This is a genomic window from Nitrosospira sp. Nl5 (genome assembly GCF_900102495.1).
In the GTDB taxonomy this organism is placed as follows: Bacteria; Pseudomonadota; Gammaproteobacteria; order Burkholderiales; family Nitrosomonadaceae; genus Nitrosospira.
This window is the reverse complement of record NZ_FMVQ01000009.1, coordinates 57672-114598: the sequence shown is the minus strand read 5'-3', so window position 1 is coordinate 114598 and position 56927 is coordinate 57672. Positions and strand designations below refer to the sequence as shown.

59 protein-coding genes and 2 tRNA genes (2 of these 61 cut by a window edge) are annotated in these 56927 nt (G+C 54.3%); 40 read left to right on the top strand and 21 right to left on the bottom strand.

Features of this window, described 5'->3' with window-relative positions:
• The 13 genes from ribBA to BLP45_RS10070 form a co-directional block, all read left to right on the top strand.
• Positions 1-896: the 3' portion of a bifunctional 3,4-dihydroxy-2-butanone-4-phosphate synthase/GTP cyclohydrolase II gene (gene ribBA, locus BLP45_RS10130; RefSeq protein ID WP_090372238.1), read on the top strand. It extends 223 nt beyond the left edge of the window; the window shows 896 of its 1119 coding nt (coding positions 224-1119); its start codon lies beyond the left edge, outside the window; its stop codon occupies positions 894-896.
• Positions 897-935: 39 nt separating this feature from the next.
• Complete coding sequence (ribH, locus tag BLP45_RS10125) at positions 936-1418, top strand: 6,7-dimethyl-8-ribityllumazine synthase (RefSeq protein ID WP_090372237.1); 483 nt, start codon at positions 936-938, stop codon at positions 1416-1418.
• A complete protein-coding gene (gene nusB / locus BLP45_RS10120) occupies positions 1415-1930 on the top strand; it encodes a transcription antitermination factor NusB (protein ID WP_090372235.1) in 516 nt (171 codons plus the stop codon). The genes ribH and nusB overlap by 4 nt, the downstream gene beginning before the upstream one ends.
• A gap of 117 nt (positions 1931-2047) precedes the next feature.
• Positions 2048-3019: a thiamine-phosphate kinase gene (gene thiL, locus BLP45_RS10115; protein WP_090372233.1), complete on the top strand. Its 972-nt coding sequence runs from the start codon at positions 2048-2050 to the stop codon at positions 3017-3019.
• Positions 3000-3515, top strand: a complete 516-nt coding sequence (locus BLP45_RS10110; RefSeq protein ID WP_090372232.1) for a phosphatidylglycerophosphatase A family protein — start codon at positions 3000-3002, stop codon at positions 3513-3515. Before thiL ends, BLP45_RS10110 begins: the two co-directional genes overlap by 20 nt.
• A gap of 31 nt (positions 3516-3546) precedes the next feature.
• Positions 3547-4056 carry a CinA family protein gene (locus tag BLP45_RS10105; RefSeq protein WP_090372230.1) on the top strand — a complete coding sequence of 170 codons (510 nt, stop codon included), beginning with the start codon at positions 3547-3549 and terminating at the stop codon, positions 4054-4056.
• A gap of 250 nt (positions 4057-4306) precedes the next feature.
• Entirely contained in the window at positions 4307-5509 is a 1203-nt protein-coding gene (locus BLP45_RS10100) for a tetratricopeptide repeat-containing S1 family peptidase (protein ID WP_143002432.1), read from the top strand.
• A gap of 196 nt (positions 5510-5705) precedes the next feature.
• Positions 5706-6725: a recombinase RecA gene (gene recA / locus BLP45_RS10095; protein WP_090372226.1), complete on the top strand. Its 1020-nt coding sequence runs from the start codon at positions 5706-5708 to the stop codon at positions 6723-6725.
• A gap of 32 nt (positions 6726-6757) precedes the next feature.
• Positions 6758-7210, top strand: coding sequence for a recombination regulator RecX (recX, locus tag BLP45_RS10090; protein ID WP_090372224.1), 453 nt, complete (start codon positions 6758-6760; stop codon positions 7208-7210).
• Positions 7207-7554: a hypothetical protein gene (locus BLP45_RS10085; RefSeq protein WP_090372222.1), complete on the top strand. Its 348-nt coding sequence runs from the start codon at positions 7207-7209 to the stop codon at positions 7552-7554. The genes recX and BLP45_RS10085 overlap by 4 nt, the downstream gene beginning before the upstream one ends.
• Positions 7555-7579: 25 nt before the next feature.
• Positions 7580-10174: an alanine--tRNA ligase gene (gene alaS / locus BLP45_RS10080; protein ID WP_090372220.1), complete on the top strand. Its 2595-nt coding sequence runs from the start codon at positions 7580-7582 to the stop codon at positions 10172-10174.
• A 141-nt stretch (positions 10175-10315) separates the two neighbouring features.
• Positions 10316-11266, top strand: a complete 951-nt coding sequence (gene trxB / locus BLP45_RS10075; RefSeq protein ID WP_090372219.1) for a thioredoxin-disulfide reductase — start codon at positions 10316-10318, stop codon at positions 11264-11266.
• Positions 11267-11301: 35 nt separating this feature from the next.
• Positions 11302-11907, top strand: a complete 606-nt coding sequence (locus BLP45_RS10070; protein WP_090372217.1) for a Smr/MutS family protein — start codon at positions 11302-11304, stop codon at positions 11905-11907.
• 4 nt (positions 11908-11911) lie between these two features.
• Here BLP45_RS10070 and BLP45_RS10065 read toward each other — a convergent pair whose 3' ends face one another.
• The 3 genes from BLP45_RS10065 to BLP45_RS10055 all read right to left on the bottom strand — a co-directional run bounded on the left by BLP45_RS10065 (position 11912) and on the right by BLP45_RS10055 (position 14468).
• A complete protein-coding gene (locus BLP45_RS10065; protein WP_090372216.1) occupies positions 11912-12307 on the bottom strand; it encodes a TraR/DksA family transcriptional regulator in 396 nt (131 codons plus the stop codon).
• A 110-nt stretch (positions 12308-12417) separates the two neighbouring features.
• Positions 12418-12945 (bottom strand): peroxiredoxin, encoded by a 528-nt coding sequence (locus BLP45_RS10060; RefSeq protein ID WP_176754721.1) that lies wholly within the window; start codon positions 12943-12945, stop codon positions 12418-12420.
• A gap of 284 nt (positions 12946-13229) precedes the next feature.
• On the bottom strand, positions 13230-14468 hold the full coding sequence (locus tag BLP45_RS10055) for an MFS transporter (RefSeq protein WP_090372214.1): 1239 nt from the start codon (positions 14466-14468) through the stop codon (positions 13230-13232).
• Positions 14469-14498: 30 nt separating this feature from the next.
• Here BLP45_RS10055 and BLP45_RS10050 point away from each other — a divergent pair.
• Positions 14499-14574, top strand: a tRNA-Arg gene (locus BLP45_RS10050).
• Positions 14575-15408: 834 nt separating this feature from the next.
• On the opposite strand, the gene BLP45_RS10045 is transcribed toward BLP45_RS10050, so the two are convergent.
• On the bottom strand, positions 15409-15690 hold the full coding sequence (locus BLP45_RS10045) for a DUF768 domain-containing protein (RefSeq protein ID WP_090372212.1): 282 nt from the start codon (positions 15688-15690) through the stop codon (positions 15409-15411).
• 321 nt (positions 15691-16011) lie between these two features.
• Between BLP45_RS10045 and BLP45_RS14415 the strand changes: the two genes are divergently transcribed.
• The 3 genes from BLP45_RS14415 (at position 16012) to BLP45_RS10035 (ending at position 18382) form a co-directional block, all read left to right on the top strand.
• Positions 16012-16164 carry a transposase gene (locus tag BLP45_RS14415; protein WP_143002431.1) on the top strand — a complete coding sequence of 51 codons (153 nt, stop codon included), beginning with the start codon at positions 16012-16014 and terminating at the stop codon, positions 16162-16164.
• A 512-nt stretch (positions 16165-16676) separates the two neighbouring features.
• Positions 16677-17393, top strand: coding sequence for a class I SAM-dependent methyltransferase (locus BLP45_RS10040; protein WP_090372211.1), 717 nt, complete (start codon positions 16677-16679; stop codon positions 17391-17393).
• Between the two features lie 17 nt (positions 17394-17410).
• Positions 17411-18382: a bile acid:sodium symporter family protein gene (locus BLP45_RS10035; protein WP_090372209.1), complete on the top strand. Its 972-nt coding sequence runs from the start codon at positions 17411-17413 to the stop codon at positions 18380-18382.
• 113 nt (positions 18383-18495) lie between these two features.
• Here BLP45_RS10035 and BLP45_RS10030 read toward each other — a convergent pair whose 3' ends face one another.
• The 3 genes from BLP45_RS10030 to BLP45_RS10015 all read right to left on the bottom strand — a co-directional run bounded on the left by BLP45_RS10030 (position 18496) and on the right by BLP45_RS10015 (position 21712).
• Complete coding sequence (locus BLP45_RS10030; protein ID WP_090372207.1) at positions 18496-18975, bottom strand: glycine zipper 2TM domain-containing protein; 480 nt, start codon at positions 18973-18975, stop codon at positions 18496-18498.
• Positions 18976-19411: 436 nt separating this feature from the next.
• On the bottom strand, positions 19412-20872 hold the full coding sequence (locus BLP45_RS10020) for an SEL1-like repeat protein (protein ID WP_090372203.1): 1461 nt from the start codon (positions 20870-20872) through the stop codon (positions 19412-19414).
• A 360-nt stretch (positions 20873-21232) separates the two neighbouring features.
• Positions 21233-21712: a hypothetical protein gene (locus tag BLP45_RS10015; protein ID WP_090372201.1), complete on the bottom strand. Its 480-nt coding sequence runs from the start codon at positions 21710-21712 to the stop codon at positions 21233-21235.
• A gap of 170 nt (positions 21713-21882) precedes the next feature.
• On the opposite strand from BLP45_RS10015, the gene BLP45_RS10010 reads away from it, so the two are divergent.
• On the top strand, positions 21883-22644 hold the full coding sequence (locus BLP45_RS10010) for a polyamine aminopropyltransferase (protein ID WP_090372295.1): 762 nt from the start codon (positions 21883-21885) through the stop codon (positions 22642-22644).
• Positions 22645-23033: 389 nt separating this feature from the next.
• Positions 23034-23261, top strand: a complete 228-nt coding sequence (locus tag BLP45_RS10000; protein WP_090372197.1) for a DUF3460 family protein — start codon at positions 23034-23036, stop codon at positions 23259-23261.
• A gap of 297 nt (positions 23262-23558) precedes the next feature.
• On the opposite strand, the gene BLP45_RS09995 is transcribed toward BLP45_RS10000, so the two are convergent.
• From BLP45_RS09995 to BLP45_RS09960, 8 genes are all read right to left on the bottom strand, one after another.
• Positions 23559-24758 carry an acetyl-CoA C-acyltransferase gene (locus BLP45_RS09995; RefSeq protein WP_090372195.1) on the bottom strand — a complete coding sequence of 400 codons (1200 nt, stop codon included), beginning with the start codon at positions 24756-24758 and terminating at the stop codon, positions 23559-23561.
• Positions 24759-24774: 16 nt separating this feature from the next.
• Entirely contained in the window at positions 24775-27321 is a 2547-nt protein-coding gene (locus BLP45_RS09990) for a 3-hydroxyacyl-CoA dehydrogenase/enoyl-CoA hydratase family protein (RefSeq protein ID WP_090372194.1), read from the bottom strand.
• 32 nt (positions 27322-27353) lie between these two features.
• Positions 27354-27770, bottom strand: a complete 417-nt coding sequence (locus BLP45_RS09985; RefSeq protein ID WP_090372293.1) for an acyl-CoA thioesterase — start codon at positions 27768-27770, stop codon at positions 27354-27356.
• Between the two features lie 135 nt (positions 27771-27905).
• Positions 27906-29723 carry an AMP-dependent synthetase/ligase gene (locus tag BLP45_RS09980; protein WP_090372192.1) on the bottom strand — a complete coding sequence of 606 codons (1818 nt, stop codon included), beginning with the start codon at positions 29721-29723 and terminating at the stop codon, positions 27906-27908.
• Between the two features lie 90 nt (positions 29724-29813).
• A complete protein-coding gene (locus BLP45_RS09975) occupies positions 29814-32213 on the bottom strand; it encodes an acyl-CoA dehydrogenase (RefSeq protein ID WP_090372191.1) in 2400 nt (799 codons plus the stop codon).
• 64 nt (positions 32214-32277) lie between these two features.
• Entirely contained in the window at positions 32278-32637 is a 360-nt protein-coding gene (locus BLP45_RS09970; RefSeq protein ID WP_090372189.1) for a BON domain-containing protein, read from the bottom strand.
• A gap of 88 nt (positions 32638-32725) precedes the next feature.
• A complete protein-coding gene (miaA, locus tag BLP45_RS09965; protein WP_256327774.1) occupies positions 32726-33640 on the bottom strand; it encodes a tRNA (adenosine(37)-N6)-dimethylallyltransferase MiaA in 915 nt (304 codons plus the stop codon).
• A gap of 112 nt (positions 33641-33752) precedes the next feature.
• Positions 33753-34127, bottom strand: coding sequence for a YajD family HNH nuclease (locus BLP45_RS09960; protein ID WP_090372291.1), 375 nt, complete (start codon positions 34125-34127; stop codon positions 33753-33755).
• Positions 34128-34289: 162 nt separating this feature from the next.
• Between BLP45_RS09960 and BLP45_RS09955 the strand changes: the two genes are divergently transcribed.
• From BLP45_RS09955 to BLP45_RS09895, 13 genes are all read left to right on the top strand, one after another.
• On the top strand, positions 34290-35408 hold the full coding sequence (locus tag BLP45_RS09955) for a 3-deoxy-7-phosphoheptulonate synthase (RefSeq protein ID WP_090372185.1): 1119 nt from the start codon (positions 34290-34292) through the stop codon (positions 35406-35408).
• Between the two features lie 206 nt (positions 35409-35614).
• Positions 35615-36529 (top strand): cobalamin-binding protein, encoded by a 915-nt coding sequence (locus BLP45_RS09950; RefSeq protein ID WP_090372183.1) that lies wholly within the window; start codon positions 35615-35617, stop codon positions 36527-36529.
• 239 nt (positions 36530-36768) lie between these two features.
• A complete protein-coding gene (gene ispH, locus BLP45_RS09945; RefSeq protein WP_090372289.1) occupies positions 36769-37722 on the top strand; it encodes a 4-hydroxy-3-methylbut-2-enyl diphosphate reductase in 954 nt (317 codons plus the stop codon).
• 192 nt (positions 37723-37914) lie between these two features.
• Positions 37915-38439 carry a 3-deoxy-manno-octulosonate-8-phosphatase KdsC gene (gene kdsC / locus BLP45_RS09940; protein ID WP_090372181.1) on the top strand — a complete coding sequence of 175 codons (525 nt, stop codon included), beginning with the start codon at positions 37915-37917 and terminating at the stop codon, positions 38437-38439.
• A 213-nt stretch (positions 38440-38652) separates the two neighbouring features.
• Complete coding sequence (gene lptC, locus BLP45_RS09935) at positions 38653-39225, top strand: LPS export ABC transporter periplasmic protein LptC (RefSeq protein WP_090372179.1); 573 nt, start codon at positions 38653-38655, stop codon at positions 39223-39225.
• A gap of 265 nt (positions 39226-39490) precedes the next feature.
• Complete coding sequence (lptA, locus tag BLP45_RS09930; RefSeq protein WP_090372178.1) at positions 39491-40030, top strand: lipopolysaccharide transport periplasmic protein LptA; 540 nt, start codon at positions 39491-39493, stop codon at positions 40028-40030.
• A gap of 41 nt (positions 40031-40071) precedes the next feature.
• A complete protein-coding gene (gene lptB, locus BLP45_RS09925) occupies positions 40072-40794 on the top strand; it encodes an LPS export ABC transporter ATP-binding protein (RefSeq protein WP_090372176.1) in 723 nt (240 codons plus the stop codon).
• Between the two features lie 49 nt (positions 40795-40843).
• Positions 40844-42316, top strand: a complete 1473-nt coding sequence (locus tag BLP45_RS09920; protein ID WP_090372287.1) for an RNA polymerase factor sigma-54 — start codon at positions 40844-40846, stop codon at positions 42314-42316.
• Positions 42317-42334: 18 nt separating this feature from the next.
• Positions 42335-42667 carry a ribosome hibernation-promoting factor, HPF/YfiA family gene (gene hpf / locus BLP45_RS09915; RefSeq protein WP_090372174.1) on the top strand — a complete coding sequence of 111 codons (333 nt, stop codon included), beginning with the start codon at positions 42335-42337 and terminating at the stop codon, positions 42665-42667.
• A 136-nt stretch (positions 42668-42803) separates the two neighbouring features.
• On the top strand, positions 42804-43271 hold the full coding sequence (locus BLP45_RS09910; RefSeq protein WP_090372285.1) for a PTS sugar transporter subunit IIA: 468 nt from the start codon (positions 42804-42806) through the stop codon (positions 43269-43271).
• Positions 43258-44205: an HPr(Ser) kinase/phosphatase gene (hprK, locus tag BLP45_RS09905; protein WP_090372172.1), complete on the top strand. Its 948-nt coding sequence runs from the start codon at positions 43258-43260 to the stop codon at positions 44203-44205. Before BLP45_RS09910 ends, hprK begins: the two co-directional genes overlap by 14 nt.
• 79 nt (positions 44206-44284) lie before the next feature.
• Positions 44285-45121: an RNase adapter RapZ gene (rapZ, locus tag BLP45_RS09900; protein WP_090372171.1), complete on the top strand. Its 837-nt coding sequence runs from the start codon at positions 44285-44287 to the stop codon at positions 45119-45121.
• Positions 45122-45301: 180 nt separating this feature from the next.
• The gene (locus BLP45_RS09895; RefSeq protein WP_305367075.1) at positions 45302-45934 is read left to right on the top strand and encodes a flavin prenyltransferase UbiX; all 633 of its coding nucleotides are present in this window, start codon (positions 45302-45304) and stop codon (positions 45932-45934) included.
• Positions 45935-45965: 31 nt separating this feature from the next.
• Here the strand turns inward: BLP45_RS09895 and BLP45_RS09890 are convergent, their stop codons facing one another.
• From BLP45_RS09890 to BLP45_RS09880, 3 genes are all read right to left on the bottom strand, one after another.
• Positions 45966-46592 (bottom strand): 5-formyltetrahydrofolate cyclo-ligase, encoded by a 627-nt coding sequence (locus BLP45_RS09890; protein WP_090372169.1) that lies wholly within the window; start codon positions 46590-46592, stop codon positions 45966-45968.
• Positions 46593-46630: 38 nt separating this feature from the next.
• Entirely contained in the window at positions 46631-47722 is a 1092-nt protein-coding gene (gene mutY / locus BLP45_RS09885) for an A/G-specific adenine glycosylase (RefSeq protein WP_090372167.1), read from the bottom strand.
• A gap of 272 nt (positions 47723-47994) precedes the next feature.
• A tRNA-Gly gene (locus BLP45_RS09880) sits at positions 47995-48068 on the bottom strand.
• A 192-nt stretch (positions 48069-48260) separates the two neighbouring features.
• Between BLP45_RS09880 and thiS the strand changes: the two genes are divergently transcribed.
• From thiS to trmB, 3 genes are read left to right on the top strand one after another with little or no spacing between them, the layout of a single operon-like run.
• Entirely contained in the window at positions 48261-48506 is a 246-nt protein-coding gene (gene thiS / locus BLP45_RS09875) for a sulfur carrier protein ThiS (RefSeq protein WP_090372165.1), read from the top strand.
• A gap of 58 nt (positions 48507-48564) precedes the next feature.
• Positions 48565-49362 (top strand): thiazole synthase, encoded by a 798-nt coding sequence (locus tag BLP45_RS09870; RefSeq protein ID WP_090372282.1) that lies wholly within the window; start codon positions 48565-48567, stop codon positions 49360-49362.
• Between the two features lie 42 nt (positions 49363-49404).
• Positions 49405-50076, top strand: a complete 672-nt coding sequence (gene trmB / locus BLP45_RS09865; RefSeq protein ID WP_090372163.1) for a tRNA (guanosine(46)-N7)-methyltransferase TrmB — start codon at positions 49405-49407, stop codon at positions 50074-50076.
• A 28-nt stretch (positions 50077-50104) separates the two neighbouring features.
• Here the strand turns inward: trmB and hemW are convergent, their stop codons facing one another.
• The 3 genes from hemW to rph all read right to left on the bottom strand — a co-directional run bounded on the left by hemW (position 50105) and on the right by rph (position 52745).
• Positions 50105-51334, bottom strand: coding sequence for a radical SAM family heme chaperone HemW (gene hemW / locus BLP45_RS09860; RefSeq protein ID WP_090372280.1), 1230 nt, complete (start codon positions 51332-51334; stop codon positions 50105-50107).
• 86 nt (positions 51335-51420) lie between these two features.
• A complete protein-coding gene (gene rdgB / locus BLP45_RS09855) occupies positions 51421-52014 on the bottom strand; it encodes an RdgB/HAM1 family non-canonical purine NTP pyrophosphatase (protein ID WP_090372278.1) in 594 nt (197 codons plus the stop codon).
• Positions 52015-52025: 11 nt separating this feature from the next.
• The gene (gene rph / locus BLP45_RS09850) at positions 52026-52745 is read right to left on the bottom strand and encodes a ribonuclease PH (protein WP_090372161.1); all 720 of its coding nucleotides are present in this window, start codon (positions 52743-52745) and stop codon (positions 52026-52028) included.
• 180 nt (positions 52746-52925) lie between these two features.
• On the opposite strand from rph, the gene BLP45_RS09845 reads away from it, so the two are divergent.
• The 5 genes from BLP45_RS09845 to BLP45_RS09825 form a co-directional block, all read left to right on the top strand.
• Entirely contained in the window at positions 52926-53792 is an 867-nt protein-coding gene (locus BLP45_RS09845; RefSeq protein ID WP_090372159.1) for a YicC/YloC family endoribonuclease, read from the top strand.
• A gap of 276 nt (positions 53793-54068) precedes the next feature.
• Positions 54069-54500 carry a thioredoxin TrxC gene (gene trxC / locus BLP45_RS09840; protein ID WP_090372157.1) on the top strand — a complete coding sequence of 144 codons (432 nt, stop codon included), beginning with the start codon at positions 54069-54071 and terminating at the stop codon, positions 54498-54500.
• Between the two features lie 46 nt (positions 54501-54546).
• A complete protein-coding gene (gene gmk, locus BLP45_RS09835; RefSeq protein ID WP_090372156.1) occupies positions 54547-55173 on the top strand; it encodes a guanylate kinase in 627 nt (208 codons plus the stop codon).
• Positions 55174-55300: 127 nt separating this feature from the next.
• Positions 55301-55507: a DNA-directed RNA polymerase subunit omega gene (gene rpoZ / locus BLP45_RS09830; protein WP_090372154.1), complete on the top strand. Its 207-nt coding sequence runs from the start codon at positions 55301-55303 to the stop codon at positions 55505-55507.
• A gap of 142 nt (positions 55508-55649) precedes the next feature.
• Positions 55650-56927, top strand: partial view of a RelA/SpoT family protein gene (locus BLP45_RS09825; RefSeq protein WP_090372152.1) — the 5' portion only. The gene runs 867 nt beyond the window's last position; 1278 of the gene's 2145 nt are visible here — the first part of the coding sequence; the start codon lies at positions 55650-55652; the stop codon falls past the right edge of the window.

Here is a 56927-nt window from a genome sequence, read left to right as displayed (position 1 = left end):
CCGTGAACCGTTCGCCGCTAGGCACCAATTTTACGCTTTCCATTGAGGCTGCAAGCGGAGTCACGACCGGTATTTCCGCCGCGGACCGCGCCCGCACCATCCAGGCGGCCGCAAGCCCGGACGCCAAGCCGGCAGATATCGTCCAGCCTGGACACATTTTTCCGCTGATGGCACAAAACGGCGGTGTGCTCGTGCGAGCGGGCCATACCGAGGCTGGCTGCGATTTGGCAAACCTGGCGGGCCTTACGCCCGCATCCGTGATTTGCGAAATTCTGACGGAAGACGGCAGCATGGCTCGTCTCCCCGATTTGATAGAGTTCGCCGAACGGCATCAACTCAAGATCGGCGCCATAGCCGATTTGATTCATTACCGCAGCCGCACGGAAAGCCTGGTCAGCCGCATGGCCGAACGCTCCATCCAGACCGCACATGGCCAGTTCCAGCTCGTCGCCTATCTCGACAAGACGATTAACGCGACGCACCTGGCGCTGGTGAAGGGCAGCATCGATCCTGATACTGAAACTCTGGTGCGGGTGCACGAGCCGCTTTCGGTAATCGACCTGCTTGATATCAGTGACGAAACTCATTCCTGGAACGTGAATGATACGCTTCGGGTCATCGCCGGCGCACCATGCGGAGTGATCGTGTTGCTCCACCTCAGGGAGAGCTCCACGGGGTTAATGGAGCGTGTTGCGTCGGCGAAATCCGGCCCGCACATTGCCAGCGCGGATCTGCGGGATTATGGTATCGGCGCGCAGATACTGAGAGATCTCAATGTGGGCAAGATGCGGTTGCTGGCTATCCCGCGTAAAATGCCCAGCATGGCGGGTTTCGGCCTGGAAGTGACGGGATATCTGGAGCCGGAAGATAGAAGCCGGAAGCAGCGGCTCTCCTGAAACTTTCTGTTACGGTTAAATTTTGTTACAGGAGCATACATGGCACGCTACGACAACATTCTTGAATTGGAACCCGATCTCAATGGCGGAGATTTGCGTATTGGCATTGTTATGAGCCGCTTTAACCCGAATGTGAGCGAGGGATTGCTTGGCGCCTGCACTGCGGAACTGCTGAAACGGGGCGTGCAGGAGTCGGGCATGTTGCTGGTGACTGTGCCGGGTGCCTTGGAAATCCCCCTGGCGCTGCAAAAAATGGCTTTAACCGACCAGTTCGATGCTCTGGTGGCATTAGGTGCGGTGATACGGGGGGATACCTATCATTTTGAAGTGGTATCCAACCAATCGACCAGCGGTGTGGCTGCCGTACAGCTCGATACCGGCATCCCCGTTGCCAACGGCATACTTACCACCGATACCGATGATCAGGCGCTGGCGCGCATGAGCCGGAAAGGTACCGAAGCCGCCCAAGTCGCGCTGGAGATGGCCAATTTGCTGAGAGAGCTCGACGACGTGACGCAATGACACAGGCTAAACCGGAAATCAAATCATCCACCGCTCCCCTGAAGCAATCCGCAGCCGGTCCGGCAAACATATCCGGCCGAAAAACTCGCCGCCGCCGATCACGCGAGCTAGCTTTGCAAGGACTTTACCAATGGCGTGTGGCGGGTGGAACCCCAGAGGCCATCGAAGCACAGTTGCACGAAACCAGGGAATTCTCCAAGACCGACGAAGACTATCTATCAGGTCTCCTGAGAGGTGTCGTGGCGAATTTTTCGGAATTGGAGAAGCAAATCCAGCCTTATCTCGACCGGCCCTTCAAGGAGCTCAGTCCAGTTGAGGTCGTCATTCTGCTGCTGGGTACCCACGAGCTTGTCAGCCACCCGGAAATACCTTATCGAGCAGTGATCAACGAGGCGGTGGAACTCGCCAAGACATACGGGGGCACCGATGGACATAAATACGTGAATGGAGTGCTGGATAAGTTGGCCGCAAAACTGCGAACGGCTGAGATCGATGCAAAAGCACGATCCTAAATCTTGCGGCTGACCGTTGATTTTTGGTTCAGCATTATGATTCACGCAAGCTTTTTACATCACCCGACTTTCACCTTCCCGTCCAACGGGATTTAGGCTGATTGCCCCAGCGCTAAAGTGATTTCCGAATTCGACATTATCCACCGGTATTTTTCCCGTCCGGCTCCGGGCGCGGTACTGGGCGTAGGGGATGACGCCGCACTGATCAAGCCGGCGGCGGGAGTGGAGCTGGCGATTTCCACCGATATGCTGGTATCGGGGCAGCATTTTCTTGCCGATGTTGATCCACACAAACTCGGCCACAAATCCCTCGCAGTGAATCTTTCCGACATGGCGGCCATGGGCGCCAAGCCGCGGTGGGCCACACTTTCGCTGGCACTGCCGGAATCAATGGTGCACACCGGCGACAAATGGCTGAAAGCATTCGCGGATGGCTTTTTCGAACTTGCCCACGCTCACAGCGTGGAGCTTATTGGTGGAGATACGACGCGCGGCCCGCTCAATATCTGCGTGACAATTATTGGCGAAGTGGCGAAAGGAAAAGCTTTGCGCCGTGATGGCGCCCGGCCGGGCGATGATATCTGGATATCCGGGCATCTGGGCGATGCCGCCCTGGCGCTTGCTCATGTGCAGCGACGCATCACGCTGGAGCCAGGCGAAATCGCGGCGTGCCTGCCCGTGCTGCTTACCCCGGCGGCACGGGTCGAACTGGGGCAACGATTAATCGGTCTTGCCGATAGCGCTATTGATATTTCCGATGGGCTGCTGGCTGATCTGGGACATATCCTGAAAAGTTCAAAAGTTGCCGGTGTCATCAGAATGAATGAAATAGCCTGCTCGGCTTCAATGAAAAAATATCTTCCCCAAACGCTGGCGATTGAATGCCTGCTGGCCGGTGGAGACGATTATGAGCTTTGTTTTACCGCACCCAGGGAAACGCGTGGCGGAATCGAAATACTCGCCCGCGAACAGCTCGTTCCACTGAGCCGCATCGGCAGGATTGGCGAGGGAGAAGGCCTGGTCGTGCTGGACGCCGCAGGCAAGACAGTAACCTTGGAAACAAAGGGATATGACCACTTTCGCACCTGAGCGCGCATCTCCCCATGTGCATCCCGACAGCGCGTTCATACGGCGTCACCCCGCCTATTTCATTGCATTCGGCGGCGGCGCAGGCTTGAGTCCGGTTGCACCCGGAACAGCAGGAACACTTGCCGCATTTCCATTATTCTGGTTGTTCAACTACTTCCTCGATTTTGTCGAGTTTCTGCTGCTGATTGACGTGCTGTTCATCGTCGGTATTTGGGCCTGCGGGGTCACCGGCAAGGCGCTAACCGATCATGATCATGGAGGCATGGTTTGGGATGAGATTACTGCTTTCCTGCTGGTCCTGCTGTTTACGCCCGATACCTTGGTGTGGCAGGCATTTGCATTTCTCCTGTTTCGCCTGTTCGATATCGTCAAGCCTCCGCCTATCCGCTATTACGAGAGCAAGTGGCATGGTGGCTTCGGCGTAATGCTGGATGACCTGCTGGCTGCGTTCTTCACGCTATTGTGTCTGGCGTTATGGAAAGCATTTGTAATATAGTGAGAGCATAAATTTCAAGGTGGATTAAATTATGGATGATCTGACACTAGAGGATCTTGCCAGGGAAGTTGGGTCGACGCTCGCTCAGCAGGGATTAATGCTTGTCAGTGCCGAATCTTGCACTGGCGGCTGGCTGGGGCAGGCCATTACCTCGACAGCCGGAAGCTCCGCCTGGTACGAACGCGGCTTTATCACCTACGCGGATATCTCAAAGCGCGAAATGCTGGGCGTGAGCAGCACAACGCTCGAACAATATGGGGCGGTGTCCGAGGAGGCAGCGTACGAAATGGCCGAAGGCGCCATTGCACGAAGCCACGCGCAAGTCGCGGTTGCCGTTACCGGTATTGCCGGGCCGGACGGCGGGACAGCGGACAAACCCGTAGGGATGGTATGTTTCGCCTGGATAATAAAGGAGGGTCTTGCGCGCGCCGAAACTCACTATCTTAGCGGCAACCGGGAGGCGATAAGACGGCAGTCGGTTGCGAAAGCGCTGCAAGGCGTCATAGACCTGTTACAAGGTATTCCGCCCATGGTTGCTTGAGGACATTGCGCGGTGGAAATCCCCGGACTTTTTATTGCGCTGGATCGTTAACATTCAACCGCCTTACCTACGTTCCGCCAATGCGCTACGATACGTTTCCCAATTAACGAATAATACGGTCGTGAGTCCGAATCCCCAAACCAGGAGTCATGGTATTTCACGATCTTGCCCCAGGATAATTGGGGGTCTGTTATTTGCCTTGCTTTCATCCTTTGTCGCCGCCAAAACCCCTGAGCAGATTTTGGCACAGGTGTCGGCTCCCATTGTAGAGGTGGAAATGGTCGACGCCAACGGCAAATCCATTGGTCAAGGCAGCGGGGTGGTGATTGGCGAGGGTCAGGTGATTACCTCCTGCCATGTAATCAACGAAGGGAAAAATGGACAAGTGCGTCAATTGGGCAGAACTTTCAAAGCCACGCTGGGGTACGCCGCACCGGACCGCGACCTTTGCCAATTGAATGTACCGCAGCTGTCGGCTCCGCCCGTGACCTTGGGCACAGCCAAAAACCTCATGCCCGGGCAGCGCGTCTATGCAATTGGCGTGCCAGGAGGGCAGGAGCCGGCCCTGACCGAAGGTGTAGTCTCCAGGCTGCGGCCGCACGAGGGTTCGCAATACATCCATATCTCCACCGCTATTTCTCCAGATGCCAACGGCGGTGGACTGTTCAATGATCAGGGGGAACTGATTGGCATCCTCGCCCGGCAGCGTGTCGAAGGCCGGGATCTCACCTTCGCGTTGCCGGTGGATTGGATAGGCGAGCTCACAAAACTGCCGCGGCCGGCCCCGATGGCAAGGGAAAAAGATGCGTTGAACTGGCTGAACCGCGCCTTGGCATTGGAGGAGAAAGCGGACTGGCCGAGGCTGTTGAAGCTCGCCCAGCAGGAAGTCAAGCGAGACCCTGATGACGCGGTTGCGTGGTTTAGCATAGGCATTGCTTCCACCCGCCTCAAACAATACAAGCAGGCGGTTCATGCCTTTCGGGAAGCAATACGCAATCAGGCTGAATATAGCGAAGCCTGGCATGAACTCGGCGTTGCTTACGCTAATCTCGAAGAATACGAGAATGCAATCCAGGCATATGGGGATACGCTGCGCTTACAGCCGGAGAATGCGGAAGCCTGGTATGGCCTAGGCAATGCCCACCATGAACTTAGACAACACGCCCACGCCATTCATGCATATCGGCAGGCGCTACGCATCCATCCGGGGAATGCGGAAGCCTGGTATCGCTTGGGCATTACTTACGAAGATCTGGATCTATACGGCGAGGCGGTTGAGGCCTATCTGGAAACGGTACGCATACAGCCGGAGAATGCCGACGCCTGGTATCACCTTGGGGTCGGCTATGCGATCCTGGGCGAACGCGACAAGATCAGGGGCGTTTATAAAACCTTGCGCAAGCTGAATCCAACGAAAGCGGAGCAGTATTTCAACACGTATATTTTGCCTTAGCTGTGCCAGGAATAATGGGATCTCGATTGTCTTCCCGGGATTGCTCATGTTCCTTGCCTTCCGAAAGCCACGCCGTAGGCGGAATGGAAAATCCGCTCTGGTGAAAACCATTGCGAGCACGTTGTCATTCTTCCTTCGCCTTCCCGCGCCGCATCACAATATGCGATAATCGGCCCCATTCTTAAAAGGAAATCCCATGGACGAAAACAGAAGCAAGGCGCTGGCGGCGGCTCTCTCCCAGATCGAGAAACAGTTCGGCAAGGGCTCGATCATGCGTTTGGGCGCCAGCGATGTTGCCAAAGACATCCAGGTGATTTCCACCGGCTCGCTGGGGCTCGATATTGCCTTGGGGGTGGGGGGGTTGCCCCGTGGACGGGTAGTGGAAATCTATGGGCCGGAGTCCTCCGGCAAGACAACCCTGACTCTGCAAGTCATTGCGGAAATGCAGAGGATGGGCGGTACTGCGGCATTCATCGACGCGGAACACGCCCTGGACCCGCAATACGCGCAAAAGATCGGCGTCAATGTGCAGGAGTTATTGATTTCTCAACCGGACAACGGCGAGCAGGCCCTGGAGATCGCCGATATGCTGGTACGCTCCGGTTCGATCGATGTGGTGGTTGTTGACTCAGTCGCGGCCTTGACGCCCCGGGCGGAGATCGAGGGCGAAATGGGCGAGCCCCAAATGGGTCTGCAAGCGAGACTGATGTCGCAGGCGTTGCGCAAGCTTACCGCCAACATCAAGCGCAGCAATACCATGGTGATTTTCATCAACCAGATACGCATGAAAATCGGCGTCATGTTCGGCAGCCCCGAAACCACCACCGGCGGCAACGCGCTGAAATTCTATGCTTCGGTGCGCCTAGACATCCGCCGGACCGGCTCGATCAAGAAGGGCGATGAGGTCATCGGCAGCGAAACGCGTGTCAAGGTGGTCAAGAACAAGGTTGCACCCCCATTCAAGCAGGCCGAATTCGATATTCTCTACGGCGAGGGGATTTCACGCGAAGGTGAAATCGTCGAGTTGGGCGTGCAACACAAGCTGATTGAAAAATCCGGCGCCTGGTACGCGTACAAGGGGGACAAAATCGGCCAGGGCAAGGACAATGCCCGAGAATATCTGAAAGAGCATCGCGATGTCGCGATGGAAATAGAGTCGAAGATCCGTGCGGCGGTGGGCGTCTCCAATCAGGTTGAAGCCGTAAACGTCGAATAATCACGGAGCATTGCCGTGGCATCGTCGCTGCAATGACATCCGGGCCGAGCCTGAAAACCCGCGCCTTGGGCTACCTCGGGCGGCGGGAACACTCCCGTCTGGAGCTGGAAAGAAAGCTCGCGCCTCATGCCGAAACGTCCGAAGATCTCTCTTCAGTGCTGGATATGCTGGAACAACGCGGTTTTCTGTCGGCCACGCGCATGGTCGAGCAGGTCATACACATGCGTAAAAACAGGTTCGGCAGTCAACGCATTGTGCATGAGTTGCGTGAAAAGGGCATCGCCGAGAATTTAATCATCGCCGCGTTGCCCAATATCAAGGAAACCGAGCAGGATGGCGCCCGCGAAGTATGGCGCAAAAAATTCGGTGCGGCACCCGCGGATGCGAAAGAGTTTGCCAGGCAAATGCGTTTCCTGCTGGGACGGGGATTTACGGCGGAAGTGATACGTCACGTGTTGCGCCGGCCTGATAAGGATGAAGCGTGAGGAATTTTTTTGCCCGGATTGTGGCGGCGGCAGTGATAGGGATCACGTTCAGTGGTTGCGGTTCCATCAACGCAACGCCTATCAGCGAGATCAACGCGTCCCCCGCAAACTTTGATGGCAAGGAGGTCTTGCTACATGGTATCGCGAAAGACCCGACGCGAATTCCGTTGTTCAGCATGAAGACCTATGTATTGAAAGACGACAGCGGGGAGATCACCATCCTGACTGAGGGCGATCTGCCCAAGGTGAATGAAGAAATGAGCGTCAGGGTAAAGGTGGCGAATATCGCGATTATCAATGGCGAATCGCTGGGAATGACGGTAACGGAAGTAGCGCGGCGTTAGCCGCCGTCCTGTAGAAGAAGCCGGTATGAAAAGCAGCGAAATAAGACAAAAATTTCTTGAATTCTTTGAGTCGCATGGCCATGTGGTCGTGGCGTCCAGTTCCCTCGTTCCCGCCGGCGATCCCACGCTGTTGTTCACCAATGCGGGCATGGTGCAGTTCAAAGACGTGTTTCTCGGCCAGGAAAAGCGGCCGTATACGCGCGCGGCAAGTTCCCAGCGCTGCGTGCGCGCGGGCGGCAAGCACAACGATCTGGAGAATGTGGGCTACACCGCGCGGCATCATACGTTCTTCGAGATGCTGGGTAATTTCAGCTTCGGCGATTACTTCAAGCGCAACGCCATCCATTTCGCATGGGAATTCCTCACGGTCATGCTGAAGATTCCGGCAGAGAAATTATGGGTAACGGTGTATGCCGAGGATGACGAAGCCGCCGACATCTGGCTGAACGAGGTAGGCATCGCCTCGTCGCGCTTCACGCGCATCGCCACAACGGACAACTTCTGGCAGATGGGCGATACCGGTCCCTGCGGCCCCTGTTCCGAAATTTTTTATGACCACGGTCCGGAGATTCCGGGCGGCCCGCCGGGGACGCCGGAAGCGGATGGCGACCGCTATGTCGAAATCTGGAACCTGGTGTTCATGCAATACAACCGCGATAGCGCCGGCACACTGCATCCATTGCCCAAGCCATCGGTGGATACGGGAATGGGGCTGGAGCGTATTTCCGCTGTCATGCAGCAGGTTCACAGCAATTACGAAATCGATCTGTTCCGGGAATTGATCAGGGCGGCGGCGCAAGCCACGAACACCGCTGACTTGTCCAGCAATTCGCTCAAGGTAATCGCTGATCACATCCGCGCCTGTTCCTTTCTCATCGTCGACGGCGTGATTCCCGGCAACGAGGGGCGGGGCTACGTCCTGCGGCGCATTATCCGCCGTGCCATTCGTCATGGCTATAAGCTGGGGCAGGACCGACCGTTCTTTTATTTGCTGGTGGATGCATTGGCGAAAGCGATGGGGCAAGCCTATCCGGAGCTGATCGAAGCCCAGGCTCGCGTCGCGGCGGTACTGAAGCAGGAGGAAGAGCGTTTTGCGGAGACGCTGGAAAATGGCATGCAGGTACTGGACGCGGCGCTGCAGCAAGGGAATGAAGACCGCATACTGGACGGCGAAACATTATTCCGCCTCTATGACACGTTCGGTTTTCCATTGGACCTTACCGCCGATATTGCGCGTGAACGCGGCATCGACATCGACAAGGCCGGTTTCGAGCATGCCATGGAGCGCCAGCGCGAGCGGGCCCGGGCCACGAGCAAGTTCACCATGCAGGACGGAATAACCTACAGCGGCCCCTCGACGGCGTTTCACGGCTACGAGAACTTGCAGTTTGAGGGTCAGGTTCTTGCGATCTACCGGCAAGGCAGCCGCGTGGATTTTATCGAGGCGGGCGACGAAGCGGTAGTCGTGCTCGATCAAACGCCGTTTTACGCGGAATCCGGCGGGCAGGTGGGCGATTGCGGCGAGCTGCTTGCCGGCAACGGTACCTTCGCCGTATCGGATACGCAAAAAATCCAGTCGGATGTGTTCGGCCACAAGGGCCTGCTGCGAAGCGGCCGACTGGTTACCGGCGACAAGGTGCTGGCGAAGGTCAACCCGGTCGCGCGTGCGCGCACCGAGCGAAACCATTCCGTCACTCACCTGATGCACAAGGCGTTGCGCGAGGTATTGGGTCCCCATGTACAGCAAAAGGGCTCGCTGGTCGATGCGGACAAGACGCGCTTTGACTTTGCGCATAACCAGCCAATGACCGACGCCGAGATTCGCAAGGTGGAGGTTTTGGTGAATGCCGAAATTCTGACCAACGCGGCGACGGGGGCGCGCATGATGTCGATAGAGAACGCAAAAAAAACCGGGGCGATGATGTTGTTCGGCGAGAAATATGGCGATGAAGTGCGTGTGCTGGACATCGGTTCCTCGCGTGAGCTATGCGGTGGCACACACGTCAAGCGTACCGGCGATATCGGGTTATTCAAGATTGTCGCCGAGAGCGGGGTGGCCGCAGGGGTGCGGCGCATCGAAGCAGTGACAGGCGAGCGTGCATTGGCTTACATCCAGCAGCAGGAATCGCAGTTGCAGCAAGTGGCGAGCGCGGTCAAGGCGCAGCCGCAGGAAGCCGCCACCCGTATTGCGCAAATTCTCGATAACGTGAAGCACTTGGAAAGAGAGCTTGCACGCATGAAGTCAAAACTTGCCGGTTCGCAAGGCGATGATCTCGCCGCGCAAGTAAAGCAGATAAAAGGCGCAAAAGTTCTCGCGGTTTGCCTTGACGACGCGGATTCCAGAATCCTGCGTGAAACGCTGGATAAGCTCAAGGACAAATTGAAATCCTGCGTGGTCGTGCTGGGTGCGATAGAAGCTGGAAGGGTCAAGCTGATCGCGGGAGTGAGCGCGGACCTGGCCACGAAAGTGAAGGCGGGCGAACTGGTTAATTTTGTTGCCTTGCAGGTCGGGGGCAAGGGCGGCGGGCGCCCCGACATGGCCCAGGCAGGCGGAACCCAGCCCGATAATCTGCCGATGGCGCTGGAGAGCGTGGCTGGCTGGGTAGAACAGCGCCTATAAGAAGTCTCCGAAAACTTCATTGCTATATTTTTTGCTCCCCGGCTGCTCGCTGCGATGAGTTGCGTGAACTTGGGCCTGGAATTTTAGAGGTACGTTGTAATGAACCTGTTTTTTTGAATAATAAACCCCATATATTAAATCATGACAAGCAAGCACTCCCGCCTTCTCATCCTCGGTTCCGGTCCTGCCGGTTATAGCGCCGCGGTTTATGCTGCCCGCGCCAATCTCAAGCCTGTGCTTGTTACAGGCATGGCGCAGGGTGGCCAGCTCATGACCACCACCGATGTCGATAATTGGCCGGCCGATGCAATGGGCGTGCAAGGTCCGGAATTGATGGAACGCTTTCAGAAACATGCGGAACGCTTTAACACCGAAATCATTTTCGATCATATTCACACCGCCAAGCTCAGGGATAAACCGATCACGCTGATCGGCGATCAAGGCACGTACACCTGCGATGCCCTGATTATCGCCACCGGCGCCTCCGCGCAATACCTGGGGCTTCCTTCCGAGGAGGCGTTCATGGGCAGGGGCGTATCCGGCTGCGCCACTTGCGACGGTTTTTTCTACAAGGGGCAGGATGTGGCAGTGGTGGGGGGCGGCAACACGGCGGTGGAAGAGGCGCTTTATCTTTCCAATATCGCACGGAATGTGACCGTTGTGCACCGCCGCGACAAATTCCGTTCGGAAAAAATCCTGATCGATAAATTGATGGACAAGGTGAAAACCGGTAATGTCAAACTGGAACTCAACCATGTGCTGGATGAAGTGCTGGGAGATAATTCCGGCGTCACCGGGATGCGCATCAAAAATGCCGAGGACAGTTCAACCAGGAACTTGAGTTTGCAAGGCATATTCATCGCCATTGGTCACAAGCCCAACACCGATATTTTCCAGGGGCAGCTGGAAATGAAAAACGGATATATCGTGACCCGGAGCGGGAACGAGGGTAACGCTACCGCAACCAGCATCCCCGGCGTATTCGCGGCGGGAGACGTGCAGGATCATGTGTATCGCCAGGCGGTGACCAGTGCGGGAACCGGCTGTATGGCGGCGCTGGATGCGGAAAAATATCTCGATGTTTCGAATTGAGCGGCAATTGCGCAGCCGCAGCTTGAGCAGCTTATATGAAACAGCGGGACAAAAAGTCTGCAACCGGCTCTGGAACTAACGATGCGGCCACCCCCGAGATCGGTGATGACGATACCGCCTTGTTTCTCGACGCGGTGCGGGGCGTAGCGCCGCTGCCCGCGTCCGACAAGATCCCCCATACCCGCAAACAGCCCTTGCCCATACCGCGCCAGGTTCCCCCTGACCAACAAACTGCGCCGGGCGACTCGCTTTCCGATCATGTTCCACTGGAGATGGAAGCGGGAGACGAATGGTCATTTCTCCGCCCCGGCGTTTCGCGTCAGACTTTGCGGCGTTTGCGACGCGGCTATTGGGGGATTCAAGCGCAGCTCGACCTGCATGGGCTCACCCGCGACGAGGCGCGCATGGAGTTGGTGGCATTTCTCAATACCAGTCATACGCGGGGCCTCCGTTGCGTGCGGGTGATACACGGCAAGGGGCTCAGCTCAAAGTCTCACGAGCCGGTGTTGAAGGCCAGGATCGGAAGCTGGCTCTCGCAGCGCGATGACGTGCTGGCCTTCTGCCAGGCCAGACCGAAAGATGGCGGCAGCGGCGCCGTGCTGGTGCTGCTCAAGATATCTGCGCCGGCAACCGCAACATGACACTTTACAAGGTAGGGTTTGGTTCGTGGGAATAAGTCTTCTCATGCAGACTCTGGCAGCGCACACACCGTCGGGCAGTCGGATAAGCCATCAGCCGGTCAAAGCCGATTTCATTGCCGCAATCGATACAGTCGCCGAAATCCAGTTCCGCCAGGCGCTTTAGCGAAGCTTCCACCTCGCGCATCTCATTCACCTGCCGGTCCGCGATAGCCGCATCCAAATCCAGGAGCATATCGGCTACCGAATCATCGCCAACGTCACCCACGCTCCCCGCCAGGTCCACATAACGCTGGTCATTGGAACGCTCCAGTTCGCTACGCACTTCTTCCCGCAATTCCAGGTAACGTTGTTGCAGCGCTGCTTTAATTTGCGCCAGTTGGTCTTCGGTCAGTTTTGACATGAGGATATCTCTCCATTAGTATGCCGGCTGTTTTTTAGCGAAGGTACAGTGGATGGACTTGCAGGCTTTTGATGCATCAAAAATTCGTTAACCCATCATGCAGTGGCTCGTTATAAACCCTTCAGTTTCTTTAAATCCTCGATGACATCAGCAGAGTTGCGCGAGGTGCTGGCCGACAAATAAATTTTGGCAACCCTGCCTTCCGGGTCAATGAGGAAAGTATTGCGCTTGGCCAGGCTACCGTCGCCCCGGAGAGAATCGTAGCGCGCGGCCATTTCGCCCTTGCTGTCTGCCAGGAGCGGGAACGGAAGAGCATATTTCTTGGCAAAGCTCGCATGGCTGGCGGTATCGTCCACGCTTACGCCGACCACTTGCACTCCAAGATCTGTCAACTGGTGGATATCATCACGGAATTTACACGCCTGCTCGGTGCAGCCAGGCGTATCGTCCTTGACGTAGAAATACAATGCCAGCCACTTGCCACGAAAATCCGCCAGCGTACGCGTTTTACCGTCCTGGTCAGGAAGACTGAAATCGGGGGCGGGTTGGCCTACCTTGAGCGGCTCGGCACGTGCAGCTTGACTCCCGAAAAACAAACCCATCGCCATCAATATTGCGACTAATGCAGGTGATTTCATAAATATGCCCCTATAGTAGATACTCTGTTCGCTGTTAACGATATTTTTGGTTTTTTTCTTTATGCAGGTACATTCCCCTGCACCTGCTTCCCCCTTTACCCTGTCATTCCCGCGAAAGCGGGAATCCATGGGTTTTCGGTTGTCCGAATTCCCCCACAGCAGGATGACGGGCTGTTCCAGTCCGCGTCTGGATTCCCGCTTTCGCGGGAATGACGAAGCTTTGTTAGGATGGGTGGAGCGTACCGTAACCCATCAATCCTCCGTCTCACTAATCCTACATCCTTTTATCCATCAGCCACATCCAGTTTTCTAACCGGCCAAGCCCACGTCCGCAACAACAGCGCCGCAACAGCCGCCAATCCACCGGCGAAAAAGAATGCCATTGGCGCGCCATGAAATTGCCAGATGGAGCCGAACAGCAATCCTGCTGGAATCGCCGCAATGCCCACCATCAGGTGATACCAGCCGAAAGCAGTCCCGCGTTCGCGAGGCTCTGCATGATCACTGATAATTGCGCGTTCGGCGCCTTCGCTCATGCCCGCGCAAAGGCCATAAAAAATGCTCACAGCCCACAGCCCCGCGCTATCTCCAACGATGCCGAAAAGCAGGAACGAGATCGAAAACGTTGTCCATCCGATCAACATCAATGCGCCGCGTCCCATGCTATCGGCCAGTTGGCCGCCCCAGGTGGAGGTGCACGCCTTGCACAGATTCAATGCTGACCACAGCAACAACAATTCGACTATGCCCACGCCTAATTGGTGCCCAAGCAGCAGAATAAAAGTTTCCGAAGCGCGGGCGAATGTGAACAGCATCAGCACCAGGAGATAACGCCGCATCGGCAAGGATAACACCGACCAGCGCAAGGGTGGCAGCACTATGGGAAGATGAGCGCTGGCCGGAACAACAGCTTTTTCTTCCTTGACACCGGCGCCCAATAGCAGCACCGAGACAAAACCGGGAACCGCCGACCACAGAATCACCTCGGTAAGGCTCAAGCCCGACCATGCCAGCGCAGCTGCCGCGGCGAGACTCCCCGCCACCGCGCCGCCGTTATCCATTGCCCGGTGAAAGCCAAAGGCGTAGCCGCGCATCGGGGCAGGCGTTGCATCCGCCACCAGCGCATCGCGCGGCGCGCTACGCAAGCCCTTGCCAATGCGGTCAATGCTGCGCAGCATCAGGATCACCGGCCAGGAACCAGCCAGTCCCAGCAATGGCCGGGCAATGTTGGAGAGCGTATAGCCTGCCACCGCCAAGCCCTTGCGCCGGCCGCGCATGATATCGGAATGCCGCCCCGACCAGAGCTTGATCAAACTCGCCACCGCGTCGGCAACGCCCTCGATGATACCCAGGGCAACCGGCCCTGCGGCCAGCACCGTCGCCAGCAATATGGGAATGAGCGGTATGACAATGTCGGAGGCGAAATCGTTGAAGAAACTGACCAGGCCGAGAATGACTACAGTGCGTGGTAATTTGCCGTGGACGGCGGAATTTCCGGCAGGGGCTGCGGCTGGTTTATTCATACCGCGATATTAGCGTAAAATGCAACCATCGCCCTGGTAGCTCAGTGGATAGAGCGACCCCCTCCTAAGGGGTAGGTCACACGTTCGATTCGTGTTCAGGGCGCCATGAATTCAGTGGGTTACAGTGATATCCGTAAACCAGAATTCTGTTGGGGTTACACAGGGGTTTACGTCATATGCTAGAAAACCCTAAATCTCCCGTTTCCAATAGCTCGTCGGCACTTTCTGAAGGCCAAGCAGGGTGCAAAGCTTAGCCATTATCGGCAAAAGCCTTAATCACAAAAACCAAAATACACCGCGATTTATGCCCTTCTGAATTCAGACAGTGTGCGGGATAGTGTTCACACAGCGACAACTGCAATGATGGCAGCTGGTTTAGGCGGAAGCGAAACAACGTTCTTAACAAACGTAAAAAAGACAGGCAAACATTAATTGACGGAAAGGAGGACTGGAACGATAAAATCACTTTACTGAACAATTGAATCTGATCTGACAACTGCACCAGTCAAATCGGGAACTGTCCGATGGGATCGCAACTACTACAGATTAAATGTTCTCGTGGCCATGAAACCACTGCTATCCTGCAAGAGCAAAAATTTGAGATTTTGTTTGATATTGGCGCTCATGCGATCCTGGATGGATACTACCGCGAGGCGGTTTCATCCTTCACCTCAAGTCTTGAGTTCACTTCCTAGACAATCGCGAGCTGAGCGAGAAGGAAGGACATGCTCAGTGGATTTTCTTAGGCCATTTCTCGAACTCATCTATATTTATGAATACAGCTGACTAGCGCCTATGCTTTACGGATGCGAAAAACTACAGGCTTGTCTCCAGGAAGATCCTTGAGAACAAATGACAGCCCTCTTTTGATTATGGATATGTCACGAGCAGCTGACAAGCAACCAACGTGATGCCGCCCTGAAGACCAACCATGCGAGGCTCAGTCGCCATCTTCATTCTCCCGCGCAAGTTGCGACTTGAGATGATAGGCATCGATGTCAAAGTCTCTGCTGTCCGAGACCGCGGCCAGTACCAGGGGCGTAACGCGCTCCCGCTCCTCCTCGGTCTCGAAGTTTGTGAAGTTGGCCGCAGCTGCCTCGGCGAACAGTTTCTCCGACAGCCGCTTTGCCTTTACTTCATGACTCTCTATGTCGGAATTGGCGCCGGGAGGGATGTTTTCCTCGATCCATGTCTTGGCCCACATCAGGAAGCGATTGCTCATGACTCCCCACCCCCATCTTCTGCGTTGAGTTCGGCGCCGGTCGCCCCTCATGGGAGCATTTTACCCATGATAAAATAGGTTATCAACTGTAAAAATCCACGTAAACTCGTCCTCATTTTTATCTTAAGTGAGTTCTTGCTGGGAAAACACGGATATTAGCTTGAGGAGGAAGGTTAATCATGCCTGATCGAAGTAAAGCTCAATAAGCTCTTATTTTTTCAGGTACTTTATGAGATCCTTTCTTTTTTAGGCTCAGGACTCATTAATTTCATGATTCACGAATAGGATCAAATGTGATTCACTTATGGCGGAGGTGCTGCCATGAGGGATTTGTTTTACCTGTCGGAAACACAGTTCAACCGTATAAAACCTTATTTTCCCTTGTCCCACTGGGTTGCCCGTGTTGACGATCTGCGGGTGATCAGCGGGATCATCTACGTCATTGAATTTCCTGAGCTACGGCTGCAGGAATAGAAGAACGCCCTTCCTGCTAAAGCACATTTATCGTTTTGTCCTGACCGGCTGGAAGTGCGATTAGTCTACAGCCGGCCAAGCCCGAAATAATCAATAACATGACTACAAAATTTTCACATCCATTTTTCATCCCATTAAGGTAGGGGCTCGATAATGCATTCCTGAAAATCATCAGTTGCTGTTCGCAACGCGGCAAGGGCACCGCAAGCTGTTGCTTATCCCTAAACTTGTATTAAACTGATGAGTATCAGGCGCTCGGTAGCGTTATTACTGCCGATTCAACACGCGAGGGTTTTATGGCTGCTGCACAATACAAGTAGAATTTTCGGCATTATTTCGCCCTCGCAAAAGCCGAGCTAGCTCCAGGCTACATTTTCCTTCCATTTCCAGTTGCGATTAGGTGGGGCGATACAAACGCTGACCATCGTTTTAGCTGGACTTCTAAAAGAATAGTTTTGCGCGCTCTTCCATAAATTATTGTAAAGCGATACCGACATTTTTACCCGGCAGTTATGACTTTCCCCGACCCTACTACCATTTTTACCCGCTCCTGGTCTCTCTACGACTTACTCACCGAATACAACTACATGTATCACCGGGAGATCTATGCTGGCATTGAGGATTTGCTGAGGCTGCGCGATGATCAGGGTCAATATCACCTGCTGGATCTGGGTTGTGGCAATGCGCGCTATCTGGCACCCTGCCTGAGGCGCCTGCCCCCCGCGACATACGAAGGCGTGGATTTGTCCGAGGCTGCGCTGGCAGAGGCGCGTGAGTATTTGGCGGAATTGCCCAGTCAGGTCACTTTAACCCTCGGCGATCTTTTGAAGGCGGTGGAGTCCACGGGCAAAACCTGGGATGTCCTCTTTACGGGATTTGCAATTCATCATCTGATGCCGGACGATAAGAAGCGCTTTTTCCGTGCGGCGGGGCGGTGCCTTTCGGACAAGGGCTGGCTGATTCTGGTGGATGTGCTGCGCGAGGAAAACCAGGACCGGGAAAACTATCTGGACGGCTATCTGAAGTTCATGCGCGAGACATGGACGAAGGTGCCACAGGATCAGTTGGAGGAGGCCTGTGCCCATGTCCGCGACCACGATTATCCCGAGAGCCTCTCCACGCTGCGGGAGATGGCCAGCGAAACGGGCCTGAACTCAATCCGGTTGATAAGCCGGTTTGCCCAGCATCACACGCTTCTGTTCTCACGTTCTGCTTTGGCAAAGGGCTGAGGCCGGTCCCCGCTGCCATGTTGCACAAATTGGCCCTCCTGTTCCCGCTTTGGATGATTCTCTCCGGGGCAATTGCCTTGTACTGGCCGCAGTGGCTGATGGCCATGAATCAGGGTCCATTGATGGTGCTGCTCTTGGCTTTCATCATGTTATGCATGGGGCTGACACTGACCTTCGAGGATTTTCGCAGGATCGCCCGCAAGCCGAGGGAGGTAGCGATCGGTTTTGTGGCCCAGTACTCGATTATGCCTCTGACAGCATGGGGAGTGGCTTATGCGCTGAACCTGCCGCCCTACTTTGCTCTGGGCCTGATCCTGGTTGGCTGTTGTCCAGGCGGGACGGCTTCAAATCTGGTGACCTATATCGCGGGCGCGGATGTCGCGCTTTCGGTGGTAATGACGGTCTGCTCCACGCTGGCGGCAGTCGTTTTCACACCATTGCTGACCCAATTTCTTGCGGGGGCCCTGGTTCCCGTGGATGCCTGGTTACTGTTCAAGCAAACCCTGCAAGTCGTCATCATTCCGGTTATTCTTGGCGTCATGCTCAACCGCTGGGCGCCGCGCCTGGTTATGCGCGTGATGCCGGTGGCGCCCCTGTTGTCGGTAATGGGGGTTTGCTTCATCTGTGCCGTGGTGTTTGCCGCCAATGCGGATGCGATCCTGAGCCATGGCTTTCAACTGATTCTTGCCACGATGCTGCTGCATGGAATCGGTTTCCTGATCGGTTATAGCTTCGCCAGGATCCGTGGTTGCCAGAGCCAGAGTGCTCGCACCATTTCCATCGAGGTCGGCATGCAGAACTCCGGGCTTGCAATCGTGTTGGCCAAACAGGCCTTTCCATTGCTGCCGCTGACACCCGTGGTAGGCGCGGTTTCAGCGGTGGTGCACTCTTTGCTCGGAAGCCTGCTGGCAGTGCTGTGGCGTGCACAACCCTCCAGGCTCGACAAACTGACCAAGCTTCCGGTAGCGGGTTCTCAGTACGAAAATTAGGTTCGGGGCGTACTCTCCCTATCCAGCAGTTACTTGCGTTCACCCGTTGAATTCGTATTCGGCGCCGTCGGAGGAACTACTGCAGATTATGGCCGATAGCAAACAAATGACGTTCATCCCGGCTCTTTACAACTCCTCACATCCTCAGTCACTGTTTTTCCGTTTTTGAGCACAATGGTTTGCCTGATCATCTTGCAGTCCCGATCCCGTTGCGCTGCTTGTGTCGATGGAACCACTTCAGCCTTGCCCTTCACGCCAGTATCAGGATTGCTGAAGGTCTGTGTCTCGCCGGTCTCGAACGCCGCTTGTGATGTCTGGGCCATTTTTTGTTTATCGTCCTCCCCAAGATAGCCGCCGATGTGGGAACCCACATAGTAGCCTGCGACACCCCCGGCGACAGCGCCGATGATGCGGCCCGCCGTGCCTCCCCCGAGAGAACTGCCAAGATAGCTTCCGCCAATGGAGCCCGCAACGCTGCCGAGAATCCCGCCGAACCGTCTCGTTTCCGTTGATTGGCAAGCCGGCAGGAGCATGACTAGCCCGATAATTGTCAACCGCTTGATCCATACGTTAGAGATTGATGCCTGGTCCATGATATTTTCCTCCAAAGTCCTCTTAAACCGAGATGCTCCACTGATCCAGCTCAACTGATTCGGAATGCGCTCCAGGCGAGCTCGCGCGTGATCCTATTTCCCACAATTACGAAGCCTACTGAGTTATATTAACGAAAACCTGTCTGCTCGGGATGACATATTTGACAACTATCTGTTCTGAAGGTTAAATTCCCCTTCCGAAGCATGTTGTTTCCCTGACTTGATGAGAAGAGCCGCAATGAAAATAAAGAGAATAATTTGTGTGGGCATGTTATTGGCTGTGATTCCAATGCTCTCTGGCTGCTGGTATCTGGTTGCCGGAGGAGCTGGCGCCTACGGCGGATACAAGATGAAAGAGAAAGGCTATACCTTACGAAACCCTGTTGCCAAGGAGAAGAGTAGTACACAATCGCCCACTAAATAATCAATATAGAATTTATTTTTGGTGAGTCTGCTTCCACGCGTTTGCTTGTTGCTGCGCTTCGGCAATTTGCTCCGGCGTCATGAGTTTTTCCATCAACTCGCTGTTCGTTTTCGCATCCTCATATCCTACCGCGCTGGCAATGTTGAACCACTTTTCCGCTTCGACGAAATCCTGCTTCACGCCATTGCCTTTGTAGTACAGCACACCAAGATTTGTTTGCGCCCCCGGATGACCCTGCTCGGCGGCCTTGAGGTACCAGGCCAGGGCTTGCTGGTAATCCTGCGCCACACCCTGGCCGTTGTCATACTTCACGCCCAGGCTGTATTGGGCTCGGGCGTATCCCTGTTCGGCGGCCTTGAGATACCAGGCCAGGGCCGCCTGCTCGTCCTTGTTAATGCCTCGTCCGTCGTCGTATCGCACGCCTAGGTTGTACTGGGCATCCGCATCCCCTTGCTCGGCCGCCTTGCTATACCAGGTAACGGCCTTATGGTCGTCCTGCTGAACTCCCCTGCCCGTGGCATACATGACGCCAAGATTGAATTGGGCGGGTGCATGACCCTGCTCGGCCGCGCTGCGGTACCAGGATAAGGCCTCCCCCTCATCCTGCGGAACACCCCGCCCTCTGGCATACGCGACACCGAGCTTGAATTGTGCTCTTGGATTTCCCTGCTCAGCGGCTTTGAAATACCAGGATGCGGCCTGCTGATCGTCCTGAGGGACGCTTTGCCCCTTGGCATACGCCAGTCCGAGATTGTATTGCGCATCCGCATTTCCCTGCTCGGCGGCTTTGGCATACCAGGAGGTGGCCTCCTGATCGTTCTGTGCAACCCCCCGGCCTTTCGCATACAGGACGCCAAGCGCGTATTGCGCGTCGGCATATCCCTGCTCAGCCGCTTTAAGATACCAGGATGCGGCTTGCTGATCGTCCTGCGGAACTCCCTGACCCTTGAGATACATGAAACCCAAAATGGATTGCGCGGGAGCGTGCCCCTGCTCCGCGGCCTTGAGATACCAGGACATGGCCTGTTGATAATCCTGCGGAACCCCCTGGCCTTTGGCGTACATGACGCCCAGATTGTACAGTGCGACCGGATAATCTTTTTCCGCGGCTTTGAGATACCAGGACATGGCTTGCTGATAATCCTGCGTGACCCCCTGGCCCTTGAGGTGCATGAAGCCGAGAATGGACTGCGCCTGAGCATCTCCCTGCTCCGCCGCCTTGCGATACCAGACCACCGCCTGCTGGTAGTCCTGTGGAACGCCGCGGCCTTTGGCGTACATGACGCCCAGATTGAATTGCGCATCCGCATTTCCCTGCTCAGCGGCTTTTCTGAAAGATTCCACCGCTCTGGTGTAATCCTTGCTGAGGACAAACTTCATTCCATCCTCAAAGTCTCCGGCAAAGCCTTGAGTAGCCAGCAATACCGACGCCAGTCCTGCTATCGCAATTCGCGGGATCGATAACCGCGTCATTTAATCACCATTATTCTTCCAACCGCTACGCTGGTTGTTTTTTTCTGTGTTGCGAAACGCCCTAACTTCAATTTGAGAAATCCGATAAATGTGCCGTTAATATTAAATGCCGCGATTCCATCGCGGACAACAAGCGAAAATTATCATGCCGTGCATCAAGCCGATACTTTTATTTCTTCGAGGATAACGTGAAATGGCGTTGCCCGGCCCTGCTGGATGGGACGCGGCACAAGTGAATATCAGGGGCCTATCAACAACGGAGCAATGGAATGAAATCCATGATGTTGAAGATTTTATTACCTCGAAACGCTCGGCGCGTGATTTGCATGCGACGCTCCCCCCAACCACTGATTTGTGGCGTTAGGAGCCGTTTGGAGGCGAGCAGGCTTTCAGTTTCTCCCACGCTATGTCGCCCTGGTGTTTCTTTCCGTTGAGGGTGGCGAATACCGTTTCATTGTCCGTTCTTTTTATCATTAGAACGAATGAATAATCGGGGTTCGCATCGGCCTTCTGCTTATATGCTTGAACCTTGGGTGCCGGTGGCCCATAGCTGACCACCGCATCAGGATTCAAGGGTGAGTTGCGTGCATACGTGCCTGGTAACGAGGTAAACGGATATGCATAAATTTCCGTTGCCTGGATGTCCGGATATTGCCGCACATCGTATCCCAGTTCCCTGATTAGCCAGCGGCTGTCCGATTGCAATTTGGTCACGACGCAGCGTGCGAGAGCGGAATGCTCTCCCGTGAACTTTGCTCCATGAGTTTGCATTTTTTCTTTTATACCGAGACCTGAACACGCTGACAATAGCAGAGCTAAAATCACAATCAATTTATACATGGTTTAGCCTTCAATCACGGTTTTGGTGCTTGCAGAATGAGAATCAACGGCAATGCGTCGGTTCGTTATTTTCGTGGATCATTATGGCGCGTCCAATTGTAGCCAGTGGTAAGCTTTATGGTAGCCGAATTGCAGATTGCGCAGGCATAATCTTTAACGAACTGGGTTCCATGTCCGGATTTTCAAAATGGCGTACCCGTACCCGGGGCGAATCAGGCATTCAATTGAGCGAGCAGGGCGGAGTGCGCGTGCTCCATATTGGCAATAGCATGGTGCAAAGCGCCATGAGGCTGACGGCGCCCAATGATCTGGAGTTGACCTATACCCAATGCATGATGGGTTTCATGCTGTTTCACTCACACCCCGAAAACATTCTGATGATCGGTCTGGGGGGAGGATCGCTGGCTAAATTCGTCTATCATCGGCTGCCGCTGACAAAAACTACCGTGATTGAAATCAATCCGCAGGTCGTTACGACGGCGCGCAACTATTTTTTTGTGCCAGCCGACGGTGAACGACTGCAAGTGATAATCGCGGAGGGCGAAGATTATATCGTCAACAATCTCGCCAGCGCAGATGTGCTGATGATTGACGGCTTTGACGGCAACTGCCAGGTACCTTCGCTTTGCAGTCAGGATTTTTACAATCGTGCCCGCGAGACATTGAGAAAAAAGGGCATGCTGGTGGTGAATCTGCTCAGCAGAGACAAGGGGCTACAGGAATATCTGAGACGAATTGAGAACAGCTTTGACGGCCACGTTATGACGATGCCGGCGGAGGCGCGCGGGAACCTCGTCGCTTTCGCTTTCAAGCATAATCCCGGCCGGCCGGACTGGGAGGAATTAAGGGAGCGCGCAAAAAAACTCGAAGCCGAATTTTCCCTGCCATTTCCGGAGTACGTTAAGAAATTGCGCAGGGGAAAGGCCTTGTAATGATGTTTTCCTGGGTTTTTTGCTGGATAGGGTGGAATGAGCGCAACCCATCATGCGGTTCGTTGTTTTGATGGGTTACGCTTCGCTTTACCCATCCTACATAAGCACTTACGCTTCATCCATCCGCTTCGTCATTCCCGCGAAGGCAGGAATCCAGACGCTGACTGGAACAGGCCGTCATTCCGCGGTGGGTGAATTCGGGCAACCGAAACCCCATGGATTCCCGCTTTCGCGGGAATGACAGGGCAAAGAGGAAGCAGGTGTAGGGCCATGTGCCTGCATAAAGAAAAAAATCAAAAATATCGTTGACAGCGAACAGAGTATCTACATAAGCTGATACAGTTATGAAGTAAAGGTCCACAGACAAGAGCAAAGAGGGAAATCAGACTATGAAGCTGTACGAATCCGATCACACCAAATTCATGCGTGAGTTGTTCGAGAAAAACCCGCAACTCGCGGAGGATCAGAAAGAAGCGCGCGCCATCTGGTGGGATAAGAAACTGGACAGGGAAGAACGCAAGCGTTTCCTGGAATCGAATGTCCCGCAGAAAGGCTATGTTTATTTCGGACAAAATAACGGAAATAAAAAGGAGCCGGACTGGGGAGGGCCAGACTGAGAACGTGGAATTTCCGGCCTTTCACGAAAAGATATACGTCGGCAAGAGTTGGTGTAGTGAGTCAGAGATATCATTACTTAAAAATGACTGGATTGCCGCCATACTGCGTTGCTCATCGTTGCATAGGAATAACTATGCGCCTCCTCGCGCCTTGTCTGACGCCAATCTAGTCATTTTTAACATTCCTTCCCGGTTTATTCATTCGAATCGGTTATGTAACGATATCTCTGACTCACTACACTAGCTCTTCCTGTGTTGCATGACTTTTTCCTTGCTGCAACCTCTGGCTGCATTAAATCATAAGGCTTCAAACACCCCTGCGGCACCCATCCCGGTGCCAACGCACATCGTCACCATCCCGTATTTCTGATTATGCCGCCTTAGTCCATGCAACAGGGTGGCGACACGGATGGCGCCTGTCGCGCCGAGGGGATGCCCCAGCGCGATCGCTCCTCCCAGCGGATTCACCCTGGCGCGATCCAACCGCAGGTCGTTGATAACCGCAAGGCTCTGGGCTGCAAAGGCTTCATTCAATTCGATCCAGTCGAGGTCGTCCTGCTTCAAGCCAACCTGGTCCAGTGCTTTCGGTATTGCCTTGATCGGGCCAATGCCCATTATTTCGGGCGGTACACCGGCTACCGAAAATCCCAGGAAGCGGCCGATAGGAGTGAGATTGAAGCGCTTTAATGCCGCTTCGCTTGCTACGATCACCGCGCCTGCTCCGTCGGACATCTGTGAGCTGTTGCCAGCCGTTACCGAGCCGTTGGCCGCAAACGCCGGTTTCAGTGTGGCAAGCGTTTGCGGGTTGGTCCCCGGGCGCGGCCCTTCGTCGGTTTCCCTGAGGACAGCCACGTTGCGGATTTCGTGCGAGGCCAGATCGGGGCGTCTTTCTTCCACGGGGTAGGGTACGATTTCCTGCTTGAATTCTCCCGTTTCGATCGCTTTGAGCGCTTTCGCGTGGCTCGCCACTGCAAACTCATCCTGTGCTTCGCGGCTAACCTGCCACCGGTGTGCGACCTTTTCTCCGGTTATCCCCATGCCGTAGGCGATTGCAACGTTCTCATTCCGCGCAAATATTGCCGGATCCAAAGACATCTTGTTACCCGTCATCGGCACCATGCTCATGCTCTCGGTGCCGGCGCCGATTATCACGTCGGCGTTGCCCAGGCGTATGCGGTCGGCGGCGAGCGCCACCGCCTGCAATCCGGAGGCGCAGAAGCGGTTGATCGTCATGCCCGGTACATTATCGGGGAGCCCTGCCAGCAAGAGTCCGATACGTGCAACGTTCATTCCCTGTTCCGCTTCCGGCATGGCGCAGCCGACGATTACATCATCAATGGCGGCTGGGTCGAGTCCTTCGCATTGTCCCATCGCGGCTTTCAATACATGCGCCAGCATGTCATCGGGCCGCACCGTTTTGAACATTCCGCGAGGCGCTTTTCCTACCGGCGTACGTACGGCAGCGACAATATAAGCATCCTGAGTTTGTTTGGCCATGGAATTTCCTTTAACGTTAGTTTCTCAGCGGCTTTCCCGTCTTCAGCGTATGTTCCACGCGCGCTTGCGTTTTTTCGGTTGCCAGCAACTCAATAAACGCGGCGCGCTCCAGCTCCAGGAACCAGTCTTCATCGACCAGGCTGCCGGGAGTGAGCTCGCCCCCGCACATGACATGGGCGATCTTGGTTCCGATGAGGTAGTCGTGCTCGGAAATGAAATTACCTTCCCGCATGTTGACCAGCATGCCTTTGATGGTAGCGATACCGGTGGAGCCGGCTACCTGAATATTGCGGTTTTTCAGAGGCGGGCGATAGCCCGCTTCAGCCAGCGCGACTGCTTGGGCCTTGGCGACGTAAAGCAGTTCAAACCGGTTCATCACTATCTGATCGGCGCGCCGCAGATACCCCAGCTCCTTCGCCTGCTCGGCGCTTTTTGCCACTTGCGCGGTTGCGGCGCTCTGAAAATAATTTTTCAGCAGCGGAAAAGGGTCGCCATTTTTCGTATCCTGCGATGCTCTCAAGGCAAGTTCTTTGCACCCCCCGCCGGCCGGTAACAATCCCACGCCGGCTTCCACCAGGCCAATGTAGCTTTCCATTGTCGCTACCGCGCTGTCGCAGTGCATCACAAATTCGCAGCCGCCGCCCAAGGCAAGGCCATCCACTGCCGCCACTGTGGGAATCATCGAATACCTGAGGTCCTGCGAAGTCTGCTGGAATTGCGCAATCATCGCTTCGACTTCCGCCAGTTTTCCCGCCATCAATGCATCGGCAAGATTAAGGCTGCGAGCAGCTTTAAGGACGGCGGACTGTGCTGTTTTCCGGAGTTTTTTTGCCAGTACGTTTAAAGTAGAAGGCGCCTCGCCGCTTTTCAGGCGCTCCGTGGCTTTTTGCAGATTGGCGCCAGCCGAAAACGGGGGCTCCGTCTGCCAGATTACCAATGCGCGCCAGTTGCGCTCCGCTTCATCGAGAGCCTGCTGTATTCCGTCCAGTACGTCGCTGCCGATGGTATGCATCTTGCTCTTGAAGCTGAGAATGGCGATGCCGTCGTCGACCGCGCTTTTGTTGGCGGACTCGCCGACGGTATGCCACATCCGAATCGAGTCGGTCTCGAATATGGTTTCGCCGTATTGCACTTCTTCACCCAGCAACCGATCCGGAAACAATTGTCGCCGGTACACGGGAAGTGCGTAGCGCGGGCGAAAGACGTTTGTGGACGGTGCATAAGAGCCATGCACCCTGTGCACGCCCTGTACATCCAGATTGACGGTCCGGCTAACGCCTTGCCCCACTTCCCGCACCCAGTCGGGCAGTGGCGCCGCGCTCATGCTTTTGCCCGCGGCGATGTCCTCATTGATCCAACCCGCAATTTCGCCCCATCCCGCCGCTTGCCAGATTTCGAATGGCCCCTGATTCCAGCCGAAGCCCCATCGCATGGCAAAATCCAGGTCGCGCGCGTTATCGGCGATTGCAGCGAGGTGGACCGCACAATAGTGAAACAAATCACGGAATATCGCCCACAGGAATTGCGCCTGCGGATGTTGGCTCGCCCGCAATGCTGCAAATTTCTCCGCGGGATTTTTACGTTTGAGCAATTCCTTGATGTCATCGTCAGCCGTGCCCGCGGAGGACCGGTATTCCCCGCTGGCCGGATCCAGAACCTGGATTTCCTTGCCCGCTTTCTGGTATACGCCGCGTTTGCTTTTCTGTCCCATCGCCCCATTGTTTATCAGGGCTTGCAACCAGCCGGGCGCTGTATAGTGCCTGTGCCATGGATCTTCCGGCAGGGTATCGCGCATGGTATTGATCACATGCGCAAGGATATCCAGCCCCACCACATCTGCGGTACGGAAAGTAGCGCTCTTGGGACGGCCGATGAGAGGGCCGGTTAAAGCGTCCACCAGGTCGAACCCAAGGCCGTATGCCCTGGCGTGGTGCATGGTGGCGAGCAGGGAAAATACGCCCACGCGATTGGCAATAAAATTGGGCGTGTCCTTTGCGCGGATCACGCCCTTGCCCAAATAAGTGACCAGAAATTTTTCCAGGTCGTCCAGCATCGCGGCGTCGCTTTCCTTGCAAGCGATCAACTCAACGAGGTGCATGTAGCGTGGCGGATTAAAAAAGTGGATACCGCAAAAACGGTGGCGAAGGTTCTCAGGGAAAGCACGCGACAGCTGATTGATGGAAAGGCCCGAGGTATTGCTGGCAAAAATCGTGTGCTCGCCGAGATGCGGCGCTATTTTTTTGTACAAATCTGTTTTCCAGTCCATGCGCTCGGCGATGGCTTCGATCACGATATCGCAATTCCTGAGCAGCTCAAGATGCTGGTCGTAGTTCGCAGGCTGGATAAAAACCGCCTTGACCGGAATCGACAGCGGCGCCGGCTCCTGTTTTTTCAGGTTTTCTATTGCCTTGATCACGTTGGAGTTGGGGTCTCCCTGCTTGGCGGGAAGCTCGAACATCAGTGTTTCGATATTGGCATTGATCAGATGTGCCGCGATCTGGGCACCCATCACCCCTGCACCGAGAACGGCGGCTTTGCGCACGATGAATTGACTATTATTCAATGTTGCCTCCAGTTTGATACAGTGGTTTTACCTCATTCCGGCGGAACCACCCGCGGCTTGCGATTCTCATCCACCGCTACGTATGTCAGCACCGCGTCTGTCACTCTGCAACAGACTTCATCACTTCCTTGGCGCAGCCCTCGCTGTGCATAGACCGCGACATCCACCGTGATGGAGGTGCGTCCAACCTTGATGATTTCCGCATAAAAACTCACCACGTCGCCGACGAATACAGGCTGTTTGAAAACAAAGGAATTCACCGCCACGGTGACTACCCGTCCACGGGCACGGCGCATTGCCGGCAAGCTACCGGCGATGTCCACCTGCGCCATGATCCAGCCACCGAATACATCGCCGGCATAGTTTGTATCCGTCGGCATTGGCACCAGGCGCAATATCGGGTCGAGCCCTTCAGGCAGGGGCGCGTGGATTTCTGCGTTATCGTTCATTTTTTCCAACAGGTCCAATTGCCGGATTCACATTGAAATAAGAAAATCGCAACCTCATCCTCGTCCATAGAGCCGCATTGCTTTGCAGGGTCATCCTATAAGTACCGCTCCGACAAGCTAAATTTGAGCGTGGCTTCAATGTCCCTCGTAGAGTCTGGCTATTTCGGTCCGGTAACGATCCAGCACCCGCCCTCGCCTGAGTTTCAAGGTAGGAGTGAGCATGCCATTTTCGATAGTCCATGGCTCCTGCACCGGGGCCACGCGATATATTCTTGCATAGCCCGGAAACTCGCGGATCTGGTGGCCGATTCTTTCCAGCAGAATTTCTTCAAACGCCTGGTTCTGCAACAGGAGGCGCCAGTCACGATCAAGATTGTACTGCCCCGATATGCTTTCCCAACTGCTGGAATTCACAACTGCCAGCACACTTAGGTATGAACGTCCTTCGCCAACCAGCATTACCTGTTCGAATAAGGGGTCACGCAGAATCGCCGCCTCGATATCCGCTGGCGAAACTTTCTCACCGGTAGACATAACGATGATTTCCTTCAAGCGGCCGGTGATGGTTATCCGTCCGTTCTCATCGATATGAGCGATGTCGCCCGAATTCAGCCATCCGTCAGGTGTCATTATGGCCTTGGTTGCCTCCGGGTCGTTCCAATAACCGAGCATTACGTTGGGACCGCGAATCAGTAATGCGTTATTTTCGCCGAGCTTCACTTCCACCCCCGGGATAGGCCGCCCCACACTCGCCGGTACATTGTCCTCAAAAGTATTGCTGCATACCACCGGGCTGCTTTCGGTCATGCCGTAGCCTTGCAGGATAGGCAGGCCGAGGCCGATAAACACTCGTGAAACTTCGGCCGACAATGCCGCCCCGCCGCTCATTGCCCCGCGAAGCCGGCCACCCAATTTGCTCATTACCTTGTTCGCCACCAGTTTCTCGAGCAGTGGCCACAACAGGTGGGAAATATGCCAGGAGCCACGCTGTTGCTGATACTCGAAGCGGCTGTAACCGATTTCAACCGCGCGGTTAAACAGTTTACGGTTCAACGCGGGTCCTTCCGCAAGCTTGGCGCGAATCCCGGCATAAACCCGCTCGTAAATTCGCGGTACCGAAACCAGAATAGTGGGACGAATGATGAGCAAATCTTCTTGCAGCTGCTGAATCGAACGGGCGTAGGCGACAGTGGCGCCACACATCATTGGCACATAGTAACCAGCCGTGCGCTCAAAAGTGTGTGACAGCGGCAGAAACGAAAGCAGCAGGTCATCCTGCCATACCGGTACGCCCTGCAAGCAGGCATGGGCGTTGGTAAGTATATTGTAGTGGCTCAGCATTACTCCCTTGGACCGGCCGGAGGTGCCGGAGGTGTAGATGATAGTGGCCAGCTGACGTGGATCGCGGTCGACGTGCTGCGTTTCTCCGGCCTTCTCAGGCAGCCAGTCATGCAGCGCGAGAACGAGGCTATCGTCAACTTTTTCGGGGTCGCTTTGGATCGTCACGACGCGTACCAAGTTGCCAATCTGACCGCGTACTTCAGAAAACGTTTGCCATTGCGCCAGCTCTTCCAGCAATAATACCTTGACGCCGGCGTCGTGCAGAATATAGGCTGCGTTCTCCGCGCGATCAGCCGTATAAAGTGGCACCACCACGAGCCCAAGCCTGAGCGCGGCCTGTTCGAACATTACCCACTCGGGGCAATTTCTTAGCATCACCGCAACGCGATCGCCCGGCAGCAGTTTCTCCTGGAACAGTGCAGCTTGCCAGCGCATGACGCCCTGATCCATTTGTTCCCAGGTCAGGTCGCGCCATTTGCCGCTGGACCGGTCGTAATCCCGATAAGCAACCATCTGAGGCGAGCGGCGTACCCGCTCGCTGAACAGGCCGTCCAGGGTTCCGGCTACCTCCACCGGAATAATGTCCATCAGGTTGTGTTGCCTGGTTTGCATTGCTCATCTCCGCTCTTCATACGTTTTTATTGGTCATTTATCCCGCGTTCTAGCAGCCTGTCGAACCTAAAGGAAATCGGCTGCGATTCTTCAAGTTTGAGAGGCCTGCTGATGTGCCACCTCGCCGGGCATTTCCTGGACCACTTTCGGAACTGCTTCCGCCGGCCCAGGTTCAGCTTGCGGCTCGCTGCCAAAATCCGGGGGAAAATCGTCCACCATAATGACCTGGCGGCGCAGGGACTCCATTTTTCCCATTAACTCCAATTCGGTAGCGGTGATGACCCGCTGCTTGAGGGCATCGGCAATTTTTTCATCCCCCTTGGCGGGAATGCGGCCTGTCTTGACGGCCGCGCGCAGCTTGGCTTCTACTGTTTCGGTTACAACAGCGCACTGCAGCGCCTGCTCCAGAATGTACAGCGGTTCGCCGTCGGATGTGGGCATATAGATACCCGACGTAAGGCGGTCGCGCACCTCCCCCGGTGTCAGCATCAGTTGGGCGACTTTGTGGCCCAATTCATCCGACGGCGGTGAGAACGGCTTGCCCAGAGGGAATACAAGAAACCGCAATAATCGCACCCTAACGGCGCTGCCGGGAAAATTAGCCAGCAGACCGTCGAATGCCTGCTGCATGCGGTACAGTGCATCCCGCACCGACCAATGCAGCAACGGCAAATCGGCCGCGGGACGGCCATCGTCCTTGAAGCGCTTCAGCGTCGCCGAGCATAAATAAAGCATGCTGAGAATGTCCCCAAGGCGGGCGGACAATCTTTCCTTGCGCTTCAGCGATCCGCCCAAAGCCAGGAGGGAAATATCGGCTAATAACGCGAAAGCGGCGGAGAAACGCGTTAGTTGACCATAGTAACCCTGCACTTCAGGGTCAACACTGCCCGGAGCACCCGCAAGAAGGCCGCCAGTCAGTCCATGCCACAAGGAACGTATGCCGTTCCCGATACTGAAAACGAAGTGTCCCATCAATGCAGTGTCAAATTCAACCGAGGCGCGCACAGCATCTCTGTTGCTCGCCGCCCGGATCTCTCTTAGCACATAAGGGTGACAGCGTATCGCTCCCTGACCAAAAATAATCATGTTGCGGGTAAGGATATTGGCGCCTTCCACTGTGATGCTGACCGGGATATGCTGGTAATTGCGCCCAAGGTAATTGCTGGGTCCCAGGCAAATACCCTTGCCGCCGTGGATATCCATTGCGTCGTTAATCGCCTGGCGGCCGCGTTCGGTGAGGTGATATTTCACGATGGCCGAGATCACGGAGGGCTTTTCCCCCAAGTCCACCGCCCCGGCAGTCATTACCCGCGCTGCATCCATCATGTAGGTGTTGCCGCCGATGCGCGCCAGCGCTTCCTCCACGCCTTCAAAGCGTCCTATTGGAGTCTTGAATTGCACCCTTACCCTGCCATATGCGCCGCTGCTACGCGCCGCCAGCTTCGCTCCCCCGGTACTGGTAGCAGGTAAGGAAATCGAACGTCCGACGGCAAGACAATTCATCAGCATGCGCCAGCCGTAGCCCACTCCTTCGCGGCCGCCGATTACCCATTCCATGGGAATAAATACGTCCTTGCCGGAGTTGGGACCGTTCTGAAAAGCCGCGTCGAGCGGGAAATGGCGACGGCCGATGTTGACTCCAGGCGTACTGGTGGGAATCAGCGCCAGCGTAATGCCGAGATCTTTCTCTTCGCCGATTAGACCATCCGGATCATGCAGCTTGAACGCCAGTCCCAGGAGTGTCGCCACCGGGCCCAGGGTGATGTAGCGCTTTTCCCATGTGACCCGCATCCCCAGCACATTTTGATTTCCATCGAATTCCCCATGACAAACGATGCCGAAATCGGGAATTGCACCCGCATCTGAGCCTGCGTCCGGCCCGGTAAGGGCGAAACAAGGTACTTCCAGTCCTCTCGCCAGACGTGGAAGATAATAGCTTTTCTGCTCTTCGGTCCCGTAGTTAAGCAGTAGCTCCGCCGGTCCCAGCGAATTCGGCACCATTACCGACACGGCCGCCGTACCGCTGCGTGAGCCGATTTTCATCACTACCTCGGAATGCGCCAGCGCCGAAAACCCGTGACCGCCATATTGCCGAGGGATAATCATGCCGAAAAAACCATTATCCTTGATGAATTGCCAGACATGGGGGGGCAGATCGTGCAGCTCGCGCGTAATGTGCCACTCGTCCAGCATTCCGCACAATTGCTCCACCGGGCCGGCGAGAAAGGCTTTTTCCTCTACGCTCAGCTTCGGCTTCGGATAAGCCAGCAATTTGTTCCAATCCGGTTTGCCACTGAACAGGTCCCCGTCCCACCACACGGTCCCCGCGTCCAGAGCCTCCTGTTCGGTTTGGGAAATCTGTGGCAGGATTTTTCGGAAAATTTTTAGCAACCGATTCGAAATGAGAGCACGCCGCAACGGCGGGACGAAAAGAATAACGCCAAGAACGACAACCAGCGCCAGCAGCAGGGAAGAGAGAAACGTGCTCAAGTTAATTTTCCTGGGTAAATGTCGAACAATTGCATCATATTCCCTTATGGGAACCCGCGGATGATCAATTGCTTACCTCACTGCCGCCACCCTTCACGCTCATTTTATTGTCCACTTTCTTAATTCCTTCGGCCATCCACGCGAACATGATCACGCGATCCATCTGGGCTTGATTGTCGACAAAACCGCTAAGCAGCACCTCGCCATTGTGTGCCTCGACTTTCACATCCAGGTCCTTGACAGCCGGGTCAGTCCGCAATGAGGATTTTATTGTGGCGGTAAGCGTGCTGTCTTCCACCACCTCGCCTGCGGGAGGAGCGACCCAGGATTCATGTACCCGGTCCTCGGGTTTTGTGCAACCGGCGATGGAGAGGGCACCGGCGAGCGTTGCGGCCACCACGGCCAATCGATATTTATCGTTCATGCTATTTTCCTCCCAAATAAAGTTGATCTAAAAACTGTCAATCGAAATTCACATTGATAAACGGTGAATTACTATGATGATCAGGACTTCATCGCGCGTGCAAACCAGTTTCAAGCAAATACTTCCGCACCTGTTCCGATAGAGTTTCCGCCAGGCAATCGAATTCCTTAACTTCCTTCATCGGACGCAGCCAGGTGAGCTGCCGTTTTGCCAGCTGCCGCGTCGCGGCAAGCGCCATTTCGTACATTTTTGCCAAGCCGACTTCGCCGTTCAGATACATCCACACCTGCCGGTAGCCAACACAGCGCATTGAAGGACTTTCATCCTCCAGGCAGAATTTATCACGGATTGCGCGAACCTCATCGATCAATCCCATCTTGAGCATTTCGTCGAAGCGATGCGCAATACGCTGATGCAATACGTCGCGCTCGGCGGGGATCAGGGTGATGCCCGTCACACGGTAAGGAAGGCAAACATGCCTTGGCTTTTTCAAAATTTCGGACATGGGCATATCGGTGAGATAACACACTTCGAGGGCGCGCTGGATGCGCTGGCTGTCAGTTGGCTGGATACGTGCCGCACTGGCCGGGTCCAGCCGCCACAATTCTTTATGCAACGCGGGCCAACCGTTCGCTTCGGCTCTGGTTTCAATTGCCATGCGGATGTCCGCGTCGGCGGAGGGAAGTTCGGAAAGGCCCTTTGTGAGTGCCCGGAAATAAAGCATGGTTCCGCCAACCAGCAGTGGAATATTGCCTCGCTGCGTAATCTCGCGCATTGTGGCGAGCGCGTCGCCAAGAAATCGCGCTGCGGAATAACGTTCGTGCGGTTCGATTAGATTGATGAGATGGTGTGGCACCGCCGCCATGGTTTTCGCATCCGGTTTGGCCGTGCCAATATTCATATGCCGATAGACCTGGGCTGAATCCACGCTGACGATTTCCACCGGGAAGTGCCTGGCAATTTCCAGTGCAACGCTGCTTTTACCGCTTGCCGTAGGCCCCATTAGAAAAATTGCAGGCGGGCAGACCGCAGAATCGTGATTTTTTTGTTTTGTGCTTTGCTCTGTCATGAATGGATGGGGCACCGGCTTGGCCGGATTTACTTCGATCAGACGATTATTTCTTGTCTTTCAGCAAGGCCTTGAGATCTGCGAATGGATTATGTGTGGCCCCGGTTTTCCGTGTGCCGCTCGATGCCTCGTTACGTCCGGTGTTATCCAGATATCGGGAATGCTCGTTTTCGTGGCAGTAAACACACAGCAATTCCCAATTGCTGCCATTAGCTGGGTTGTTGTCGTGATTGTGATCCCGGTGATGCACCGTGAGCAATTGAACATTCGCACGCGTGAATTCGCGCGCGCAGCGGCCACAGACCCATGGGTAAATCCTGAGTGCCTGTTCGCGATAAGTCATATTCCGCTGTTCCCGGCTGCGCCGGGCTTCAGCCACGATATGATCCAGCTTATTGTTGTCCGGTGACTTAGATGGCATGGGTTCGTCGGAGAATAGGAGCGAATCTTGAAACATACGCAAAATGCAGCCTGAAAAGCGATTAAACGACATATTCGATTGCATGGCAAGCATCGGTTTTTTCGGTTAGAATTCTGTTTTTCCGTCGCGCTTCCGTGCCGGTTTCGACACTCCATACATTCCATGATTCTTGTCTTAAGCCCGGATACCCGGCCTGACAGTCCCGAATACAAGCAATTATTGACCCACCTCACTAATTTGCCGGGTATTTCCACGCGTGTACATAGCGAAGTCGGCGTTGAGCAGACGCTTACCGAGGTATATTTGATTGGCAACACCAAGGCGTTGCCCATTGAGGATATGCAAAGCTTGCCATGCGTCGAGCAGGTTGTCCGGATTTCGGAGGAGTATCGTGTTCTCGGACGGCACAAGGACGACCATAGGCCTACTTACTTCGACTATAACGGAGTGCGCTTTGGCCAGGATACGCTTAATGTATTCGCCGGGCTATGCGCTGTGGATACGCTGGAGCATGTCGAGTTAATGATGCAAGCGCTACGCGACCATGGACAAGTATGCACCCGCATGGGCGCCTATAAGCCGCGTACCAGTCCTTACTCATTTCAGGGCCACGGTAAGGCTTGCCTGCCTTACGTATTCGAGCTGGCCGGAAAATACGGCATCAAGGTGATAGCCATGGAAATCACCCATGAGTCCCATGTGGAAGAAATTTGCGAGGCGCTCTATCGGACCGGCAATGCCACCGGTGTCATGCTGCAAATCGGCACGCGCAATACGCAAAATTTCGAACTGCTGAAAATCGTTGGACGCCAGCAGGATTTTCCAGTGCTGATCAAGCGCGGTTTTGGCATCACCCTGGACGAATCGCTTAATGCCGCCGAATACCTGGCCTCCGAAGGCAACCGCAAAGTGGTCTTTGGCTTGCGCGGCATGAAAACCAATATGGCGGACCCCCACCGCAATTTTGTGGATTTTGCCCATGTGCCTGTGGTCAAGCGCCTCACGCGCATGCCGGTGTGTATCGATCCTTCGCATTCAGTCGGCGCGCGCGCTTCCTCACCGGACGGCATACTTGATATCATGCATGCGACTGCCCAAGGCGTGATTGCAGGCGCCAACATGGTGCTGGTGGATTTTCATCCGGTGCCGGGCAAGGCGCTCGTGGATGGGCCGCAGGCGCTGCTGATCAGGGAACTGCCGTTTTTTCTGGATGATATCCGCATCGCGCGGGAGGCCTACGAGCAACGCGAGGCCCTGGCCAGCCGTTATCAGGAGGCGTAGTTTCTTTCTGCGCTCTCTATGGAGCATCTCTGGAAATCTGATGGGTGAGTACCGCTTTATGAAAATTGCCCGCTTATTTGCCGTGTATTGGAACTTTGCGGTATATATTGGAACTTCGGGTTTTTCGCGTGCTCTGAGGAATACATTTTCAGGCTTGAGCATAATTATTTTTCCAGGCTTATACGAATAGAAATGCCATTAATAAAATGCGGCGCGGCATTTTAGCGCTGTTTGTGTTTTCATCATTCCTGTCGGCTGGTATTGGCGTTGCAGGCGCAGTCGATATTGCAGGGCAAGCCACGGCGATTAGCGTGATTGACGATCGCGGGCATAGCATCCGCCTGGATTACTCCGCCGGCCGCATCATTTCGCTTTCTCCCAACATTACCGAACTGGTGTTTGCTGCCGGAGCAGGCGCCAAACTGGTGGGTGTCAGCCGCTACAGCGACTACCCGGAGGCCGCCAAATCCATTCCAGAGGTTGGGGATTCATCCCACCTTGATCTGGAGAGAATCATTGCACTCAAGCCCGATCTGGTGATCGCGTGGGGAAGCGGCAATACTGTCTCGGATATCGGGAAACTTGAAAGACTTGGCCTGACCGTTTTTGTCACTGAAGCAATCAGGCTGGAAGACGTGTCGCGGCTACTGCGAGCGGCCGGCAAGCTGGCAGGGACGTCAACGCAAGCAGAACGGGCGGCAAGAGTATATGAAGCGGAGCTCGGGCAAATCAAGCGCAACTATGGCGGCCGGCGGCAGATTGGCGTGTTTCCGTTAATCTGGCATCAGCCGCTCATGACAGTGAATGGAAATCATATAATCAGCGACATTATCCGCATGTGCGGGGGCGCTAATGTGTTTTCTTCCGCATCTTCCCTGACGCCGGTGATATCCGCGGAAAGTCTGCTGAAAGCCGATCCTCAGGCAATCATAAGCAGCATATCGCTTGAATTTTCTGGAATTGGGGTGAGAGAACTGTTGCGGCGGTTATCGCACGTTAGCGCAGTCAGGAGTAATCATTTATTTTTTGTGCACCCTGATCTCATACACCGCCAGACCCCCCGCATGTTGCAGGCAGTAAAAACGGTCTGCGCGCAATTGGAGGAGGTTCGGTCAAGCTAAGGAAAAAAATGATGAGCGTAACCTGCAAATTTAATTTGTAAACGACGGTATGCTCTCAAGCTTTCGTCGGGGCGTAATCATGATTTTTGGAGAAGCGGGTTTTCTTGAGGGAATAATGATTCCATCGGCTTTTGTGATGGATTAAAGTACACTATTGCATAGGCCATAAAGGAGCGCGCGCGTTGGAAAACACACAGTACTTGCACCCGGATGAAGAAAGTTTTTATGGAGAACAACCAATGATCAAAGTATTGCTTGCAAACCCCAGAGGTTTCTGCGCTGGCGTGGATCGCGCCATCGAAATTGTCGAGCGGGCGCTGACGATGCACGGCGCACCGATTTACGTGCGTCACGAGGTGGTGCATAACCGCTTTGTGGTGGAAAATCTGGAGAAAAAGGGTGCCGTATTTGTCGAGAATCTCGATGAAGTGCCCGTTGGCAGCATTCTGATCTTTAGCGCTCACGGTGTTTCCCACGAGGTGCGACGAGAAGCCGAGGCGCAACAGTTTAAGGTATTCGACGCCACGTGTCCGTTGGTGACCAAGGTACATATTGAAGTAGCAAAGATGCGCGAGCAGGGCAGGGAGATCATCATGATCGGCCACGAAGGTCACCCGGAGGTGGAAGGCACCATGGGGCAGGCTGAAGGGGATGGTCCTTGCATGTACCTGGTGGAAACAGAAGAGGATGTCGACAATTTACAGGTCAAGGATCCGACTCATCTCGCTTACGTAACCCAGACGACGTTGTCGGTGGATGATGCAACACGGGTAATCAAGGCTTTGAAAAAACGCTTTCCGAAAATCACCGGGCCGAAAAAAGACGATATCTGCTATGCCACGCAAAATCGCCAGGATGCGGTCAAGATGATGGTAAAGCAGTGTGATCTGGTAATTGTCGTGGGTTCCCCCAATAGTTCCAACTCCAATCGCCTGTGTGAGGTCGCAAGAAACGCCGGCGTGGATGCGTATATGATAGATCGCGCCGAACAATTGCAGGAGAAGTGGCTGGAGGGAAAAGAGCGGATCGGTATTACCGCCGGAGCCTCCGCGCCGGAAGTGCTGGTGCAGGAAGTCATCTCACGGCTCAGGCAGATAGGAGCAGGACAAGCGGGAAGAGAAGTGGTAGTGGAGGAATTGAGCGGCGTGGTCGAGTCGGTGGTGTTTCCGCTGCCTAAAAATAGTACGGCGTAAGGTAAGTCAACCACCGAGTAATTTTTCTACCTATGCACCCCTCTCGGACCAAAGGAAACCGGCTGCGAGGGGCCATGGCCGGTCATAAAGGGCAATAGAGCAGTTATTGGCCTTCAAAATCCCCAATCTCTATCCTTACCGGGTCACTTTCGCCATTCAATCCATCTCCGGCGTTTAGCTGTTGGAATATCGATGCAACATATACTGGAAAAGGCGAGAAAAATTCGTCTGGTTATCTTCGACGTGGACGGAGTGTTGACCGATGGGAGCCTCTACCTCACCGACGGCGGCGAGGAGATCAAGGCATTTAACAGCCACGACGGTCACGGCATAAAAATGCTCAGGGCGAGCGGAGTCAAAGTCGCTATTATTACCGGCAGAGAATCGCGTTGCGTGGATTTGAAAGCGAAAGATTTAGGCATTACCCTCGTTTATCAAGGCGCAAAGATCAAGCTGCCTGTATTCGAAACATTGCTGAAGAAACTGGAGCTGGATGCTTCCGCCTGCGCTTACGTAGGCGACGATTTGATAGATTTGCCGGTGATGTTACGTTGTGGTCTTGCTATTTGCGTGCCCGCCGCACCTGCGCTGGTCAAAAAACACGCGCATTATGTTACCCAGCTTGAAGGCGGACGCGGCGCGGCGCGCGAGGTCTGCGAAATATTGATGAGAGCGCAGGACACGTTGGATGACCTGCTGGCGGCATATCTGAAATGATCCCGACCAGGCAGTTGACCGCTCTTGTTCGCAACGCCTTGGAAATGCCGCGGTTGGGCTCCCGTGCAGGTAGGCGGCCCTATCCCGCGGTGAGCCACCGCCGGGTCGGGAACGCATGGTTCCCCCCGCGCGATTGCCCCATTCCGCGTTTCTGCGCCTCGTCCTTCACTGCAAAAACTGCATCCGCCGCCTTGTCCAACCGCCGGAGTCAGGATGATCAATAATCTGTTCTCCGGGCTTCCTCTGGTTCTGCTTGCGCTGCTGGCGGCGTTGACATTCTGGCTGAATCAGTCGGTGCGTGCTCCCTCTACCGCACAAAATGAGGACGTGCACCGCGCTCCCGACTATATGATGGAAAACTTTTCGGCAACTCGCATGGACCACGACGGCGTGACGCGTCACGTGCTTTTCGCAAAAAGAATGCTGCATTATCCTGATGACGATACCACTGATCTGGAACAACCCCGTTTTATCAACACCGAGCCCGGCAAACCCGCCCTGCAGGTTGACGCGGATCATGCGAAGATGTCCGCCAACGGTGAAGATATTTATCTGACGGGTAATGTTACGGTGCTGCGGAAGGCAGGTAAAGGCCGGGGAGAGACAACGATGAGTACCAGCTTTTTGCATCTCATTCCTGACGATGACATTGCTAAAACGGACAAGCCTGTAGTGATTACCGAAGCGAATGCCGTTATCAAGGCGGTTGGTATGGAAATAAGCAATCGTACCCAGGTCACCCGGTTGTTGTCGCAGGTGAGAGTTGTCCATGACAAAGGGCGCTAGCAGCTTGCCAAACTTAAAGGGACGAGCTAAAAAATCTGCCCGATCCATTTTGATCGTGCTTTTTTGCTTTGAGCTTCAAATCCGGCAGGCGTTACGGTGTTAGATTGCTGCCAGATTAAATTAATCCAGGAATGGGGGGTTAAAATGTCTGGAGTGAGGTTAGACAGGCTATCAGGAGGCGACTGGTTATTCGCGCCAATTTAGATATTTTTTCGGGACGTTACACCAGGTTTTTATCAGGTGCTAGCGTATCCGCGAGGTAGGCATGAAATCATTTTTTGCCGGTTTTTTTATCGCCATGCTGTTTACGGGACCTGTCCTGGCTGAACGGGCCGACCGCGACAAGCCGGTCCATCTGGAGGCCGACCGTGCTACGGTGCAGGATGCCAACAAGCTTGCCACATTCATCGGCAACGTCGTGCTCACACAAGGTACATTGGTCATCCGCGCTGACAAAATGACGGTGAAAGAAGATGCCGGCGGCTTCCAGCACGCTACTGCTTTCGGTAATCTCGCCAGCTTCCGTCAGAAGCGTGACGGCATGGATGAATATGTTGAGGGTTGGAGCGAACGCATGGAATATGATGGCAAAGCTGAGAAAGTGCAGCTCTTCAAGAAAGCAAGATTGAAGCGAGGGGAGGATGAAGTACACGGAGATTACATTGCCTACGATGCAATCAATGAGTTTTTCCAGGTAACCAGCAACAACAATGGGGCGAGCACACAAACCAATTCAGATGGGAGGGTGCGGGCGGTGATTCAGCCGAAGAAAAAGGAGCAGAAGCCCAAGGATGAAGATCAGTAGAGTTGCAACACAGTCCCGCGGATTCCGAATTCTGAAGAAGTATGAGTGAGTTCAAAGCCGGTAAGTTAAGAAAGCGCTATAAATCTCGTACCGTGGTGCAGGAGGTGTCGCTTTCTGTCAACAGCGGGGAAGTAGTGGGCCTGCTAGGTCCCAACGGTGCGGGTAAGACCACGTGCTTCTATATGATGGTAGGATTGGTGCCGCTGGATGGTGGCAGCATATATCTGGACGAGCGCGACTTGAGCCAGATGCCGATTCATCAACGCGCGCGCTTGGGCTTGAGCTATCTTCCCCAGGAGGCTTCAATTTTCAGGCGCCTTTCGGTGGCTGACAATATCCGTGCCGTGCTGGAATTGAAGAATTACACTGCGGATGAAATGCAGCAGCGTCTTGACAATCTACTGCATGATCTGCATATCAGCCACATTCGTGCCAGCCCAGGCATCAGTTTATCCGGCGGTGAGCGCCGCCGAGTGGAAATTGCCAGGGCGCTTGCGACGCAGCCGCGTTTCATTCTGCTGGACGAACCATTTGCGGGGGTCGATCCCATTGCCGTGCTGGATATCCAGAAGATTATCCGGTTTCTTAAAGAACGCGACATTGGCGTCCTCATCACGGACCATAACGTTAGGGAAACGCTGGGTATTTGTGACCGCGCCTACATTATCAGCGACGGTACAGTGCTGGCGAGCGGTAAGCCTGATGAAATCATCTATAATAAAAATGTGAGAAAAGTCTATCTGGGAGAACATTTCCGGCTGTGAAATTAAAGATTCGGCCTGTATGAATCTGCGTTTGTTGTTTTTCCAAATTATGAAGCCTACTCTTCAGTTTAAGCTGTCGCAGCACTTGACGCTTACCCCGCAGCTGCAACAGTCGATACGATTGTTGCAGCTTTCCACGGTTGAGCTGAACCAGGAAATAGAGCGCATAGTCCAGGAAAACCCCCTGCTGGAGCTAGAGGATAGCGTAAGCAGCGACGCCTCTGAATATCGGACTACTCTACTCGATAGTCCGGCAGAGCTGTTATCCGCCGACTTGCTGGGCACGCCGGGTGAAATTCCGGCGGAGATGTCTGCCAGCGAGCTTGATTCCGGCACGAAAAATCTTGGCGATGAATCAGACTGGTTTGAAGGCGACGCAGCTTTTCGCAATTCGCGGGATGACGACGACGACCGTGATTTTCCGCAGCAGGCGGCCGAACCTCCCAGCTTACGGGAGTATCTCAATTCGCAAGTCAGCCTCAGTCAGATGCCCGAGCGGGACAGGAAAATTGTCGGTTTACTCATCGATAGCCTGAATGATGATGGCTATCTCGCTCAGGATCTGGAAGAACTTGTCAGCTTGTTGCCTCCCGAGCTGGGAATTGGTATCAACGACCTGCACATTGCGCTCGGGTATTTGCAACATCTGGATCCCCCGGGGGTGGGCGCGCGTAACTTGCAGGAATGCCTGATCATGCAATTGCATGCCCTGCCGGAAGATACGCCCTACCGGGAGCAAGCGTTGCTCCTGGTTAACAATCATCTTGATAGTCTGGCATCACGGGATTTTTGCACAATAAAAAAGCTATTGCCGTGTGACGACGAGTGCCTCCGTTCCATCCGGCGCATGATTACCAGTTTGAACCCAAGGCCAGGCACTGCTTTCAGTTCCACCGTAGCGCGCTACATTATCCCTGACGTGATTGTTACCAAGGTCAATGGGTCCTGGATAGCCAACCTTAATCCGGAGGCAATGCCGCGCCTCAAGATCAACCGCCTCTATGCCGATATCCTGAAATGTTCTCACGATGATTCTGCGCGCAGGCTTGTCAGTCAATTGCATGAAGCCAAATGGCTCATCAAAAACGTACATCAGCGTTTTGGCACCATTCTGAAGGTCTCCTCTGCCGTCGTCGAACGCCAGCGACAGTTCTTTGAGCATGGCGCAGTAGCCATGCGTCCGCTTATATTGCGGGAAATCGCGGATGTTCTCGATTTACATGAATCCACAATTTCGCGTGTGACCACACAAAAATTTATGCGTACGCCGCGCGGCATATTCGAATTAAAGTATTTTTTTAGCAGTCACGTGGCGACCGATACTGGCGGCGCCTGTTCCGCTACCGCAATTCGCGCTCTGATCAAGCAAATAGTCAATGCTGAAAATGCAAAAAAACCCTTGAGTGATGGACGGATTTCGGAAATCCTGGGACAGCAGGGCATTATGGTTGCTCGCCGTACCGTTGCAAAATATCGGGAGTCCGTTCAAATTCCTCCCGTCAATCTTCGTAAATCGTTTTAATCAGGCTTAGGAGGCATGATGAATCTCAATCTCACCGGTCACCACGTCGAAATCACTCCCGCCCTGCGTGATTATGTCGCGTCAAAGATAAATAGGATTACCCGCCATTTCGATCAGGTTATCGATGTCGATGTGATCCTGTCCGTGGAAAAACTCAGGCAGAAGGCTGAGGCCAACGTGCACCTGAGAGGCAAAGATATTTTTGTCGAGGCCGACAGTGACAACATGTATGCTTCCATAGACAGCCTGGCGGATAAGCTCGATCGGCAGATACTCAGGCACAAGGAAAAGAATGCTGACCGCCGCAATACTGACGCATTGAAGAACCATGAAATGGAACAACCGGAGTAGCGGAATCGATTCAGGAAGTTGCAATCCCAAGGTGGTTGGCCCTGTCACTTTTTTGTATAAGCACGAGAAAGCGTTCCTCGCTGAATCCGGCAGTCCAAGCCGGCTATGGCGGAATAAACGCGCTTCCTGCACCCTCATGAATCTTATTGCACAGCTATTGCCGCTATCGCATGTCATTACCGACCTGGACGCCGACAGCAAGAGATCCGTATTTGAACAGATCGGGCAGTTATTCGAAAATAATTTGCATATCGCCCGAAGTGACGTATTTGACAGTCTGTTAATTCGCGAAAAGTTGGGTTCTACCGGTCTCGGTCAGGGCGTCGCAATTCCGCACGGCAGAATCAAGGGGCTGCGCGTAGCGGCCGCCGCGCTCGTCCGCATGAAGAATCCAATCCCCTTTGACGCACCGGATGGCAAGCCAGTCTCCCTGATATGCGTTTTGCTGGTGCCAGAGCAGGCAACCGATCTGCATCTGCAAATTCTGAGCGAACTGGCACAAATATTCAGTGATAAGAATTTTCGTGAAAGTCTGCTGAAAAGCAGGAATCGGATTGAGATGCATCGGCTAATGCATAATTGGGCGCCAAATGTCCCGGATTAACATCGCACGATTGTATGAAGACAAGCGGCAAAAGCTGGGTCTGACCTGGGAGGCAGGCAGGGAGAGTGGCGGCAGGCAACTCGACGAAGACGCCATTGCGCGCTCGACACAGGGGATCATCGGTCATCTTAACTTTATCCATCCCAACTGGATACAAGTGCTGAGCGATTCCGAAGCTGATCACCTCAATCAGCTCGATCCCCCGACCTTGCGCCGGAATATGGAACGGCTTGGACAAAGCAGCCTGTGGTGCATTATTGTCGCGGGGGGCGCCCCCGTGCCAGCTTCAATAAGGGCATTTGCGGACTCCACCCAAACCCCCTTGTTCTGTTCGCCGCATCCTAGCCTGGAGGTGATTTGGTTGCTGCGCCCCTATTTGGGGCGCGCCCTGGCTCCTTCGAGTAGCCGGCACGGTGTTCTGCTGGATGTTCTGGGAATGGGGGTAATGATTACCGGCGACAGCGGGGTCGGTAAAAGCGAATTAGCGCTGGAGCTGGTGAGCCGCGGTCACGGGCTGGTCGCGGATGATGTTGTGGAACTTTACCGCATTGCGCCCGAAACCCTGGAGGGACGCTGTCCTCCGATGCTACGCGATTTTCTTGAGGTGCGTGGTTTGGGAATGCTGAATATTCGCACCATCTTTGGCGAGACTGCGGTACGTCGAAAAAAAAACATGAAGCTCATTGTGCATCTGCAAAAACCCAGCAGCGTCGACTTTAATGCCTTGGAGCGATTGCCGATCAATGATGTTACTGAAAACATTCTGGACGTGAATATTCGAAAGGTTATTATTCCAGTTGCCGCTGGGCGCAACCTGGCCGTGCTGGTGGAAGCCGCGGTGCGTAACTGTGTCCTGCAACTACGGGGCATCGACAGCGCTAAAGAGTTTCTGGCGCGGCATCAGCAGGAAATGGAAAACGGGAAAACGGGTTAAAGTTTGAAAAAGGATTATAAACTGCGTCAGGCTGAGGATCGGCGTCTTCAAATGTGCCTCTCATCCGTTCATTAATACAATGCAGGTAATTGTCATTAGCGGTCTCGCCGGTTCGGGCAAGAGTATCGCACTTACAGTTCTGGAGGATAGCGGCTACTATTGCGTGGACAATCTTCCGGCGAACCTGCTGCGGGAAGTGGCGCTTTATTTAAAAGAATCCGGACATCAACGCGCGGCGGTCAGTATTGATGCGCGAAGCCGTGAAACCTTGCACCTGTTGCCCCAGCAGCTGGCTGATTTGCGGCGGCAGGAAATGGACGTGCACCTGCTGTTCCTTGAAGCCAAAACCGATGCGCTTGTGAAGCGTTTCTCGGAGACTCGCCGTCGCCATCCCCTCAGCGATGATCGCTCGACTTTGCCGGAATGCATACAGTCCGAGCGAGAAATGCTGGGTGAGATACATGACCTTGCAAACCGCATCGACACTAGCGACTTGAGCGCCAGCGCATTGCGGACATGGATCAGGGATTTTATCAGCCTCAATCCTGCGCGCCTGACGCTCCTGTTCCAGTCGTTTGCCTTTAAGCACAGCATTCCGCTGGACTCCGACATGTTATTCGATGTGCGTTGCCTTCCCAACCCGCACTATGAGCCGCTCTTGCGGCCATTCACGGGTAAGGATGATGCAGTAATCGAATATCTCGATGCGAACATCGATGTTAATCGAATGTTCGATGACATCAGGGAATTTGTGGATGACTGGCTGCCGTGTTTCATTCGGGACAGCCGCAATTATCTGACTGTGGCTATCGGTTGCACCGGTGGACGCCATCGCTCGGTATATTTCGTGGAACGGCTGGCGCGGTATTTCACAGGAAAAACACAGGTTCTGGTGCGTCACAGGGAGTTGGATTAAAGCATCGATTCACTTGATGTGCCTATGCCGGTTCCGTAAGATTGCGGACAGCGCGAGCAAGTCTCGCAACGTTATGAATCCAATAGGTATGGAATGAGAATTGGGCGGGAAGGGCCACCTATTTATCATTTCCAGGGCGGATTGGAGCTATACTGAGAACAAGCAGTCGAGCGCTAATAGATGAGTCCCCAACAAAAACTGAATACGTCAAAAACCATTACATTAGCTTTTACCGGCGCATCCGGCATGCCATACGGCATACGTCTGCTGGAATTGTTGCTGGCCGGGGGCAATCGCGTTTATTTGCTGTATTCGCAAGCCGCGCAGATTGTCGCGCACCAGGAATTGCAACTGACGCTGCCATCGCGCGCCAAGGAGGCGGAGGAATTGTTCAGCCGCCGTTTTAACGCCGCTGAAGGGCAGTTGCGAGTGTTCGGAAGAGAAGAATGGTTCGCACCGGTTGCCTCAGGTTCCAATCCGGCGGACGCGATGGTGGTTTGTCCCTGCACCATGGGAACGCTTGCCGCCATTGCTGCGGGACTTAGTCAGAAATTGATCGAGCGGGCGGCGGATGTCATGTTGAAGGAAAGCCGGAAGCTCATTCTGGTTCCGCGCGAAACGCCGTTTTCCGCAATTCACCTCGAAAATATGCTGAAGCTCGCACGCGGCGGCGCGGTAATCCTGCCCGCCAACCCCGGCTTTTATCATCATCCGGTGAATGTGCAGGATGTGGTGGATTTTGTCGTGGCGCGCATACTCGATCATCTTGGGGTGGCTCACTCTCTCATGCCGCGTTGGGGCGCCGAAAGTTAGTTTGGTTTTGCCAATTCGCGGAAAGTACGCGCTATTTCAGAGCATTCTCCCTCGCGCATTCCTCGATGGCAATAAGCTCCAGCCCGGTTAACGCTACCCGATAAATCCCCGCCTCTGTAACAATAAAATCCATAGGAATATCGTGCGGCTGGGGATGGACGCTATCCAGACGTAGAATTTCAAACGCCACCCCGATAGCCAGGGGCTTTGGCTCGATTGCAGCCAGAGTACGATCAAAATAGCCGCCGCCATATCCCAGCCGGAATCCCAGTTGATCGAAGCCGATCATAGGTATTATCACCGCCTCAACCCTTACCGGATCGGTGTTGTCAGGCACCGGAATATCATAGACGCCGATCTTCATCGGCGCCTCCCGCCACCATTTGCGAAAGCGCAGCGCCTCATGTTTATTCTCTATTTCCGGTAGCGCAAGCGTCGCGCCGCGCTCCCCGATATAATCCATCGCGGGACGGGGATTATATTCGCCACGATGGGGCCAGTAAAATCCCACTAGGCTTTTTTGTAATACGGGGAAACCCTGTTCGAGCGAACGCGTAATTGCCATGCTCCAGCAGCGGTGCTCATCTTCGCTGATTAACTCCCTGCGCATGGTCAATGCCGCGCGCTGATGTTTTCTCCATTCCCGCCAGTTATGCATTAGCTATAGGATACTTATAGAATACGAATTGCGTAAAATCACAGCTGCCTTTCGAAGGGTAGATCACCTGATTGCGGGTATTCGTGCTGTGTGAGCAGCTTCCTGACCGGGGCGGGAATAGCCGCTTTTCGCGCATCATCCAGCGCTACCCATATCGCCCCATCTTGTCCGTGCATCTTGATAGCGGCGGGGGAGGAAACAACTCGCAGCAGCCGCGGATGAATCCGCAGCCTGAAGTGGGTGAAGGCATGATTCAACGAGGGTACGTGCGCCAGCGGCCTTACTTTCATTTGGTAGTGCCGGGCGCAATAGGTGACGGCGTTTTTGCTTACCGGCATTTCGGGAAGACACCACAATCCACCCCAAATTCCGGGGGCCGGGCGTTTTTCCAGCAGAATTTTTCCTTGCTGCATCAGCATTAACAGAACCGTTTCTTTTTCCGGCAGCGCTCTGCCCGGCTTGCGAACGGGGAGCTTGTCCACCCGGTTATCTCGCAATGCGGTGCAGTCCTGTTGCAGCGGGCACGCCATACACTTTGGTTTGGCGCGAGTACAAACAGTCGCACCCAGGTCCATCAACGCCTGAGTATAAACCTCAATTTCGCCGCATTCATTTGCTGGAAGCAGCTCTTCAGCTTTCTGCCACAGTAACGTTTCGTTCTTCCTCTCCCCGAGGTAGCCGTCTACGCCGAAGCATCGCGCAAAAACGCGCTTGACGTTGCCGTCGAGTATCGCGCGACGCTCTCCGTATGCAAACGCCGCAATGGCGGCAGCGGTGGAACGTCCAACGCCGGGAAGTTGTTCAATGGCTTGAACGTCTCGCGGAAATATGCCGCCTTGCTCTCTGGCGATCAGCCGGGCGGCCTGATGCAGATTCCTTCCGCGCGAGTAGTAACCCAGGCCGCTCCATAGTGCCAGCACATCATCGAGGGAACTCAAGGCCAGGCTTTCGATATTGGGAAAGCGTTGCAGAAACCGCAAGTAATAGGGAATTACAACAACCACCTGCGTTTGTTGCAGCATGATTTCGGAAATCCAGATAGCATATGGATCGCGCGTATTCTGCCAGGGAAGACCGCTGCGTCCATGCAGTTTCTGCCAGCGGATCAGCTTGGCGGCAAAAGTTGGCATATTGTGGAATGATGATTTTCCATCTCGGTACGTTCTTGTACTTTTATTCTCTTAAAAAAGAGCTGACGCAAGGTTGCGCCGGAGCAAGGGAAGATGGGGCTGGATATCGCAATCAAGCTTGAGCGCACGCTGTTTCTTTCTTCACTAGATGGATGATCGGGGGTTGGTGGATATCGGAACTGACGTGATAAAGATAGAAGGCTGGTCAGCGGAGTTATTGAAAGCAAGCACGATAAGCAGGCATTTGAGATACTGAACTCACAGGCAGGGCGTGGAGCGGGTGAAGGGAATCGAACCCTCGTCGTAAGCTTGGGAAGCTTCTGCTCTGCCATTGAGCTACACCCGCCATCAGCATGGATTATACGATGGAAATAGCTTTATCGCGCTGTGCGATAAGGGGGAGCTGGCCTTGCTGACGTAATAGCAGCGTGAGGTTCGCCGTTGTTATCCGCCATGAGACTCCTTTCACCGTCCGATCCATATGCTAGAATTAAATTATATTGTTAATCAAAGGACTTGAATTCAGCCGATTTTTGAAATGATACAACTCATCATTAATGGACAGCCTCAGCGTTTTCCCATATCCAATCAAACGCCACCGCTAAAGAGCGGTCAAAATAACGCGACTCTCAATATCACGCAATTGCTGGAACACATGGCCTTGCAAGGCAAGCGTATTGCCATCGAGCGCAATGGCGAAATTGTTCCGCGTAGCAAGTACGACCAGCAGGTCCTGACCAACGGGGATCGGCTTGAAATCGTAGTGGCGGTGGGAGGGGGCTAGCGTTTCGCAAAGACTGTAAGGAGACACTCTTTTACAGTAAATGAAATTACAGGATTTTATGGATAATCTCGTCATCGCCGGCAAGGCATATTCTTCGCGGCTTCTGGTCGGTACCGGCAAATACAAGGATTTCGCCGAAACTCGCGCGGCGGTTGATGCAAGCGGCGCGGAAATCATCACTGTGGCGATACGCCGCACCAACCTCGGACAGAATCCCGATGAACCGAACCTGCTGGACGTCCTGCCGCCGTCGCAATATACGTTGTTACCTAATACAGCGGGATGTTACACGGTGGATGATGCAGTGCGCACCCTGCGCCTTGCGCGTGAATTGCTGGACGGCCATAGCCTGGTAAAGCTGGAGGTTCTGGGTGACCCGAAGACACTCTACCCTAACATGGTGGAAACCATCAAAGCCGCGGAAATTCTGATAAAGGATGGCTTTCAGGTAATGGTTTATACGTCGGATGATCCGATCATCGCCAGACAGTTGGAAGAAATCGGCTGTATCGCGATAATGCCTCTGGCTTCACTAATTGGTTCCGGTATGGGAATTCTCAATCCCTGGAATTTACAGATTATCATCGACAATGCCTCGGTTCCGGTATTGGTGGATGCTGGCGTGGGCACCGCTTCGGACGCGGCTATCGCCATGGAATTAGGCTGCGACGGTGTCCTGATGAACACCGCCATTGCCGCTGCGCAAAATCCTGTACTCATGGCTTCCGCCATGAAAAAAGCGGTGGAAGCGGGCCGTGAAGCTTATCTGGCGGGACGCATGGCAAAGAAGCTTTACAGCGCGAGCCCCAGTTCACCCGTCAGCGGAACCATCGCCAGCAGCGACAAAAAAGCCTGATAGCTCCGGTTTTCAAGTCCCTCCCGGATATATTCCTCCTTGATGATAGAGCATCGCCCCATCCGCAGCTTTGTTCTTCGCCAGGGACGCGTTTCAAATGCTCAGCGCCGCGCCCATGAAACCCTGATGCCGAAATACGGCATTCCATTTACGGAAAACCTGCTTGATCTTGAAGCTGTTTTTGGCAGGAGCGTGCCAAAAATTCTGGAAATCGGTTTTGGTATGGGCGAAACGACGGCCGTTATCGCCAGGAACCACCCCCAAAATGACTACCTGGCTATCGATGTTCACACGCCCGGTGTAGGCAGCCTGCTGAAGCAAATCGACGAATTTGGATTGACGAATGTGCGTATTATCCAGCATGACGCCGTAGAGGTATTGCAGCAGATGCTGCCGTCCGATTGTCTCGATGGCGTACATATTTTTTTCCCTGATCCCTGGCCCAAGGCGCGTCATCACAAGCGGCGACTGATACAACGGGAATTCATCTCGCTCCTTTGCCGGCACTTGAAGCGCGGCGGCTACATCCACGCCGCAACTGACTGGGAAGACTATGCCGGCGAAATACTGGAAGTGTTGAGCAACGAACCGCAGTTAAGGAATACCGCTGCTGATTATGCCCCACGTCCCGAGTACCGGCCTGAAACCAAATTCGAGCAGCGGGGTTTGCGATTGGGACACGGCGTATGGGATGTGGTATTTCAAAAAAAATAGAAAAGAAAATAGAAAAGCGTAAAACCACCTACATATCGCTTTTCTCCGGCAGGAAAATCTGCAACAAATCATTCAAAAAGCGTTTGCCAGTAAGTGTAGGCGCGATGTGTCGATAGTCGTGCACGATCAGTTGGCGTCGCTCCGCCTCGTCAAGTTGCCGCCGGATACCGGTGATTGGCAAGCCGGTACGCTCCGTGAACATTTCCGTCGTAAAGCCTCTTGTCAGGCGCAGTGCGTTCATCATGAATTCGAAGCTCCGGTCGTTTCGTCCTACTTCGTGCTGTTCCATCATAGGCGCGCCGGAAGCTGCAACGTCTGGCGCCGTCTTGGCAAGGTATTCCCGGGGTTGCTTATAGCGGATCTGCCGCACAATTTTGTCGGCAAAGCTTATTTTGCTATGCGCGCCCGCTCCAATACCAAGATAGTCGCCGAACGTCCAATAATTCATATTATGGCGCGACTCCCTTCCGTGTAGGGCAAATGCCGAGGTTTCGTAATTGATGTAGCCGCCTTGTGCAAGCGTTTCCTCGATCATTATCTGCATTTCCGCCGATAGATCGTCATCGGGCAACGGTGGCGGGTAGCGGTGAAACAGCGTATTAGGCTCCAATGTCAGATGATAAGCGGAAATATGAGAGACACCGTATGCGGCCGCCGTCTCGATATCATTACGGGCCTGCTCCAGTGTCTGATCCGGGAGTGCATACATCAGATCGAGATTCACATTGTCGAAATTCTTCTGGGCGATTTCAATTGCGCGATGCGTTTCGCGGTCGTCGTGTATTCGTCCCAGCGATTGAAGATGCCCGGGATTGAAGCTTTGAATACCTATGGACAGGCGATTGATCCCGGCGGCGCGGAAATCGGCGAACTTTTTCACCTCGAAGGTTCCGGGATTGGCTTCCAACGTAATTTCGGCAAAGTGCTCCAGCGGCAGCAAAGCTCTCACTGCAGCAAGAATTGCATCGATGGATCGGGCGCTAAACAGGCTGGGTGTGCCGCCACCAAAAAATACACTGGTTACTCTGCGTCCCCAGACCTGCGGTAACGCCGCTTCAAGATCGCGGATCAATGCCGCCACGTATTCGGCCTCCGGTACGTTGCCTTCCCCGCCGCGCACCTCGTGAGAATTGAAATCGCAATAGGGGCACTTCTTCATGCACCACGGGATATGGATATAAAGACCCAGCGGAGGGAGTGATTTCAGTCTGGGAGACTGGGAACCCAGTATGGATGCGGGGGAAATGATCGTTGTCATGATCAATTTGAGATGCAGCAAACAGAAGGCGTCGGCTCAACTGTAATTGAAATCTGTTTTACCTTTCCAGTTGTCTGGCAATCCCGTCAAAATGTCTCTTCCTTGATGCTCTCTACGAGTCGGGCCAGTGCCTTGCCGCGGTGGCTGATTCGATTTTTTTGCTCCATCGGAAGCTCGGCTGCGGTTTTACCCAGCCCCGGCAGAAAAAAATAAGGATCGTAACCGAAGCCGCCTTTACCGCGTGGCTCCAGAATGATCTCGCCGTGCCACGCGCCGTCGGCGATGATGGGCTGCGGGTCATCGGCATGGCGCACCAGGGTAATGATGCAGTAATAGTGGGCCTTTCGGTCGGGCTGGTCCCTTAACACCTCGACCAGCTTCTGATTATTTCGCTCATCCGATCTGGGCTCTCCCGCATAGCGTGCCGAATAAATTCCCGGTCCACCGTTCAAGGCATCCACGCATATCCCGGAATCATCCGCCAGCGCCGGCCATCCACACAATTTGCTGGCGTGGCGCGCCTTGGCAAGAGCGTTTTCGACGAAGGTGCAATAAGGCTCTTCCGCCTCCGGAACATTGAAGGCGGACTGCGGCAATACCTCAATCCCCAACGGTTCAAGCAAGTGACGAATTTCCCGCAATTTACCGGAGTTGCTGCTGGCAATAACGAGTTTCTGCATTTTTTTGACGCTCATTTTTTTGACAGCGCCGTTTTCTGAATTCCGATCAACTCCTGTATTCCCCGCTGCGCCAGGTCCAGCATGGCATTCAACTCCTGCCGGCTAAACGAGACGCCTTCGGCGGTGCCCTGCACTTCCACCAAGCCGGAATCGCCGGTCATTACGACGTTCATGTCGGTGTCGCAGCAGGAATCTTCCACATAATCCAGGTCAAGCACTGGAACGCCCTCGTATACCCCGACTGAGACTGCGGCGACATGAGTGGATATCGGCGTGGCGGGAATCAATTGCCGGTACAGCAGCTTATCTACAGCATCATGTAGAGCCACAAATGCGCCCGTGATGCTCGCGGTACGCGTGCCGCCATCGGCCTGGATAACATCGCAGTCAATCTGGATGGTGCGCTCGCCAAGCTTTGTCAGATCCACTACGGAACGTAATGCGCGCCCAATCAGGCGCTGGATTTCCATGGTGCGGCCGGATTGCTTACCCTTGGCTGCTTCGCGCTGCATCCGTTCATGAGTGGAACGCGGCAGCATGCCATATTCGGCAGTGAGCCAGCCTTGGCCCTTGCCTCTGAGAAAAGGCGGCACTTTTTCATCAACACTGGCCGTACACAATACCTTGGTGTCGCCGCACGCGATCAACACCGCGCCCTCAGCGTACCGGGTGTAATGGCGAGTGATTTCAACGGAGCGGAGTTGAGTTGGAGTGCGATTGCTGGGGCGCATGGCTATTGATCAGTCTTAAGGATAACGAATGAAGGCAGAGCTTGTGCCGTAAGGCACATCAAGCAAAATCTGCCAGGACTGTCAGCAAGGATTGTGTGCCTGATGCGTTGTGGCATAATCCGCGATGATGAAGTGGCCCATATTTTAACGTATTAAGGACTTGTCGGTGGTTAAGTTAGCATGATCTACAGCATGACCGGTTATGCGGTGGTTACAAAGGAATTGCCGAGCGGTTCACTCAACCTGGAGCTACGCTCCGTCAATAACCGTTACCTTGACATCCAGTTTCGTCTGCCTGACGAGCTTCGCTTGCTGGAGGCGGCGATGCGCGAACTGCTGACAGCCCGGTTGAACCGAGGAAAGATAGATTGCCGTTTAAGCTTTTTCCGGTACGCAGGGGAGGAAGATCCGCAGCAGATCAATGCCAACCTGTTACAGAAATTGCTGGAATTGGACCGTACAATCAGAGTGGCGCTACCCGAAGCACGCGGTCTGGAAGTGGCGGACATTCTCCGCTGGCCTGGAATATTGGGCGCGGGTTCGCTGCCGACACAGGATTTGCGCGACCCCTGCATGGAACTGCTGCATGCCGCCCTGGATGAATTTGCGGCGGCGCGGGCGCGCGAAGGCGAAAAGCTTAAAGCCGTACTCCTCGAGCGTCTTGACAGGATGCGCCGCCTGACGGCGGAGATTTCGCCGCGTATTCCCGCATTGCTGATGGCTTTCCAGGAAAAAGTCAGGTCCCGGTTGCAGGAAGCCATGATAAATCACGACGATGACCGCATCCGCCAGGAGTTGTCCTTATTCGCCAGCAAGATCGATGTAGATGAGGAGTTGTCGCGCTTGCAGACTCATCTGGACGAAGTGGAGCGGGTTTTGTCCAGCGGGGGGGCAATCGGCAAACGCATGGATTTTTTGATGCAGGAACTCAATCGGGAAGCCAACACGATAGGCTCCAAATCGGTGGATGCGGAAGTGTCGAGAGTATCCATGGAACTCAAGGTACTGATCGAGCAGATGCGCGAGCAGGTGCAGAATATCGAATAGCTTCAGGAGAGCAGTCCCGGAATTAATGTGAGATCGCTACTCTAAACCTCGGTTGCCCGCAGTATTTTCAATAATAGAGTAACCCGAAAAGGGCTCGTAGCGCTGACAGTCGCCTGGCCTCCTAGCCCGGCGGTTGTATTGATGGTTCGCGCCCCATGCTGCAATACCAGGAGAGTATCGTTCCTCTGGCGCGCAAGAGCAAACCAAGCGCAGTACTCGCAAGATTAAAAGATGGAGTAGAATCTTTTCCTGTTCTCATCAGACAGGGAAACTTTCATGAGCGATTCCTTGCATCTTGTCTGCCCCCGCTGTCACGCTGTCAATCGCGTACCAACGGCGCGGCTCGACCAGCAACCTAATTGCGGACAATGCCACAAGCCGTTGTTTACCGGTCATCCGGTCGAGCTAACCGCCGCTACTTTTGCCAGATACCTCGAACGCAATGACGTCCCGATATTAGTGGATTTCTGGGCGCCCTGGTGCGGGCCCTGCAAGATGATGGCGCCGGCGTTCGTCCAGGCGACAGGCATGCTAGAGCCGCACACGCGTCTGGCCAAGGTGAACACCGAGGCTGAGCCAGCGCTAGGTACCCAATACAGCATCCGCAGCATTCCTACTCTGGCCCTTTTCAAGGGCGGGCGCGAGGTGGCGCGACAGTCAGGCGCCATGTCGGCACAGGATATCGTGCGTTGGGTTCAGTCCCGCTAGAATGAATTAGAGGGCCAGGCTACACTTTGAAAAACGCTACTGAAAAATGATGCCCGGCAACTTATTTATCGTCAGCGCTCCGTCAGGGGCAGGAAAAACCAGTCTGGTTAAGGCCTTGCTTCAGACTGGCATCGATCTGAGCCTGTCTGTTTCATACACCTCCCGGGCTCCGCGCCCCGAAGAAGTGGACGGGCGCGATTACCATTTCATAAGCCGGGAAATTTTCGAACAGAAATTGGACCAGAACGAATTTCTGGAAAGCGCGGAAGTTTACGGAAATCTGTACGGCACGTCGCAAAAATGGATAAACGAAACCATCATGTCCGGGCGGGACATCCTGCTGGAAATTGACAGCCAGGGCGCGCAACAGGTACGCAGAAACTTTCCCAAAGCAGTGGGAATTTTTGTTTTGCCGCCATCATTGGAGACGCTTGAAACCCGCTTAAGGCAGCGGGCGCAGGATAGCGCGGAAGCGATTGCGCGGCGTCTGGCCGCCGCCCGTGAGGAGATCGGCCATTTGAGCGAATATGATTATGTTATCATAAATGAGAAGCTGGACAAGGCACTGCAGGAACTGGCCTGTATCGTACAAGCTGAGCGTTTGAGAATGACGAGCCAACGTGGGCGTCACCATAACCTGATCACACAACTCGGCAGAATCCCTGTTTTATAACGGTTTGGGACGGTCTCCACACATCCGCCTACCTTGACGGTTCCTTCGGTTACTCTTTGCTGGATTGCAAATCCTTTTTGAGCATTTTGTACCGCAACTTCTGACACACTTTACCGGGAACAATATTATGGCACGCATTACTGTTGACGATTGTTTGAAAAAAATTCCCAACCGTTTTGATATGACACTGGCCGCAACCATTCGGGCAAGACAGCTTTCGATCGGTGGCGCCCCTATGGTGGAGGCCGCGCGGGATAAGCCTACTGTCATCGCGTTGCGCGAAGTGGCCCAGGGAAAAGTGGGTATGGAAATTCTAAATGTAGGTCCCCTTTGATTTTACCAAAAAGGCACATCTAAAATAAAAAGCCTGGGTTGGATTCATTTGCCGACATAAGGTATCTAATAGGTGTTATGAGCGTTTCCATCCCGAGAGCCTATCCAGCAGGGGCTTATCACAGAGAATAAAGGAAATTACGATGCAAGCACGAGGTCTGCCGGCTTCCTCTGCTACCTTGCCCGAGGCGGATTTCCTATTCAACGAACTATCCAGCTACCTCAAGCCGGAGGATGTTTCTGAGCTTCAGAACGTCTACCTTTTCAGCCAAAGCGCGCATTCCGGGCAATTCCGGCAATCCGGCGAACCTTACATTTCTCACCCGTTGGCGGTAGCCAGCATACTTGGCAAGTTACGCCTCGATACGCAAACGCTGACCGCCGCGCTGTTACACGATGTGATGGAAGACACCCATGTCTCCAAGGCGGAGATCAGTAATCGGTTTGGCAAGCCAGTGGCGGAACTGGTGGATGGCGTTTCAAAACTTGACAAGATCGAGTTTCAGACCCATGCGGACGCGCAAGCGGAGAATTTTCGCAAGATGCTCCTGGCAATGGCGCGAGATGTTCGTGTCATACTTATCAAACTGGCGGACCGGTTGCACAACATGCGTACGCTGGAGGCGATGCGGCCGGAGAAGCGGCGCCGCATCGCCCGTGAAACCATGGAAATTTATGCCCCCATTGCCAACCGCCTAGGCCTTAACAATATCTACCAGGAGTTACAGGAGCTCAGCTTCCGCTATCTTTTTCCTACGCGCTACAGGGTTCTGACTAATGCCACCAAGGCGGCGCGTGGAAATCGCCGCGAAGTGGTGACTAAAATCCTTGATGCGATCAAGCAGCGTTTGCAGGCAGCGGGGCTGGATGCGGAAGTGACCGGCCGTGAAAAACAGCTTTACAGTATCTACAAGAAGATGGCGGAGAAACATCTTACATTTTCCGAGGTACTCGATATTTACGGCTTTCGCGTCATCGTCAAGGATGTGCCCTCTTGTTACATCGCGCTGGGAGCATTGCACAGCCTGTATAACCCCATTCCCGGAAAATTCAAGGACTATATCGCGATTCCGAAGGCAAACGGTTACCAGTCCTTGCATAACACACTATGGGGGCCGTATGGTACCCCCATAGAAGTGCAAATCAGGACCGCCGACATGCATCGAATCGCAGAAGCTGGCGTCGCCTCGCACTGGCTCTATAAGAGTACCGATGCCGATCTTAATGATCTGCATATGAAAACGCACCAGTGGCTGCAGAGCCTGCTGGAGACGCTGAGCGATTCCACTGATTCTCTGGAATTTCTGGAACATCTCAAGGTTGACCTGTTTCCTGGCGAAGTCTACGTATTTACGCCCCAAGGCAAAATATTGGCCCTCCCAAAAGGTGCGACAGCTGTTGATTTCGCCTATGCGGTGCAT

Bases quoted from the DNA above. Each gene is read 5' to 3' on its own strand.
- ribH (WP_090372237.1), top strand. From the start codon at position 936: ATGGCACGCTACGACAACATTCTTGAATTGGAACCCGATCTCAATGGC.
- nusB (WP_090372235.1), top strand. From the start codon at position 1,415: ATGACACAGGCTAAACCGGAAATCAAATCATCCACCGCTCCCCTGAAG.
- BLP45_RS10110 (WP_090372232.1), top strand. From the start codon at position 3,000: ATGACCACTTTCGCACCTGAGCGCGCATCTCCCCATGTGCATCCCGAC.
- BLP45_RS10105 (WP_090372230.1), top strand. From the start codon at position 3,547: ATGGATGATCTGACACTAGAGGATCTTGCCAGGGAAGTTGGGTCGACG.
- recA (WP_090372226.1), top strand. From the start codon at position 5,706: ATGGACGAAAACAGAAGCAAGGCGCTGGCGGCGGCTCTCTCCCAGATC.
- recX (WP_090372224.1), top strand. From the start codon at position 6,758: ATGACATCCGGGCCGAGCCTGAAAACCCGCGCCTTGGGCTACCTCGGG.
- alaS (WP_090372220.1), top strand. From the start codon at position 7,580: ATGAAAAGCAGCGAAATAAGACAAAAATTTCTTGAATTCTTTGAGTCG.
- trxB (WP_090372219.1), top strand. From the start codon at position 10,316: ATGACAAGCAAGCACTCCCGCCTTCTCATCCTCGGTTCCGGTCCTGCC.
- BLP45_RS10070 (WP_090372217.1), top strand. From the start codon at position 11,302: ATGAAACAGCGGGACAAAAAGTCTGCAACCGGCTCTGGAACTAACGAT.
- BLP45_RS10065 (WP_090372216.1), bottom strand. From the start codon at position 12,307: ATGTCAAAACTGACCGAAGACCAACTGGCGCAAATTAAAGCAGCGCTG.
- BLP45_RS10060 (WP_176754721.1), bottom strand. From the start codon at position 12,945: ATGAAATCACCTGCATTAGTCGCAATATTGATGGCGATGGGTTTGTTT.
- BLP45_RS10055 (WP_090372214.1), bottom strand. From the start codon at position 14,468: ATGAATAAACCAGCCGCAGCCCCTGCCGGAAATTCCGCCGTCCACGGC.
- BLP45_RS10045 (WP_090372212.1), bottom strand. From the start codon at position 15,690: ATGAGCAATCGCTTCCTGATGTGGGCCAAGACATGGATCGAGGAAAAC.
- BLP45_RS14415 (WP_143002431.1), top strand. From the start codon at position 16,012: ATGAGGGATTTGTTTTACCTGTCGGAAACACAGTTCAACCGTATAAAA.
- BLP45_RS10040 (WP_090372211.1), top strand. From the start codon at position 16,677: ATGACTTTCCCCGACCCTACTACCATTTTTACCCGCTCCTGGTCTCTC.
- BLP45_RS10035 (WP_090372209.1), top strand. From the start codon at position 17,411: ATGTTGCACAAATTGGCCCTCCTGTTCCCGCTTTGGATGATTCTCTCC.
- BLP45_RS10030 (WP_090372207.1), bottom strand. From the start codon at position 18,975: ATGGACCAGGCATCAATCTCTAACGTATGGATCAAGCGGTTGACAATT.
- BLP45_RS10020 (WP_090372203.1), bottom strand. From the start codon at position 20,872: ATGACGCGGTTATCGATCCCGCGAATTGCGATAGCAGGACTGGCGTCG.
- BLP45_RS10015 (WP_090372201.1), bottom strand. From the start codon at position 21,712: ATGTATAAATTGATTGTGATTTTAGCTCTGCTATTGTCAGCGTGTTCA.
- BLP45_RS10010 (WP_090372295.1), top strand. From the start codon at position 21,883: ATGTCCGGATTTTCAAAATGGCGTACCCGTACCCGGGGCGAATCAGGC.
- BLP45_RS10000 (WP_090372197.1), top strand. From the start codon at position 23,034: ATGAAGCTGTACGAATCCGATCACACCAAATTCATGCGTGAGTTGTTC.
- BLP45_RS09995 (WP_090372195.1), bottom strand. From the start codon at position 24,758: ATGGCCAAACAAACTCAGGATGCTTATATTGTCGCTGCCGTACGTACG.
- BLP45_RS09985 (WP_090372293.1), bottom strand. From the start codon at position 27,770: ATGAACGATAACGCAGAAATCCACGCGCCCCTGCCTGAAGGGCTCGAC.
- BLP45_RS09980 (WP_090372192.1), bottom strand. From the start codon at position 29,723: ATGCAAACCAGGCAACACAACCTGATGGACATTATTCCGGTGGAGGTA.
- BLP45_RS09970 (WP_090372189.1), bottom strand. From the start codon at position 32,637: ATGAACGATAAATATCGATTGGCCGTGGTGGCCGCAACGCTCGCCGGT.
- miaA (WP_256327774.1), bottom strand. From the start codon at position 33,640: ATGGGGCCTACGGCAAGCGGTAAAAGCAGCGTTGCACTGGAAATTGCC.
- BLP45_RS09960 (WP_090372291.1), bottom strand. From the start codon at position 34,127: ATGCCATCTAAGTCACCGGACAACAATAAGCTGGATCATATCGTGGCT.
- BLP45_RS09955 (WP_090372185.1), top strand. From the start codon at position 34,290: ATGATTCTTGTCTTAAGCCCGGATACCCGGCCTGACAGTCCCGAATAC.
- BLP45_RS09950 (WP_090372183.1), top strand. From the start codon at position 35,615: ATGCGGCGCGGCATTTTAGCGCTGTTTGTGTTTTCATCATTCCTGTCG.
- ispH (WP_090372289.1), top strand. From the start codon at position 36,769: ATGATCAAAGTATTGCTTGCAAACCCCAGAGGTTTCTGCGCTGGCGTG.
- kdsC (WP_090372181.1), top strand. From the start codon at position 37,915: ATGCAACATATACTGGAAAAGGCGAGAAAAATTCGTCTGGTTATCTTC.
- lptC (WP_090372179.1), top strand. From the start codon at position 38,653: ATGATCAATAATCTGTTCTCCGGGCTTCCTCTGGTTCTGCTTGCGCTG.
- lptA (WP_090372178.1), top strand. From the start codon at position 39,491: ATGAAATCATTTTTTGCCGGTTTTTTTATCGCCATGCTGTTTACGGGA.
- lptB (WP_090372176.1), top strand. From the start codon at position 40,072: ATGAGTGAGTTCAAAGCCGGTAAGTTAAGAAAGCGCTATAAATCTCGT.
- BLP45_RS09920 (WP_090372287.1), top strand. From the start codon at position 40,844: ATGAAGCCTACTCTTCAGTTTAAGCTGTCGCAGCACTTGACGCTTACC.
- hpf (WP_090372174.1), top strand. From the start codon at position 42,335: ATGAATCTCAATCTCACCGGTCACCACGTCGAAATCACTCCCGCCCTG.
- BLP45_RS09910 (WP_090372285.1), top strand. From the start codon at position 42,804: ATGAATCTTATTGCACAGCTATTGCCGCTATCGCATGTCATTACCGAC.
- hprK (WP_090372172.1), top strand. From the start codon at position 43,258: ATGTCCCGGATTAACATCGCACGATTGTATGAAGACAAGCGGCAAAAG.
- rapZ (WP_090372171.1), top strand. From the start codon at position 44,285: ATGCAGGTAATTGTCATTAGCGGTCTCGCCGGTTCGGGCAAGAGTATC.
- BLP45_RS09895 (WP_305367075.1), top strand. From the start codon at position 45,302: ATGAGTCCCCAACAAAAACTGAATACGTCAAAAACCATTACATTAGCT.
- BLP45_RS09890 (WP_090372169.1), bottom strand. From the start codon at position 46,592: ATGCATAACTGGCGGGAATGGAGAAAACATCAGCGCGCGGCATTGACC.
- mutY (WP_090372167.1), bottom strand. From the start codon at position 47,722: ATGCCAACTTTTGCCGCCAAGCTGATCCGCTGGCAGAAACTGCATGGA.
- thiS (WP_090372165.1), top strand. From the start codon at position 48,261: ATGATACAACTCATCATTAATGGACAGCCTCAGCGTTTTCCCATATCC.
- BLP45_RS09870 (WP_090372282.1), top strand. From the start codon at position 48,565: ATGGATAATCTCGTCATCGCCGGCAAGGCATATTCTTCGCGGCTTCTG.
- trmB (WP_090372163.1), top strand. From the start codon at position 49,405: ATGATAGAGCATCGCCCCATCCGCAGCTTTGTTCTTCGCCAGGGACGC.
- hemW (WP_090372280.1), bottom strand. From the start codon at position 51,334: ATGACAACGATCATTTCCCCCGCATCCATACTGGGTTCCCAGTCTCCC.
- rdgB (WP_090372278.1), bottom strand. From the start codon at position 52,014: ATGCAGAAACTCGTTATTGCCAGCAGCAACTCCGGTAAATTGCGGGAA.
- rph (WP_090372161.1), bottom strand. From the start codon at position 52,745: ATGCGCCCCAGCAATCGCACTCCAACTCAACTCCGCTCCGTTGAAATC.
- BLP45_RS09845 (WP_090372159.1), top strand. From the start codon at position 52,926: ATGATCTACAGCATGACCGGTTATGCGGTGGTTACAAAGGAATTGCCG.
- trxC (WP_090372157.1), top strand. From the start codon at position 54,069: ATGAGCGATTCCTTGCATCTTGTCTGCCCCCGCTGTCACGCTGTCAAT.
- gmk (WP_090372156.1), top strand. From the start codon at position 54,547: ATGATGCCCGGCAACTTATTTATCGTCAGCGCTCCGTCAGGGGCAGGA.
- rpoZ (WP_090372154.1), top strand. From the start codon at position 55,301: ATGGCACGCATTACTGTTGACGATTGTTTGAAAAAAATTCCCAACCGT.